This window comes from Salmonella sp. SSDFZ69 (assembly GCF_004010755.1).
In the GTDB taxonomy this organism is placed as follows: domain Bacteria; phylum Pseudomonadota; class Gammaproteobacteria; order Enterobacterales; family Enterobacteriaceae; genus Salmonella; species Salmonella enterica.
This window is the reverse complement of record NZ_CP034831.1, coordinates 688,983-746,653: the sequence shown is the minus strand read 5'-3', so window position 1 is coordinate 746,653 and position 57,671 is coordinate 688,983. Positions and strand designations below refer to the sequence as shown.

The window sequence follows — 57,671 nt, the reverse complement described above, 5'->3', positions numbered from 1 at the left end:
GTTGACCAATCAATATTTTCTCATCCGGACCGGTCAAAATCTGGCGGCAACTCCCGCCCTTAATATTCTTGAAATAAATACATCAACTCATTTCAAGTTGAATGGTGAATGCTTTTCACCCAGCAAAAATTGACACAGATCAAATAAATAAAATTGGCAGACCGTGAATGATGATATTTGTGATTTGGTTAGCCAATTTAGACAATAAGGTTGACATGAGAAAAATTTTGGTTGAATTTAGGGGGCAGAACGGGTTTACAAAGCACGTTTCGAAGTTGGCTGGCAATGGGTCAACCACGAAGACGTTATCGCAAGAAGAGGAAACGAGATATGAAACAAACCTGGCGCTGGTACGGACCTAACGACCCGGTAACGCTGTCAGATGTACGCCAGGCTGGCGCAACCGGCGTGGTAACGGCGTTACACCATATCCCGAATGGAGAAATTTGGTCGGTAGACGAGATCCAGAAACGTAAAGCTATCGTTGAAGAGGCGGGTCTGGAGTGGTCTGTGGTAGAGAGCGTACCTATCCACGAAGACATCAAAACCCACACCGGTCAGTACGATTTATGGATCAAAAACTACCAGCAAACGCTGCGTAACCTGGCGCAATGCGGTATCTATACGGTTTGCTATAACTTTATGCCGGTGCTGGACTGGACACGTACGGATCTGGAATACGTATTGCCGGATGGTTCAAAAGCGTTGCGTTTTGACCAGATTGAATTCGCCGCGTTCGAACTGCATATCCTGAAGCGTCCGGGAGCAGAAGCCGACTATACGGCAGAAGAGATTGCTCAGGCAGAGCGGCGTTTCGCCACCATGAGCGAGGAAGACAAAGCACGTCTGACCCGCAACATTATTGCCGGTTTACCTGGCGCGGAAGAAGGCTATACGCTGGATCAGTTCCGTCAACACCTGGCGACGTATAAAGATATCGATAAAGCAAAACTGCGTGAACATTTTGCCTATTTCCTGAAAGCCATTATTCCGGTTGCCGACGAGGTTGGCGTGCGTATGGCCGTTCACCCTGACGATCCGCCGCGCCCTATTCTCGGCCTGCCGCGCATTGTCTCTACCATTGAAGACATGCAATGGATGGTGGAAACCGTTAATAGCATGGCGAACGGCTTCACCATGTGTACCGGATCTTACGGCGTGCGCGCCGACAACGATCTGGTTGATATGATCAAACAGTTTGGTCCGCGCATCTACTTTACGCATCTGCGCTCTACGCTGCGCGAAGAGAATCCGAAGACCTTCCACGAGGCCGCCCATTTGCACGGCGATGTGGATATGTATGAAGTTGTTAAAGCGATTGTGGAAGAAGAGCACCGTCGTAAAGCCGAAGGTAGCGACGATCTGATCCCAATGCGCCCGGACCACGGTCATCAGATGCTGGACGATCTGAAGAAGAAAACGAATCCGGGTTATTCCGCCATTGGCCGTCTGAAAGGGCTTGCGGAAGTCCGCGGCGTCGAACTGGCTATCCAGCGCGCTTTCTTTAGCAAATAACCTTCTTTCGCATGGCGCGACGCGTCATGCGATTTCCCCTACTCAATGCAATAGCAACATGCCTCGCCCCGGAGATCGCGGGCGAAGACGTCGAATGACAGGAGTTTGCAATGGAACAGAATATCGCCACCGCCCAGGTTTCCGTCGCCCGCCCAAACTGGGACAAATCACGTCTGGTATCCCGTATTGTGCATCTGGGCTGCGGGGCGTTTCACCGCGCGCACCAGGCGCTCTTTACCCATCATCTACTGGAAAAGAGCGACAGCGACTGGGGCATTTGTGAAGTGAACCTGATGCCGGGTAACGACGCGCGGCTGATCGCGAACCTGAAAGCGCAAAATCTGCTGTACACCGTTGCAGAACGCGGCGCAGAAAGCACCGAACTGAAAATTATCGGTTCAATGAAAGAAGCGCTGCACCCTGAATTCGACGGCCATGCAGGGATTCTGGCGGCAATGGCGCGCCCGGAAACCGCCATCGTCTCCTTAACCGTGACCGAAAAAGGCTACTGCACCGACCCCGCCAGCGGCGAGCTTGATGTCAATAACCCGCTGATCCAAAACGATCTTGCCCATCCACAGCAGCCTAAATCCGCCATTGGCTATATTGTCGAAGCGCTAAACATGCGCCGGGAGCAAGGACTGAAAGCTTTTACCGTGTTGTCATGCGATAACGTACGCGAGAATGGTCACGTCGCGAAGGCTGCCGTCCTCGGCCTGGCAAAAGCTCGCGATGCCGCCCTCGCCGCATGGATTGCCGACAATGTGACCTTCCCCTGCACCATGGTTGACCGCATTGTTCCGGCAGCGACCGAAGAGACGCTACAGCTGGTTGCCGACCAGTTAGGGGTTTATGATCCCTGCGCTATCGCCTGCGAACCCTTCCGCCAGTGGGTCATCGAAGATAACTTTGTGAATGGTCGCCCGGACTGGGACACCGTCGGCGCGCAATTCGTTGCAGACGTCGTACCGTTTGAGATGATGAAGCTGCGTATGCTTAACGGCAGCCACTCTTTCCTCGCCTATCTGGGTTATCTCGGCGGGTATGACACTATCGCCGATACCATGACCAACCCGGCTTACCGGCGCGCGGCGCTGGCGCTGATGCTTGATGAACAAGCGCCGACGTTATCAATGCCGGAAGGCACCGATCTGGAAGGGTATGCGAATTTGTTGATCGCGCGTTTCACTAACCCCTCGTTGAAACACCGCACCTGGCAGATCGCGATGGATGGCAGTCAGAAACTGCCGCAGCGTTTGTTGGACCCGGTGCGTCTGCACTTGCAACAGGGCGATGACTATCGCCGCCTGACGCTGGGCGTCGCCGGATGGATGCGTTACGTCGGCGGTGTCGATGAGCAAGGTAAAACCATTGATGTCGTCGATCCGCTGCTCGCGCAGTATCAGGCGATTCATCAGCAATATCAGACGCCGGAAGAACGCGTTCGCGGGCTACTGGCCATCGAGTCTATCTTTGGCAACGACCTGCCGAAGAACCACGAATTTGTGCAAGCCGTTACCGACGCTTACCAACAGCTATTGCAGAATGGCGCGAAAGCCACGGTAGAAGCGCTGGCTAAGTAAGGAGATAAATCATGGCTACGTTTATGACTGAAGATTTTCTACTTAAAAACGACATTGCCCGCACGCTGTACCATAAATACGCCGCGCCCATGCCGATTTATGACTTCCACTGCCATTTAAGTCCGCAGGAAATCGCCGACGATCGCCGTTTCGATAACCTCGGTCAGATCTGGCTGGAAGGCGACCACTATAAATGGCGAGCGCTACGAAGCGCAGGCGTGGATGAGTCGCTGATCACCGGCAAAGAGACCAGCGATTATGAAAAATATATGGCCTGGGCCAATACCGTACCAAAAACGCTGGGCAATCCGCTGTATCACTGGACGCACCTTGAACTACGCCGTCCATTTGGCATTACAGGTACGCTGTTCGGACCGGATACCGCGGAAAGTATCTGGACGCAGTGTAATGAGAAACTGGCGACGCCGGCCTTTTCCGCGCGCGGTATTATGCAGCAGATGAATGTGCGGATGGTCGGAACCACCGACGACCCGATAGATTCTCTGGAATATCACCGCCAGATAGCCGCCGACGACAGCATTGATATTGAGGTCGCGCCAAGCTGGCGCCCCGACAAAGTTTTCAAAATCGAACTGGACGGCTTTGTCGATTACCTGAGGAAACTGGAAGCGGCGGCAGATGTCAGCATTACCCGTTTCGACGATTTACGTCAGGCGCTCACTCGCCGTCTCGACCATTTCGCCGCCTGCGGCTGCCGCGCGTCGGATCATGGCATTGAAACGCTGCGATTTGCGCCGGTGCCCGACGACGCGCAGCTTGACGCCATTCTGGGCAAACGTCTGGCTGGCGAAACGCTGAGCGAACTTGAGATCGCCCAGTTTACCACGGCGGTGCTGGTCTGGCTGGGCCGTCAGTACGCCGCGCGCGGCTGGGTGATGCAGCTACATATTGGCGCGATCCGTAATAATAATACCCGGATGTTCCGCCTGCTGGGGCCGGATACCGGCTTTGACTCCATTGGCGATAATAACATTAGCTGGGCGCTCTCCCGTTTGCTCGACAGTATGGATGTGACCAATGAACTGCCCAAAACTATCCTCTATTGCCTGAACCCACGTGATAACGAAGTCCTGGCGACCATGATCGGTAACTTCCAGGGGCCGGGAATTGCCGGAAAAGTGCAGTTTGGTTCCGGCTGGTGGTTTAACGATCAGAAAGACGGGATGCTGCGCCAACTGGAGCAACTGTCGCAAATGGGACTGTTAAGTCAGTTTGTCGGGATGCTGACCGACTCCCGCAGTTTCCTTTCTTATACGCGACATGAATATTTCCGTCGTATTCTCTGTAACCTGCTGGGACAGTGGGCGCAGGACGGAGAGATTCCTGATGATGAAGCGATGCTAAGCCGTATGGTTCAGGATATCTGCTTCAATAATGCCCAACGTTATTTCACGATTAAATAATCGCTATTAATCTGTGAGCACAGGTTTCAGGTATTTTGAGAGGCAGGAAGGCGGTAAGAGAGTGAGAAATTTAGCAGTAACGCACTTTTCCAGCCAAAGTCTGGCCGCCGATAAAAAGCAAAGAGGTTACTGATTAATCCCGAATCACTTACTAAGGTAAGTGATTCGGGTAAACAAACACAGCCATCTTCTGCGTCATGCTTTTTTTCTCTGTCCGGAATAACTCCAGTGCAGAAAGAGTGATACATCAGTCCTGTTGATGATGGATCCTGTTGGTTATACGGTAATAACTTATGACTTCACAGTGTGGTTTCTTTTAACAAATCGACAGCCAGCATTTCCAGCTGGTTAACCACCTCATTACTGGATCGCTCCATTCTGTCGAGTTCTTGCGACATCGCATTCATATCGCCTGCGGCAAAATAGTTCAGCGCAGAGTGACCAGCGGTATGCACCTCTTTATGCGGCGCTTCCAGACTACGGAAACTGTAGTAATTGCTAAACTGCTGCCCTTCAAAACCGTAGTACCATTTCCCCAGCCGACACTGATCGTGCATCGTTATTTTACTGTTTATGTCTTTATTTAAGAGTAATTTGTAGACTTCCATTTTCCAGATAACATGGTCAACTTTGACAATATTCAAAAACTGCACCGTAGAGATGTACTGCATGACCGATTTCATGCTCAGCGATTTATCAATGACGATGCCAATAGACTCCACAATTTGATTTATGTTAGTCGTAATATTATCAATAACCGGCTGTTGGTTATCCAGCACCTCACTCACTCTGGCCGTATTATCTTTGATTACAGAGGTTAACGTACTGACGCTTTTCGAACTGTGTTTAACATCTTCGGACAGGTTTTTCACCTCTTTCGAAATAACGCTAAAACCACGCCCGGCATCCCCTACGCGCGCGGCCTCGATCGCGGAGTTAATCGCTATCAAATTGGTCTGGTTAGCGATCTTCTGTATCTCTTTAATACACGCATTAATTTGCGTTAAGGAGGTATTTAAGTCGCCCATACGACAGCCAATATCCGATGAAGTCGTGCCAATTTCGGTGATAAATTCCACGAGCGATTTTAATGAACTTCTGGCTTTATCATTCTGTTCGTTAAGTTCATTAATGCGTTCTTTTTCAATGTTGAGCTGCTCACAGGACTTAATGATGGCATTACGAATGATATCGATCGTCGAGATCCCCATCAGAATTTTTTGACACAGTATCCGCTCATAAGGCTCAGGAGTATCCACCACCACGTCAGACGCATTAGCGCCAGATTCTGCTGCTGGCGGCGGTATTTTTACAACATTATTATTCCAGTGGCGCAAGCCTAATACTTTTTTAAACATATACCATTCTCCTTATTATATGTGGACATCCTGATCTATGCCTGGATAAAGTATTATCAACTCATGCTAACATAATGAAAAATCGGCTGTCATCTGCCATAACCATACGCTCACCAGAATAAGACAAAACGTCCACCAAACTTAAATAATTACAAAGTAAACTATTCAACAATACCATTAACAGTCATGATGGAAGTCGCTTCGCTTTATACGGAAATATTATTTACAAGGCTGACAACAATAGCTGAATAATAATTAACTGCATTTACTTAGGTGTAGCTATATCTCGCCACGAAGATTGCAGACAGGGTTTAAACGCAAACTTTTGCAATAGAAAAATAACCTAACGTAAACTTTTTATATGACCAATAATATCATTTGGACTCATCAATATATTATGCTGTCCGTTTACCAGCCAAACAGGCATGACCTAAATCCAAAGGAATGGGGGCAGCGTAACCAGCCGCAAAAAGTATCGATTAGTCGAAAATCAGGAAACGGATGCGCCAACGCGGCGAGCGTCACCGCCTGCGTCAGAAAAGTTAAGAATAATTTGTGATATTATTTCTCATATGTTACCAGTAAATGGCAGGCTGATAGCCGTTCGCTGGTAAACACAACAGGCGGGATATCGGCACCCACGCCGATATCCCGACGAGAATGACCCCGTTACGCTTTGATGACGATTAACGGTTCAATATCGCTCTCTTTTTTAATGACTAATGAATCATCGCCGCGCAGGCACGTACCGCCGTAGTTACCGCCCACGGTAAACGTACAGACCTGAATATACTTCCCGGCGACCTTCGGCAGGCACCACAACTGCTGATAGATATTTTTCTGCGTGGCGAACTTGCCGCTGGTTTTATCCAGGAGCTCTTCCTGATGGCTCACCAAATCAATATTACTACCGCAACGTCCGGCAATCGGTTTTACCGCATAGCCGGTCTGCACCAGCTCATCGTTAACGGTAAAATCCGTGTCGAGCAAATAGCGATGATGCGGGAAGAGCGACCACAGGATGGGCAGGATCGCTTTGTTACCCGGGATCACCGTCCACAGCGGTTCAAACACCAACACTTCCGGGCGCAGTAATACATCAATCAGCCGGACTTCATTTTCCGGGTGCCCGGTACGAATAGGCACTGCGGCATACTCCGTCTCGCTGACTTCGCGTATCTGCTCCATCGCCGTTTCCCACGCCCAGGTTTTCCAGACACAATTCACCAGCCGTCCGTCGCCATCGATCAACTGCCCGGCGTCATCCCAGCGCAACTCGCCCAGCCCGCGGAGAATTTTGCTCGCGAAACCGGCCTGATGCAGCGCCTGCTGCATAAACTGCGCGTGATAGTCCTCCTCGATATCATCATCCTGCATGATATGGACGAAAGGACGCGCTTTACTGTGTTTCCAGGCGCCTGCCAGCTCGTTAATTAAGCCCTCCGCCGGGTTATGCCCTTTACCGGTATAGCCCTGCTCAGCCCATTTTTCGAGAATTAATCCCGCTTCGGTATGGCATGATGCGGAATCGGCATTGTATTCATAGACTTTCAGCCCGCGTTCATCCATGCAGAAATCCATACGACCGGTGATCATATGGTGACGACGGCGCTGCCAGGAGAGGCGCAGACGCGGCCAAAGAATTTTGGGGATATCGAATAGCGCCAGCAGATTATCGTCTTTTAAAACTTTGTCCGTGGCGTGCAGGTACATCAAATGCAACTCATTGGTCGCTTTGATAAGCTCCTGTTCAGCGCTCTCGGTGATGGTAAAATACTGGTACGGGTCCTGATTGATAACGTGTCCGTTCGCCTGTACATAGGCTTTTTGTAACGGATCGCGCTCATCCAGCCACTGACCGTCAAACTGACCTTTCTCTGGCAGTCTTGCGCCGCGAATCGCCAGCGACTGATTCGCGATGTCAGGCTGTGACAAACTGTATTGCGTGTCGTCGGTCTGGATCATCCAGCCTAAAATCGTCGTGTCATCAAAGGTGTCGCGCAGGGTGTAACACCCGTTTTCTACGACCATTTCCAGTTCGCGAGTCCACTGCTGCCCTGGCGGCAATGGCGTGTGGATAACGTTTTGCTCAGCAATACGAATTTTGTTATCCAGGAGTTGGGTGATAATCGCGACGTGCCCGGTTTCGTTAAACTCGCCGCCCTTTTGCCAGATGAGCAGCGCCCCGGCCTCCGGCGCGCGCGGCGAACCGTTCGGGAAGGCCTGCAAAGGCAAAATATTGTCATTCACGACCTCGCGCAGAAAACGCAGCGAGAAGATTTCCCAGGCCATGCCGACGTCAGTAAAAACAACGCCATAATTCAGAAAGAGAAAACGACGGGCAAATTCCACGCACTGCCATTTATGCCCCATGTATTCATCGTCGATGTAGCTACGAAAAGCTGCGTCGTCGTCATCCCACGGATCGAGGGAATTGTAATCTGAAGAGTAGATCGCTACGCCGCCGGGGGCGTAACCCAATAATGTCCCGAAGGGGGCATCCTGACTGGTGGTTCCTTTGCTCATGCACTTACCTCAAAACAAGACCGCCTGAGCAGCCTGGCGTGATTTCGCTCTGATTGTCTGCTCTGTGACACTAACCGGACAGAGGTCGACATAATCATACACCTCAATAAGGCACACTGAGGCCAGAAGGTTAAAATTTCACTCGCCGGAATGTCCCAATCGGTTAAATGTCCGGTTAGCAAGCTGCTACACTGCTTCAACACCACCACTGTGAAGGCAGGTCAATATGGCAGATAATACTTATCAACCCGCAAAAGTCTGGACGTGGGATAAATCCGGCGGCGGCGCGTTCGCTAACATTAATCGCCCGGTTTCCGGCCCGACGCACGACAAAACGCTGCCCGTCGGCAAACATCCGTTACAGCTTTATTCGCTGGGGACGCCTAACGGCCAGAAAGTGACCATTATGCTGGAAGAGCTCCTGGCGCTGGGCGTGACCGGCGCCGAATATGACGCCTGGTTGATTCGCATCGGCGAGGGCGATCAGTTCTCCAGCGGCTTTGTTGACATCAATCCGAACTCAAAAATCCCGGCGCTGCGCGATCACTCACACAACCCGCCGATTCGGGTTTTTGAGTCGGGCGCAATTCTTGTTTATCTGGCGGATAAGTTTGGCCATTTCCTGCCGCAGGATCTGGCTAAGCGCACAGAAACCCTTAACTGGTTGTTCTGGCTACAGGGCGCGGCGCCGTTCCTCGGTGGCGGTTTCGGTCATTTCTATCATTATGCGCCGGTAAAAATTGAGTACGCCATTAATCGCTTCACCATGGAAGCCAAGCGTCTGCTGGACGTGCTGGATAAGCAGTTAGCTCACCACCCGTATGTCGCGGGAGAAGAGTACACTATTGCCGATATGGCCATCTGGCCGTGGTTCGGCAACGTGGTGCTGGGGAATGTCTATGATGCAGCGGAGTTTCTGGATGCCGGAAGTTATCAAAACGTACAACGCTGGGCGAAACAGGTAGCCGAACGTCCGGCGGTAAAGCGGGGGCGCATTGTCAACCGGACCAACGGCCCATTGAATGAACAGCTTCACGAACGCCATGACGCCAGCGACTTCGAAAACCATACCGAAGATAAACGTCAAAGTTAAACCATAATGCCGGATGAGGTAGTAATGTCGTCATCCGGCATGGTATTCCCTGCTGACGCTTCGCTTATCAGTTCTGCGAGTGCGTCATATGCGGCCTTCACTAAACCCATGTTGCATGAGAATCAACCTCGCCCGTGCTGACAGTAAAAAGTCGGCAAGCGTTTTTCCCTGCTCGCTCAGGCAGGCAAAGCCATATTCAGCCACGGGATTATAAGGTTCCGGGATATCAACCACTCGCAGCGAATTAACCTGCCGTAGCCAGGGAGCATAGCTGGCATAGCCGATAAAGATATCGGTGTAATCATGATTGATGAGCCATTCCGCTGCCAGCCGGCCCGCCGGTAACGGCAAAGTCTGCCTGCCGCCAACCAGCGCTACCGCGCGTTTTCGGACCGCTTCGCCCTCCTTGCCCATCCGCGAAAAAAGCTGCTGCGTATAATCGCCGGAAGGATCGCAACCTGCTGTTGAGGTGCCGATCCGCAGATCCCGCCGGGTTAATAGCGACAGCCAGTCCTCGCCTTCACGCATCGCCTGTGCCCGCACGCTCAGACACAAACGGTTCGTCGTAAAAGGCGCGACCCGCAGCGCCCGCCCGCTTTCCAGCAGCGCCTGCGGATGCGCCAGGTTCGCCGAAGCAAAAAAGTCGCACGCTTCGCCCGCTTCGATGCGTTCACGTAACAGCCCCGCCGGACCGAAATCACATACCGCATCCGCCTGAAACGCCGTCATTAGCTGCGGCCAGACGACGCGCAAGCTCCCCGCTGCCAGTATTCGCATCACTGTACGCCCTGATAGTCAGTACGGTAAAAACGTTGATACCAGTCGTTAGCGGCCTTTTGCATGTCAATATCGTGGAATTTTTGCGGATAGAGTTTTTTCGCCATCCACAGTTCGCCGATTCCCACCGCCTCCGGCATCGGATATCCCCAGGCTTTGGCATAATCCGGCATCAGGTAAACCCGATGATGCTTCACCGCGTCAATGACCTGCCACTGGGGATTGTGCAGGATCCCATTGACGACCTTTGGATAGCGATTCTGGACAAAGATCACCTGTGGATCCCAGGCGATCACCTGCTCCATTGTCACCTGCTTAAAGCCTTTCACCGAGGATGCCGCTACATTCAGCGCCCCCGCATGGGCCATCATCAGACCGGTATATTTACCGGAACCGTAGGTGGTCAACTCCGGATTCGCCATATAGGCGCGAACTCGCTCATTTTCAGGAACCGACTGCAAACGGTCGCTGACCATCTTGCGACCTTTATCCATCGCCTCAATCAGCGCTTTCGCCTCTTGCGGTTTATTGACGATATCGCCAATCAGCGTTATTCCTTCACGCAGCCCGCGATTATAAGCCTGCTCTTCATCGGCCAGGGTCGGGTTCATTTTAGCCTGCTCGCCAGCAATATCATGGCGCAGCAAAATCGCCACTACCGGAATGCCAAGACGGCTGATCTTGTCGATCATCTCCTGCGGAGCGTAATTCGTGACAAACACCACCTGCGGGCGCAGCGCCACCAGTTTTTCAGGATCAACGTGCGTTAGATCGCCCAGCGAGGCTTTTTGCGCCAGTTCCGGCGCCAGACGCGCATAGCCGTCGCCTAATTGCTGTTTCCAGTTCGCCATGACCCCAACGATTTTGTCAGTGGCATTCATCTGTACAAGGAGATTGAGCGTTTGATGCTGGAGCACCACCACTCTGTCGACGGTGTCGGGAACCGTGACCTGGCGGCCAATTTGATCGGTAAAAGTACGCGCCGCTTGTGACATTAACGGCCAGCAAAAAAGCAACGCCAGCAGAGAGAGCTGGCGCAAAAATTTATTCATAGGTTTCGCCCCACAATCGATATATAAATAATTATACAACGATTATAGAGCGATATAATAGAGGTGATTAAGGGATCACGCGCTGGTGATGTCGTACTCCATGCGGCGCAGCGCATCTAACGTGGCTTTCGCTTCGTCTTCGTCAATGATGCTCATCGCAAAACCAACGTGTACCAATACCCATTGCCCTATCAGATCGGCTGGCTTACCTTCACAAATCAGAGCAATATTGACATCACGTTTGATGCCACACACTTCCACCTGCGCAAGCTGGTGAATATCATCTCCGACGGCCAGCACCTGACCGGGGACGCCAATACACATAATTAACCACCTGAAATAAAATGCGGGTTATTCGACCTCAATACTTTTTACTTTCAACGAATCGCCGGTATCCACCCGCAGGCGATCACCATGACAATGCGGACATTGCGCGTCATGCCTGAGAATTTCCACCACCTGACTGCAATCCCAGCACCAGGCCTGGGCCGGTCTGTAGTCAATGTGCAATTCGCACCCTTGCGCTAAAGTCCCCTGGCAGGCGATGTCAAAGCTGAAACGAACCGCGCGCTCTTCAACGCACGAAAGCGCGCCTATCTCCAGCCATACGCCGGTGACGCGCGCCACGCCGTGCTGTTCTGCCTGCTGCTGAATAATTTCAACGGCGCTTTGGCAAAGAGACAGCTCATGCATTCTCACAGCTCCGACGGCCAAACAGCAACGCGCGCCGGCTTGTCTGCGGCGCATCAGGATTGCTTACCGGCAGGGATAACAGCATCCGCGCGCAGTCATCCGCCAGCCGGACGCCCTCTTCCGGCGACAGGCTACGGGAAAGCGGCGACATCAACGAGCAGGCAAGATATTGCGAAACGCCTTCCAGTTCGCCAACGGTAAAGGTCATCGTGCCATAAGGCAGTTGCAGACCGAGTTTTTCACCGACGGTACGCCCGGGCCAGATCTGGTCCGGGCCAGGGAAGATTAATGCGCTTAACATCCACGGCGTAATTACCGTGCCCGTCCATTGTCCTTCAAACAACGTAAAATCAGAGACATGCACAGGCATAGTCGGATGCAGAAACGAAAGATCGTGCATCGAACGATGGGCTATCTCTTCAAATGCCGCCTGAACCCGAGCGACGGGCGCCGTGTCGAATCCGGAAAACGTTTCAGACATGCGCCGTCTCCTTAGGAATTGCTTCGACGCCGGATTCACGCAGCGCAGCAAGAACCTGCTCAAGCGCAGGTTCAATCATCGCTTCTACGGTTGGCGTTAAGCCGATGTGCGGTTCCAGCGACTGTGGAATAACGCCGACCAGGGTCAGTTTCTTCGGAAACTCGCCGGTAAAGCGGAGGGCCGACAATACGTCGGCCAGTCCAAGCTGATGGGGGGAGATTTTGTTGGTGAACAACGCCGGAACTTCATCGTCGCGCAGTACCATAATGGTTCCCGACGCGTTCTTTTTCGACACGATGGCGTCGGCAATGATCAAATGATCCCGATTCGCCATATCGCCAAGAAGTTCCATTCCCGCCGTACCGCCATCCAGAATCTCAACGAAATCCGGCAGGGTGTATCGTTGCTCTAACGCTTCAACAATACGTACCCCGATGGCTTCATCGGTCAGCAAAATATTGCCGACCCCTAAGACTAATATCCGCATTACAAAACCTTCACCGAGACCACTTCATTGCCATCGGCGTCCACCACGTGCACCGCGCACGCCATGCAAGGGTCGAAGGAGTGGATGGTACGTACCACTTCCAGCGGCTTCGCCGGATCGGCGATCGGCGTACCGACCAGCGACTGTTCGTACGGCCCCACGTCATCGTTGAAGTTACGCGGACCTGAGTTCCAGGTCGATGGCACCACCGCCTGATAGTTACTGATAATACCGTCTTTAATCACCATCCAGTGAGACAGCATACCGCGCGGCGCCTCCAGGAAGCCCACGCCCTTGAACTCGCCCGTCGCCGGAATGTTCGGCTTCACAAACGTGGTGTAATCGCCTTTGCCGATATTTACAATCAGCGCGTTGTATTGATCCTGCAATATGTTTTGCAGTTCACAACAGTGAACGGTACGCCCGATGATACGACCCAGCGTAGAGTGAAGTTGCGCCATTTCCAGCGTTTTGCCGGTCAGCTTCTGATAAAGCGCAATGATTTCATTGAGCTTGGTCTGCGTGGATTCACGACCTGCAGCCAGTTTACACAGCATGTTCGCCAGCGGCCCGACTTCGACGGTTTTGCCGTAGAATGTCGGCGACTTGACCCATGAGTATTTACCGTCATCCGACCAACCGTCGTAAGCCGGGATCGTAGTGCCTTCCCACGGCGCCTGCGGCGCTTCATCTTTATACCAGGCGTGCTTCGCGCTCTCCTGAATACCTTTAATCAGGAACTCGTCGGAGTGAGAGGTGATCGGACGGTATGTCGACAGATCGGCATTGGTAATGTAACCGCCCGGGAACAAGAAACTGCCGTTTTTACCGTCGGTCGGGAATTCCGGCGCGCTCAGGTAGTTCACCGCACCTTTGCCACGCTCCAGCCATTCCGGATAGTAGGCCGCGATGACTGCGGTATCCACTTTATACACCTGCTCGACAAAATCGCTCAGCTTATCGATAAACGATTTGATGTACATCAGGCGTTCAAGGTTCAACGTACCGATACTGTCGAGATTGATCGGGTTCGCCACCCCACCGACCGCCAGGTTCTGGATATGCGGTGATTTACCGCCCAGCAACGCCACCACGCGGTTAGCGTCACGCTGACATTCCAGCGCCTGCAGATAGTGGGCGACCGCAATCAGGTTGACCTCCGGCGGTAACTGCATTGCCGGGTGCCCCCAGTAGCCATTGGCGAAAATACCTAACTGACCGCTGGCGACAAGATCCTTGATCTTGTTCTGAACTTTCGTGAACTCTTGCGCGCTGTTCAGGTGCCAGCTCGACACGCCATCCAGCATCGCAGAAGCTTTTTCCGGATCGGCTTTCAGCGCAGAGGTAATGTCCACCCAGTCCAGCGCAGAGAGCTGGTAGAAATGGACAATGTGGTCATGGGTGGTATGCGCCGCCAGAATAATATTACGGATATACTGCGCGTTGACGGGAACATCAATATTCAGCGCGCTTTCTGCCGCACGAACGGAAGAGATCGCGTGAGTTGTCGTACAAACGCCGCAAATACGCTGCACAATCATCCACGCATCGCGCGGATCGCGGTTCTTCACAATCTCTTCCATACCGCGCCACATGGTGCCGGACGCCCATGCTTTGGATACGACGCCGTTCTCAATTTCGCAGTCAATGCGTAAATGACCCTCAATACGGGTTACCGGATCAATAGTAATTCTCTGGCTCATGCTTTGCTCGCCTCATGACGATTATGATCGTTTTGTTTTAAAGGAGGAAGTATCGGCAGTAGACGAATGAGTACGATGTATGCACAAATCTCAATAGCCACAAAACCAATAGAAATCAACAATTCTTCCCAGGTTGGGAAGTAGTGGTAGCCGCCACCCGGGTTGAATGCCACCAGCGAATAGGTCAGACGCCACGTCGCGCAGCCCAACAGCGCGCTCAGCGCCGACAGGTACAGCATACGAGAGTCATTACGCAGTTTCGCCACACGCAGCACCACTAACGGGAAGACCATCAGGACGACTTCAATCCAGAACATAGCGGAGTAAAAATCGCCGGCAAACGCATAGGACAGCTTGTCGCGATAAATCAGTTCGCCAAAGCGCAGGACGACGAAAATCGCCAGCAGCACGCTGATGGTATTCGTCAGCTTAACAAACAAATTTTTCTCATCCGGACCGTTTCCTTTCAGGCCAGCCTGAACCAGCGACCCCTCAAATATGACAATGGAGAAGCCCATGATAAACGCGGTCAGAACCGAGAACAGCGGCAGCATTTCATAGCTTTGCCATAGCGGATGCACTTTATAGCCCGCCGAGATCATCAATGACCCCATTGAGGACTGGTGCATCGTCGGCAGCAGCGCGCCCAGCGCGATAATAAAGAACATCACCTTATTCAGACGCTTGAGCGACACTTTCCAGCCCAGACGTTCAAACAGGGCAGGCGCAAACTCCAGCGCCATCACGCCGATGTAGATGGTCATACAGACCGCCGTCTCAAACAGTACCGAGTTCACGTTGAAGTGACCTGGAATGTAGAAGTACGGCAGGTTCCAGTAACGACCGACGTCGATAGTGATCGACAGGCCGCCCAGCGAGTAACCAAACAAGCTTGCCAGCAACGCCGGGCGCACCAACGGATGGTATTGCCCACGGTTAAAGACATATACCGCCCATGCCAACGCCCAACCGCCGCAGGCAAAGCCGGTGCCGATCAACAGGTCAAAGGCAATCCAGACGCCCCACGGGAAACCGCCGTTCAGGTCGGAAACGGAGCCCAACCCGAAGACCAGACGCTTCACGATAAGGAGCATACACAGGACGATTAACGGTCCAAAAATAATGACCGGTTTACTGATGATTTTTCCGCCCAGCGGTTTTGGATCATGACTCATGATCGTCTCCTCCATCGTGATGGTCGTTTTTGCTATTACGACGAACCAGCACGGTTAAGCCCGCCAGCGCAGCCAGGGGTAGTATCATGCCTTTATAAAGCGTGTGTTGAACATGCTCGGAGCGCGCTCCGGTTGAAAGGTCATCCAGCTTCGGCAGATCCAGATCTTCATAAGGAACGCCTGTCAGCACCAGCACCTGAGTACCACCGCCCTCTTTTTCACCGTAGAGGTGTGGGTAGTATTTAGGCACCGTATGCAGATAGGTGTCGTCCGTTTTCAACGTCTGGCGCGGATAGTGATATTCACTGCCTGGTTTGAGGGCCAGACGTTTTTTCGCTTCCGCCATCAGCTCTTCACGAGTACCGAAAATGACGGCCCCTGCCGGACAAACTTCCACACACCCAGGCAAACCGCCTTTATCCAGACGCTCAACGCCTTTCTGGTTACACAGCTCACATTTGTGAAGCGCGCCAAACGGGTTGTTGTAGTCGTACTTAGGTACGTTGTACGGACAGGCGACCATACAGTAACGGCAGCCGGTGCAGACATCTTTGTCATAGTGGACGATGCCGGTTTTCGGATCTTTTTTCAGCGCCGACACCGGACAAACGGAAACGCAGTTAGGATCGACGCAGTGCATACACTGTTTTTTGATGTAGGCATAGCCGTTCTCTTCCTGATCTTTGTTCACGCCCGTGCCGCTACGCCATACCTGGATAATGTTATTGGTATACGGCGACAGTTTGTCGTTGTTCGACCAGGTCTGCTCCCCTTCCGGGTTACGTGCCGGGAAGTTGATATCCTGACACTTTGTGACGCAGGCCTGACAGCCCACGCACAGAGTGGAGTCATACAGCATGCCCAGCGAACCTGGAATCGGCGGACGGTTTTCTGCAGCCGCATGGCTGACAGACGGCGCGGCGCCCAACAGCAATGCTCCACCGGAGGCTGCTTTAATAAAGTCACGTCTGTTCACGGTTATTCTCCCCGTGAGTCAGCGTTATCTTTCTTTTGCTGACGCCCCAGTTCACGTACCGCCATCACGCTGACGCCGGCAACCAGACCGACTACGCCGCCAAGCAGACCGACAGCGCCCGCAGAGATATTGCCGCCTTCTTTCATATTGACGTCAGGTTTCTCTGAACGCGGAGTTTGGTTTTCGACATGAGCAAGCTGGTGAATGCCCTTATGGAAGCCGATACCTTCTTCGTTACAGCCATAGCAAGGATGACCGATCGCCACTGGCCAGACGCCGCCAACGTCACAGAACTGTAACGTAGAACAGTTGCCCCAGGTTTCCGGCCCTTTACAGCCAAGATGGTAGAGACACCAGCCCTGACGGTGGCCTTCGTCGCCAAATTCTTTGGCAAAACGGCCTGCGTCGAAGTGTGGACGACGTTCGCAATGCTCATGGATCAGACGGCCATAGGCAAAGGTTGGACGATTTTTCGCATCCAGCTTCGGCGGCGTGCCGTAAGTGATGATATGCGCGACGGTCGCCAGGAAGTTATGCGGGTTTGGCGGACAACCTGGAATATTGATAACCGTTTTGCCCGGTAAGACTTCCTGCAGACTGACAGCGCCGGTTGGGTTTACGCCAGCCGCAGCAACGCCGCCCCATGCCGAGCAGGAACCGATAGCGATAATCGCGGCTGCGCCGTCGGCGGCTTTGCGGATGTGATCCACAATCGGCTCGCCGGCAACCATGCAGTAGATACCGTTATCTTTTAGTGGGATAGAACCATCCACCACCAGAACATATTGCCCTTTATACTTCTCCAGAGCGTTATGTTTGTTTTCTTCGACCTGGTGACCGAATGCGGCGGAAAGCACCTCGTGGTATTCCAGAGAGATGGTCTCCAGAACGAGGTTTTCAACGGTTGGGTGTGTAGCACGAAGCAGTGATTCGGTACAACCGGTACACTCCTGAGCGCCAATCCAGATAACGGGCGGACGCTGTGGATTGGATACCGATTCTGCCATTTCTGCGGCGGCTTTGCTACTGAGCCCCATAGTAGCGGCCAGTGCTGCACAAAGCTTCATGAAATCACGACGGTTAATGCCGTGAGAAGTGATGAGAGTATTATCTCCAGTCATTTTATAGTTATTCCGTTACGAAGACCTGGCTTTTATTTTGCACTGTTCGCGAAGAAGTTATTGCGATCGGTACGCCATTTACCACACTTTTTTTATGGTTATGTGCGCCATAATACTTCGACGGAACAGTAAAACGAAGGGAAGAGGCGATAGTGTAATTAATTAAAGCAAGATAATACCCCTGTTGGATCAACCTTCGAGTCGATAACCGGCCATAAAGAAGCGAACCGCCATCCCGGAATGATTCTCTTTAAAGAAATCCATCACCATTTCTTTATCCAGACCATAGCGACGCGTCAGAATTCCGGCCTCCCACGCGCTAAGTTGACGATCGCCGGTCTTTTCGAACACACGGTGTGTAAAACCCAATACAAAGCCACGTTTATACTCAGAACAGAAATTCACCGCATGATGCGCGCTATATGCATAAGGCGCGTGCAACCCGGCCATTAACCCTTTCCCAAAATGATTATTCATCTGACCTCCTTAGTCGCTATATAATAAATTATATAGCGACTGATTAAATGAAGGCCAGCGCATTACGCGCTTTTTTGCTTCACATCAGAAGGAAACCCATTCATCAGTAGACTGTGCGGGAGCCGACGCCATTCTCTGAACGCCAGGCGCCGCTTTCGCCGTTACGCATTGTTGCGGCTCACTAGCGGAAAGCCGGAACTGCTGTACGGAGCGTTGCAAATCCTCCGTCTGCCGTTCCAGCGCCGCCGCCGCCGCGGAAACCTGCTCAACCAGCGCGGCGTTTTGTTGCGTAACGCTATCCATTTGCGTGATCGCCACGCCAACCTGAGAGATACCTTTACTCTGCTCTTCGGAGGCGGACGCGATCTGTTTCATAATCGTCGTCACTTCCGTGACGCCGCGCAGGATGGCGTCCATCGTCGCGCCGGTCTCCTGGACCAACTGCGCGCCCTGCGCTACGCGACGTACCGATTCGCCAATTAAGGCTTCAATTTCTTTCGCCGCCCCCGCGCTGCGGCTGGCCAGGTTACGTACCTCACCGGCGACCACCGCGAAGCCGCGTCCCTGCTCGCCCGCTCTGGCCGCTTCTACCGCTGCGTTCAAGGCCAGAATATTGGTCTGGAAAGCAATACTATTAATCACGGTAGTAATTTCGGCGATCTGCTGCGAACTGGCGGAAATACCGTTCATTGTTTCTACCACATCGGAAACCAGTTCACCGCCTTTTCCTGCCGTTAGCGAGGCGGCATCCGCAAGCTGACTCGCCTGGCGGGCGTGTTCGGCGTTCATTTTCACCGTTGCGGTAAGCTGTTCCATGCTGGCGGCCGTCTCTTCCAGCGCAGCGGCCTGTTCTTCCGTTCGGGAAGAGAGATCGTTATTACCGGTAGAAATTTCCGTCGCGCCGCGCCAGATATTGTCGCTTCCGGCGCGGATCGTACTCACGGCTTCGCGTAAACTGTCCTGCATCGCGCGCAGTAGCGGCACCAACCGGCCTACGCAGTTACGCCCCAACGCTTCAATCGGCTGGCTAAGATCGCCTTGCGCGATGCGCTGAAATTGCTGACGGATGCGCTCCAGCGGTTTCACCATCATTGCAACCAGATAGCGATCGGTAAAAATCAGGATAGCAATGCCCAGAATCACCGCCGTGATAAGCAGGATGCGGATGGTATAGGTTTTACCATCGACCATCACACGTGTGTTATCCAGCATGGCGCCAGCTTCATGACTAAACCGTTCCGCGCTGGCGCCGAACGCGCGACTGAGTGCGGGCGTGACCGTACTGGCATGTTCGCTCCAGGCGGTTAGCGATCCTTGCTGCGCCAGTTGCATTTGAGGAACGACGCCTTTCTCCAGCAAGGCCTGCCAGTTGGACAAGACCTCCCTTGAGATATCAGGGTTCATCGGCCCTGGCGATAGCGCTTTCATCTCCTCCAGCTTCTGACGCATATTCTCGAGCGACTGCCGGGCGGGCGCAAAATCGGGCGTGCCGCCGCCGATTTTTACATCCATCGCGCGGCTAAGGCGGGTAACAAAGCGGAAATATTGATCGTTACCCTGGCTTAGCACCGTCATTTGCCGCACAAGATGCCGGTCAATATCATTTCCTTCCGAAACTTCGGATAAAGCATGGACGCTGTATAACCCCACCCCCGACCAGAGTAGACAAAAAAGTCCCAGTATCGTCAGCATGACCATACGAATAGTAAAGTTTTGCAGCAAACGCATATGAATTTCCTTGCTGAATATAAGAGATTAGTCATCTGATGATGACGCACTCTCGTTATCGGCAAGGCGCGGAGAATATATAATGCATTCTCCATTTTTTTACAGTTATCGCCGTTTACGTACCCGCAGATGTTATATATCTGTGAACGCAGAGAAAATCTTTTAGTCTTATTACTGAGTAAATGAATAGATGTAGTAAAAATATTGCGTAAGGCTGCAGGGAGGCGGTTATCCGCCGTTAAAGAAGCGCTGTTTTACAGCCGGGCTCAGCGTCCTTTGCCCGACTGCCCCGCCGTTGACGGCGGCTCAATGGTTATGCCGCGTCAATCTGTCCAGATAGCCCATCACGAACGCCGACAGGACAAAGGTCAGATGGATGATGACATACCACATTAATTTGTTATCCGGGACGTTTTTCGCGTCCATAAACACGCGTAACAGGTGAATGGAAGAGATAGCGACTATCGATGCCGCCACCTTATTTTTTAGCGACGTCGCATCCATTTTCCCCAGCCAGTTCAGCTTCTCCTTGCCCGCAGAGATATCCAGCTGAGAGACAAAATTCTCATACCCGGAGAACATGACCATTACCAGCAATCCGCCGACCAGTGTCATATCAACCAGCGATAACAGCACCAGAATCAGATCGGCCTCCGCCAGGGCAAAAACGTTCGGCAGAACGTGTAGAATTTCCTGGAAAAATTTTAGCGCTAAAGCGATCAGCGCCAAAGAGAGGCCAAAATACACCGGCGCGAGCAGCCAGCGAGACGCATACATTACATTTTCAAGAAAGCGTTCCATAGGGACCTGTCAGGTAACTAAAACCAGCAACAGTATATCTCAACCATGCAACATCAGATCAACATGCAGTTAAGAGCCTATCCCACCAGGCGTTATTGGCGCAGCCAGTTTGGACACGGACAGCGCGCAAAAACCGGAGCGTACACGTAGTACGTGAGGATTTTGAGCACTGCCCAGGTCCAAAATGGCAAGTAAAATAGCCCTAATGGGATAGGCTCTAAATCTCATCCGGGTTAACCTGTGGGCGCTGATATTCCGGCCATACCAGCGCGACCAACGCCGGGTAGGCTTCAAGACTGAACTCACGAAAACACTGGCGTAAATTAAGGACGTCCAAATCCGAATACGGCACCTTTTCTCCGTTCAGACAACGCTTCTTAATATTGTCGTAATACTTATAAACGGCAGAGTTAAGGTCGCTGCAACGACGCTGTGCGTCAAATAATCCTGGCGTTTCATTCAACTCAGTCATTGTCATTCGTTTTATCGTTGCATGAAGGAAATCGATATATTCATGGTTAACGCGCCAGTACCATACCGGCGTTATCGAATTCATTAATACTGAGAAATGATCTTCACCCTCTTCCTTTGTCATGGGTTCAGTTTGATTTAAATTTACGGTTTTTCCACCAGGACGTTTTTTATTAACCTCCCACATCAGGAAGAGTATCGCGCCGGTCAGTAATAGCAATATAATAACAGAATAAAAAATACTGTTCATAGCAGGCTCCATTTTTTTTGATTTTAAAATTACACCATGTTATTGTCAACGAAACCTACACTATTAAAAATAGTATACCACTGATCGTAAAGGATATTTAGTCATGCTTCCTGAGCATCTGGTTTCCTCTCATTTTCGCCTGTCATCGCCGCCCCCTGAAGCCACAGAAAACAGTAAAAATTTGCCTAAGGGAAAGACAAAACTCAGCGATTACGAGCCCGATATTTTAATTAGCGCTAACGCTGCCGGGCAACACAGAAACGTATTATTTGAAGAACGTGACCGTCATATTAAAGAACGTCTGTATTGTGTGGCTAAAATTGAAACGTTTGCCCGCCTGATAAACGCACTACAGGCAGAAGGCGATATTGATGCCCAAACGCTAAGTAAAATACTGGCGGATAAAACCGCAATGATAAATGAAAAAGGCAATGCCATTTGGCTTAATTTAATCACTCGCGAAACCAATATGCCGCTATTTTATTCACTGGAAGATAAAGATGAAAGAAGTTGAAGACAATAACGTTTATTTGGCTTTAGACAACCATAAAAGTGATGAATTTATCTTAAAGCAAAATCTTGCAGCGCTAATCGCCAGCAAAAATGCCACCCTGGAAAAGGTAACGCAGGAGGTGGTATCCATACCGGCGGCGTTAGTGCGCCTGAAGTGGCAAAACCGACGGGAGATGTATGCGTTACAGGTCAAAGAGGAGATTTATGGCGCGACCATCAATGCCATTATCGAGCAGCATCCTGAATTACGAGACAAAATTATGTCTCGTCTTGAAAGTGACTGGCAGCATCTGCTGGCTCGCGAGACGGCAACCCTACGTCTGACGCGTAAGCTTTCCGATGGCGACTACCGGACGCGCAACGTCACCACCGTCGCACGGCGAGAAAAATAACCTTCATGGCTAGTTAACTCTGTTGTGAATACGGGCGAAGCATAAGGATCGTTCTGATTCTCCCTCTTACGGTAGTAAAAGTGTCTACGCTTAAAGGGTGTTCAACCTGAAGGGAGAAGCTCAATGTCTCATCTATACGACCCTACCACGCAGTATTACACCGGCGAGTATCCTAAGCAAAAACAGCCGGCGCCCGGCGTCCAGGCGAAAATGACGCCTGTTCCTGACTGTGGTGAAAAAAGTTATGTCGGCAGTGGTCGCCTTAAAGATCGTAAGGCGCTGGTGACAGGGGGCGACTCCGGGATTGGGCGCGCTGCCGCTATCGCTTACGCGCGTGAAGGCGCAGATGTCGCGATCAACTATCTGCCAGCAGAAGAAGAGGACGCTCAACAGGTTAAAGCGCTGATTGAGGAGTGCGGCCGTAAAGCGGTGTTATTGCCAGGCGATCTTAGCGACGAATCTTTCGCCCGTTCGCTGGTCCATAAGGCGCGTGAAGCGCTGGGCGGGCTGGACATTCTGGCGCTGGTGGCCGGTAAACAGACGGCAATCCCGGAGATAAAAGATCTGACCAGCGAGCAATTTCAGCAAACCTTCGCCGTTAACGTTTTTGCCCTGTTCTGGATAACCCAGGAAGCGATTCCGCTGCTGCCAAAAGGCGCCAGTATTATCACGACGTCGTCTATCCAGGCGTATCAGCCCAGTCCGCACCTGCTGGATTATGCGGCAACCAAGGCGGCAATCCTCAATTACAGCCGTGGCCTGGCGAAACAGGTGGCGGAAAAAGGAATTCGCGTGAATATTGTCGCGCCTGGCCCTATCTGGACAGCGCTGCAAATTTCCGGCGGTCAAACCCAGGATAAAATTCCGCAGTTTGGTCAGCAGACGCCAATGAAGCGGGCCGGCCAACCGGCAGAGCTGGCGCCGGTGTATGTCTATCTGGCAAGCCAGGAATCCAGTTACGTTACCGCAGAAGTGCACGGCGTGTGCGGCGGGGAGCATTTAGGCTAACGCATGAAGTCGATTACGATGGCGCACTTCTGTTACGCAAGGCGCCATCTTAGGCAATAAAAAAGCCGGGTGGCGACTTCGCCTTACCCGGCCTACAGCATCAGCAGAATACTTATTTCGCTTTCGCGGTCTCTTCGCCGACCAGACCAATCTTGAGATAGCCCGCCTGATGCAGCATATCCATCACTTTCATCAGGGTTTCATACTCTACGGTTTTATCCGCGCGGAAGAAAATCGTAGTATCCTTTTTCCCTTCCGTCAGGGCCGTTAGCTCGGCAATCATCGTATCATCCGTCACCGGATCGTTACCGATAAACATGGTGTTATCCGCTTTCACCGACAGATAAACCGGTTTTTCCGGACGCGGCTGTGGCGTACTGGTAGAAGCTGGCAGATTCACCTTGACGTCCACCGTCGCCAGCGGCGCAGCCACCATAAAGATAATCAGCAGAACCAACATGACATCGATAAACGGCGTCACGTTGATTTCATGCATTTCGCCGTTGTCATCCAGGTTCTCGTTAAGACGCATTGCCATGACGCATTACCCTACCCGTAATTTCTGCGCGGCGCGTACCGGCTGCGCACTGGCGCTCGCATTCAGATCGAGATCGCGGCTTTGCAGCAGCAATACCTGCGCCGCCACGTCGCCCAGCGTCGCTTTGTAACTGCCTATCTGACGTGCGAAGATGTTGTAAATGACGACCGCCGGGATCGCGGCTACCAGCCCAATCGCCGTCGCCAGCAGCGCTTCCGCAATCCCAGGAGCAACCACCGCCAGGTTGGTGGTCTGCGTTTGCGCAATACCGATGAAGCTATTCATAATGCCCCATACGGTGCCAAACAACCCGACGAAGGGGGAAATGGCGCCGATCGTCGCCAGATAACCGTTGCCTCGTCCCATGTAGCGGCCAACTGCCGCGACGCGACGTTCCAGACGGAAGCCGGTACGTTCTTTAATCCCTTCGTTATCTTCGCTGCCCTGAGAGAGTTCCAGTTCATTCTGCGCTTCATTGATGAGCTGTGCGCTGAGGCTTTTTGCGCTGAAACCTGCCGCAATGTCGGAAGCCTGATCTAAAGAGCGCGCATCGGCTAATTGCAGTTGTTCACGCTTTAAGCGGCGCTTTTGAGTGAAAAATTCAACACTTTTACTGAAGAAGATAGCCCAGGTGACGACTGACGCCAGAATCAAACCAATCATCACGCACTTCACGACAATATCGGCGTGCTGATACATGCCCCAGACGGAAAGATCCGTCTGCATCAAATTATTACCCACTCTGTATCTCCAGGACGCAAATCACAAAATCTGAGCATAATAATATCAAAACAACGTCGAATTGATAGTCGTTCTCATTACTATTTACATACTGCCGCACCTTTACTGCTTTTTCTTTGCGCTTACGCATTAAAAAAGCCACCTGTTTTTATTTTGGCAAAATTTTCATCTGTATCACACGTCGCCAGGGTGCAGATGGTTATATTCATGCTAGTTTAGACATCCAGACGGTTAAAATCAGGAAACGCAACATGACGGATAAACAGTTGGATACCAAACTGGTAAACGCAGGACGCAGCAAAAAATACACGCTTGGCTCAGTGAATAGTGTGATTCAACGCGCTTCTTCACTGGTGTTTGACACCGTCGAGGCCAAAAAACACGCTACCCGCAATCGCGCCAACGGCGAATTATTTTACGGACGCCGGGGAACGCTGACCCACTTTTCGCTCCAGGAAGCCATGTGTGAACTGGAAGGCGGCGCCGGATGCGCGCTCTTCCCGTGCGGCGCGGCGGCGGTCGCCAACACCATTCTGGCATTCGTTGAGCAGGGCGACCACATCCTGATGACCAACACAGCCTATGAACCCAGCCAGGATTTCTGCAGCAAAATTCTCGGCAAACTGGGCGTGACGACAAGCTGGTTCGACCCGCTCATCGGCGCTGATATCACGCAACATATTCAGCCGAACACGAAAGTCGTTTTTCTGGAATCCCCCGGTTCTATTACCATGGAAGTACATGATATTCCGACCATTGTCAGTGCGGTCAGACGCGTCGCGCCAGAAGCCGTCATCATGATTGATAATACCTGGGCGGCTGGCGTTCTGTTCAAAGCTCTGGAGTTCGATATTGATATCTCTATTCAGGCGGGCACTAAGTATCTGATTGGTCATTCTGATGCGATGGTCGGGACTGCCGTTGCAAATGCGCGTTGCTGGGAACAATTGCGGGAAAACGCCTATCTGATGGGGCAAATGCTCGACGCCGACACGGCTTATATGACCAGCCGCGGTCTGCGCACGCTCGGCGTCCGACTGCGCCAGCATCAAGAAAGCAGCCTCAAAATCGCCGCATGGCTGGCGAACCATCCTCAGGTCGCGCGCGTTAATCATCCGGCCCTGCCGGGTAGCAAAGGTCATGCCTTCTGGAAACGAGACTTTACAGGCAGCAGCGGCCTGTTCTCCTTTGTGCTCAATAAAAAGCTGACCGAGGCAGAATTATCAGCCTATCTGGATAACTTTTCGCTGTTCAGTATGGCCTACTCCTGGGGAGGCTACGAATCGCTGATTATTGCTAATCAGCCGGAACAGATCGCCGCGATTCGTCCCGCAGGCGGCGTAGATTTTACCGGTACGCTGGTTCGGGTGCATATTGGTTTAGAGAGTGTTGATGATTTGATCGCTGATTTAGCCGCCGGCTTCGCCAGAATTGTGTAAAGTTGCCGGGGATGGACATATATGCAGACAATTTCCGTGGAAAAGTCTGCGTTTGTTGCGTCCGGGATCAAGGCATCCCGGACGATTCAGGAGTACAATAGGCGAATAAAAGCATAAATGCTGTTCCACAGGAAAGTTCATGGCTGTCATTCAAGATATTATCGCTGCGCTCTGGCAACATGATTTTGCCGCGCTGGCGAATCCACACGTTGTTAGCGTCGTCTACTTTGTCATGTTCGCCACGCTATTTTTAGAAAACGGTCTGCTGCCAGCGTCATTCTTACCTGGCGATAGTCTGCTGCTACTGGCAGGCGCGTTGATCGCCCAGGATGTGATGCATTTTTTGCCGACGATTGGCATTCTCACCACCGCGGCCAGTCTCGGCTGCTGGCTAAGTTATATCCAGGGACGCTGGCTCGGTAATACGCGTACCGTCAAAGGCTGGCTGGCGCAGCTTCCGGCAAAATATCATCAGCGCGCCACCTGCATGTTTGACCGCCACGGTTTGTTAGCGTTGCTTGCCGGGCGCTTTCTGGCGTTTGTCCGCACTCTGCTGCCAACAATGGCGGGTATTTCCGGCCTGTCCAACCGCCGGTTTCAGTTTTTTAACTGGTTAAGCGGCCTGCTGTGGGTGACTGTCGTGACCAGCTTCGGCTACGCGCTCAGTATGATCCCGTTTGTTAAGCGCCATGAAGACCAGGTAATGACATTTTTAATGATCCTTCCCGTCGCGCTACTGGTCGCCGGGCTGTTAGGTACGCTGGTCGTGGTGATTAAAAAGAAATACTGTAACGCCTGACGTATCCATAATCGGCCAGGATGGCCCGGTTACGCTTCGTTGACCCGTGGCGGGATGCCCCACTTAGCTCCCTTGCATTGTCCGCATTCTTGCCGCATCTTCGCCCGGCGTAACGCCAAAATAACGTTTAAACTCCCGGCTAAACTGCGATGCGCTCTCATAGCCGACCCGCATCGCCGCGGCGCTGGCCTTCATACCGTCGTGAATCATCATCATCCGCGCTTTATGCAGTCGGTAGCTTTTTAAATACTGCAACGGCGAGGTGCTGGTGACCGCCTTAAAATTATGGTGAAACGCCGACACGCTCATGTTCGCTTCTGCCGCCAGTTGCTCAACATTCAGGTTCTCGGTGTATTTCATTTCGATCTGTTTAAGTACGCGACTGATCAGGCTAAAGTGCGTCTGGCGACTAACCAGCGCAAGCAGCGCCCCGCCGCGCGGCCCCATCAGCACATGATAAAGAATTTCGCGAATAATCTGTTTTCCCAGAATCCGCGCATCCAGCGGGCGCTCCATCACATCCAGCAATCTTTCCACCGCACATAAAATCTCGTCCGACAGCGTGGCGGAGTTAATCCCACTGGCCGCCATCGGCAACTGGAAACGCTCATCTTCGCCAATGTCCATGAGCAACTCTTGCAGTTGCAGCACATCAATATCGAGCCGAATACCGGCCAGCGGTACCTCCGGCGTCGCCCAGGTCTCGCATTCAAAAGGGAGCGGCACGGTCAGTAAGAGATATTCATTAGCGTCATAACGAAACTTGCGCTTGTTAATATAGCCAATTTTATGGCCGGAAAAGAGAAATATGATGCCAGGCTGATACATGACCGGCGTGCGCGGCCCCGGTTCAACACCATACAACAGACGAATGCCCGCCAGCCGCTCGCTGATTATTTTATCATTATTTTTTAAATGATTAATTTTATCCGCCAACTGTAAGCAAATTGCTTCACGATTCATAACGCGCCATTTTTTCATCAAATCCACTCCGCTGGATTGTGCGCATTTTTAGCGATTTTCTCCAGCATTCTGGAGAAATAGGCAAAACATTGGCAGAAATGTGCATTGAGAGACATCCCTCACAAGACCACAATGATGACCATCAGGCAGACAGCCGCCTGCCCTCTTTTTACCCACATAAGGGAATGAGCAATGAACAATTTCAAATTACATACCCCTACCCGCATTCTGTTTGGTAAAGGCGCTATCGTCGATCTTCGCGATCAGATCCCGCAGGACGCCCGCGTGCTGATTACCTATGGCGGCGGTAGCGTGAAAAAGACCGGCGTACTGGCGCAAGTTCAGGAAGCGTTAAAAGGACTGGATGTTCGGGAGTTTGGCGGTATTGAACCGAACCCGTCCTATGAAACGCTGATGAAGGCCGTGCAGCTTGTGCGCGACGAAAATATTACCTTCCTGCTGGCCGTTGGCGGCGGTTCCGTACTGGACGGCACCAAATTTATCGCCGCAGCGGCGCAGTATACGGACGGCGTCGATCCGTGGCACATTCTGGAAACCGGCGGTACTGAGATTCGTAGCGCAATCCCGATGGGGTCTGTGCTAACCCTACCGGCAACCGGCTCAGAATCGAACGCCGGCGCAGTCATTTCCCGTAAAACCACTGGCGACAAACAGGCCTTCCACTCCTCGTTCGTGCAACCGGTGTTTGCCGTACTGGATCCGGTCTACACCTATACATTGCCGCCGCGCCAGGTTGCGAACGGCGTCGTGGATGCTTTCGTCCATACCGTTGAGCAGTACGTCACTTACCCGGTTAACGGCAAAATTCAGGATCGTTTCGCCGAAGGCATTTTACTCACACTGATTGAAGAAGGTCCCAAAGCGCTGCAAGAGCCTGAAAACTATGACGTCCGCGCTAACGTGATGTGGGCCGCTACTCAGGCGTTAAATGGCCTGATTGGCGCTGGTGTTCCGCAGGACTGGGCGACGCATATGCTGGGCCATGAGCTTACCGCGATGCACGGTCTCGATCATGCCCAAACGCTGGCTATCATTCTGCCTGCGCTATGGAACGAAAAACGAGACGTTAAACGCGCAAAACTCCTGCAATATGCTGAACGTGTATGGAATATCACCGACGGTTCCGACGACGAGCGTATTGATGCCGCCATTGCCGCCACCCGCCGTTTCTTTGAACAGATGGGCGTGCCTACCCACTTGTCCGATTACGGTCTGGATGGCAGCACTATTCCGGCGCTACTGGCTAAACTTGAGGCACATGGATGCACAAATTTAGGTGAAAATCAGGATATTACGCTGGATGTCAGCCGTCGGATTTATGAAGCGGCGCGCTAAGGTTTTTTCGCCTCTGACTTTCGTTTTTGGCCATTTCGTCCAGACTTAAGTCACTTAGTCTCGCCGGCCCCGACTCCGGCGAGCCAATTAAAAGAGGAACACATCATGGCTAATCCAACCATTATCAGGCTACAGGATGGCAACGTAATGCCACAACTTGGGCTGGGAGTCTGGAAAGCAAGCAATGAAGAGGTGATCGCGGCGATTCATAAAGCGCTGGAGGTGGGCTATCGATCGATTGATACCGCCACAGCATATCAGAATGAAGAAGGCGTCGGCAAAGCGCTAAAAGCAGCGAGCGTAGCGCGGGAAGAGCTGTTTATCACCACCAAGTTGTGGAATGACGATCAAAAACGTCCCCGCGAAGCCCTGCAGGAGAGTCTGAAAAAACTGCAGCTTGATTATCTCGATCTCTATCTGATGCACTGGCCCGTACCGGCTATCGATCACTATGTCGACGCCTGGAAAGGCATGATCGCGCTGCAAAAAGAGGGGCTGGTAAAGAGTATCGGGGTCTGTAACTTTCAGATCCATCACCTCCAGCGTCTGATCGATGAAACCGGCGTTACCCCTGTGATCAACCAGATCGAGCTTCACCCCTTGATGCAACAGCGCCAGCTACATGCGTGGAATGCGACGCATAAAATCCAGACCGAGTCCTGGAGCCCGCTGGCGCAGGGCGGCGAAGGCGTATTCGATCAGAAAGTGATTCGCGAACTGGCGGATAAATACGGCAAAACGCCCGCCCAGATTGTTATTCGCTGGCATCTGGACTGCGGGCTGGTCGTCATTCCGAAATCCGTCACCCCTTCCCGTATCGCGGAAAACTTTGCTGTCTGGGATTTCCGTCTCGATAAAGATGAATTAGGCGAGATCGCAAAACTGGATCAAGGAAAACGCCTCGGCCCCGATCCGGATCAGTTCGGCGGTTAAGCCGGATTTATCGCACGCCATGCCCGACGATGTCGTCGGGCTTTTTTTCATTTCGAAATATTAAGAAACAATTACGCGCATTTAACAGTATATTTCCCCCACACACAAGCGCAGAATTATTCTGATTTTATGAATATTTATTCATGATTATTATCAATTTACTTAATGTATATAAAATATTTATGGATGTGTGATTGTGGCGGAAAAAAAATCTCAGGGCGTCAAATGGCTCCCATTAATTCTTATTCTGGTTATCGCCGCCGGACTGTGGCAGCTAACGCCCCCTTCCGGATTAAGCGCGCCGGCCTGGCATTCCGCGATTATTTTTGTCGCGACGATCGCCTCTATCGTGGCGAAAGTGCTGCCTATTGGCGCGGTCGGTATTATTGGCATCACCGTCTTTGCGCTCGCCTATGCTGCCGGCGACAAAACGGCCAGCGGCGCGATTACCACGGCCTTGAGCGAGCTGAACAGTTCACTGATCTGGCTTATCGTCGTCGCCTTTATGATTGCTCGTGGGTTTATCAAAACCGGGCTGGGTCGGCGTATCGCCCTACAAATGATCCGTCTGTTAGGTAAACGAACGCTGGGTCTGGCTTATGGTCTGGCGTTTGCCGATCTGATCCTCTCCCCCGCGATGCCCAGTAACACCGCGCGCTGCGGCGGCGTGATTTACCCGATCGCCGACTCGCTGGCGCGCAGCTTTGATTCACATCCGGAAGATGAGTCTCGCAGCAAAATCGGCACCTTTCTGATCACCTGTATTGGCAATGTTAACGACGTCACCGCCGCACTGTTTATGACCGGTTATACGGGTAACCTGCTGGCGGTAAAACTGGCGGCGAACGCCGGCGTTACGTTGAGCTGGGGAAGCTGGTTTATCGCCGCGCTCCTGCCTTGCCTGGTCTCTTTTCTTATCGTCCCGCTGCTGGTCTACTGGCTGACGCGTCCGGAAATTAAACATACGCCGGATGCGCCGGATTTGGCGCGCAAAGAGCTGGCGCAAATGGGCAGTATGACGCGCGGCGAGTGGCTCATGCTGGCGACCGTCGGCGTGTTGCTGGTGCTATGGATTTTTGGTAGCTCGCTCGGCGTGGATGCCACGACGGCCTCTTTTGTCGGTCTCTCTATTTTATTACTGAGCGGCGTGCTCACCTGGGAAGACGTTAAAAGCGAAAAAGGCGCCTGGGATACGTTGATTTGGTTTGCCGCGCTGCTGATGATGGCTAACCAGTTGAAGAAACTAGGATTCACCAGCTGGTTTGGCAACCTGATTGGCGACAGCATCGGCAGTACGATGCATGGAACCAGTTGGATAATCATCCTGCTGCTGCTTAACGCAGCCTATTTTTATACCCACTATTTTTTCGCCAGCGGCAACGCGCAAATCGCCGCGCTGTATGCGGTATTTCTGGGTGTCGGTCTGCATCTGAATATACCGGCAGCGCCGATGGCGCTTATGCTGGCGTTTACCAGCAGCCTGTACTGCTCTCTTACGCAGTATACCCACGCACGCGGCCCCATTCTTTTTGGCGCCGGCTATGTACCGACGGGCGTCTGGTGGCGAACGGGATTTATTATCAGCCTCTTTAATCAGGCGGTCTTTTTGACAGTCGGCCTCGCATGGTGGAAAGTGTTAGGTTTGTATTAAACGCTTAACGCATCGATAAGCCCCTCGGTTAACGGAGAAATGGAATGACCTGCATTTTCTGTCAAATAGTTGAAGGTAAAGCACCTTGTCATAAAGTTTGGGAAGATGAGCATCACCTGGCTTTTTTGTCGATTTTTCCGAATACCGATGGGTTTACCGTAGTGATCCCGAAAAAACATTACCCCAGCTACGCGTTCGATCTACCGCCGCAGGCGTTAGCGGACCTGATGCTGGCGACCCAAAAAGTGGCTAAGAAACTGGATAAGGCTTTCCCGGATGTCAGTCGTACGGGAATGTTCTTCGAAGGTTTCGGCGTAGACCATGTGCACAGTAAATTAAGCCCCATGCACGGTACTGGCGATTTAACCCACTGGAAACCGATTGAATCGCGGCAGAATAAATTTTTCGAACAGTATGAAGGATATCTGTCGTCACACGATCATAAACGGGCTGATGATGAAAAACTGGCCGCGCTGGCGGCCAGAATTCGTGAGGCATAAATACGGAGCACTTTTGCCGGATGGCGGTGTAAGCACCTTATCCGGCCTACAAAACTGTGCTATTCATAGACCTGATAAGCGCAGCGCCATCAGGCATTATACCTTAGATTATATACTTCTTATCTATTTTAATATATCAACCCTGGTAGGTTAAATATTACGGCGCGTGGCTAAATATTTCGTACAAAAACCATCCAGGAATAGCGGCAATAACACCCATTAAAATTATCCCTGCAAGAGTCATTTGCCTGTCTTCACGTTTTTCCATATTACATGCTTTAATAGCCATTATGAATATAACAACAGCTATTATAGCAATTACGATAAAACAGGGAATAATAATCATACCCATGATATCCCCTCCTCTGGGGCTGTATAAAAGCATCATGCCTTAATCATTAAGGTAATATATAATTAATTTATACAATCAATAATATTTAAATAAAATATAAAGCTCCCCGTAATTTAGCAATTACTAAAGACCGACACAATATATTTAGATGTCTGTTACTTCCAAAAACATTAGCTTCCAGAAGCAACAGATTCAAAGGTAATTAACGCCCTGCGCCTTTCCCGCGCTTCTTATTCGCAGCAAGCCCCTGCCGCTGATGTTCCACCGGCGTATGCTTGGTCAACGCCGGGCGCGTGTTGCGGTTCTGGCGACGCGCTTCGCGCATCTCTTCAATGGTCGGCGCAGGCACCAGACACTCACGGCGACCGCCAATCAAATGCTTTTTCCCCATCGCTTCCAGCGCCTGGCGAATCAGCGGCCAGTTCGCCGGATCGTGATAACGCAGCAGTGCCTTATGCAGGCGACGCTGCCTGTCTCCCTTCGGCACCACCACATCTTCACTCTTATAACCAATTTTACCCAGCGGGTTTTTGCCGGTGTAATACATGGTGGTCGAATTTGCCAACGGCGACGGGTAGAAGTTCTGCACCTGATCCAGACGGAAGCGGTGGCGCTTGAGCCACAGCGCCAGATTCACCATATCCTCGTCCCGCGTGCCCGGATGCGCGGAGATAAAATATGGGATCAGATACTGCTCTTTTCCGGCCTGTTTAGAGTAAAGGTCAAATAACTCTTTAAAGCGATCGTAGCTGCCCATACCCGGCTTCATCATTTTCGACAGCGGACCTTCTTCAGTATGCTCCGGCGCAATCTTCAGATAGCCGCCCACATGATGGCTTGCCAGCTCTTTAATGTAGCGAGGATCTTCTACAGCGATGTCGTAGCGCACGCCGGAGGCAATTAAGATTTTCTTAATGCCTTTCAGCTCACGGGCGCGGCGATAAAGATTGATCGTCGGCGTATGGTCAGTATCCATATGCGGACAGATATCCGGATAGACGCATGACAGGCGACGACAGGTCTGCTCCGCACGCGGCGACTTACAGCGCAGCATATACATGTTCGCGGTAGGACCGCCCAGATCGGAGATCACGCCGGTAAACCCCGGCACCGTGTCGCGGATCGCTTCGATCTCGTTGATAATAGAGTCTTCCGAGCGGCTCTGAATGATGCGCCCTTCATGTTCAGTGATCGAGCAGAAAGAGCAGCCGCCAAAGCAGCCGCGCATGATATTGATCGAAAAGCGGATCATCTCATAGGCCGGAATACGGGCATTGCCGTAAGCCGGGTGCGGCACACGCTGATACGGCAGCGCAAACACGCTATCCATCTCTTCAGTGGAGAGCGGTATGGCGGGCGGGTTGATCCAGACATAGCGGTCGCCGTGTTTTTGCATCAGCGCCCGCGCGCAGCCAGGGTTAGTTTCGTGATGCAGAATACGCGACGCATGGGCGTACAGCACCTTGTCGCCTTTCACCTTTTCAAAGGATGGCAGCAGGATATAGGTTTTTTCCCACGGCTTCGGACGCGGCGGCTGCACGGTAATCGCTTTAGCTTCCTGCTTTTTCGGCGCGACCGGCTTGTTATCCGCGCACGGCAGATCCTCACCATAGGGATGGGGAATTGGATCGATTTTACCCGGCGTGTCCAGACGAGTGGAGTCGACGCCGCTCCAGCCAGGCAGCGCTTCTTTAACCATAATCGCAGTGTTACGCACGTCGCGAATCTGATCGATGGTTTCGCCCATTGCCAGACGGTGCGCCACTTCCACCAGCGGACGCTCGCCGTTGCCAAACATCAGCATGTCGGCTTTGGAATCGACTAACACTGAACGACGCACAGTATCAGACCAGTAGTCGTAATGCGCGGTACGGCGCAGACTGGCCTCAATGCCGCCGAGGATCACCGGGACATCTTTCCACGCTTCTTTGCAACGCTGGGTATAGACCAGCGTGGCGCGGTCCGGGCGTTTGCCCGCGACGTTATCTGGGGTGTAGGCGTCATCGTGGCGCAGCTTACGGTCAGCGGTGTAACGGTTGATCATCGAGTCCATGTTGCCGGCGGTGACGCCGAAGAACAGGTTCGGTTTTCCCAGACGCATAAAGTCGTCTTTGCTGTTCCAGTCCGGCTGGGCGATGATCCCCACGCGGAAGCCCTGCGCTTCCAGCATACGACCGCAAATCGCCATGCCGAAGCTCGGATGGTCGACGTAGGCGTCGCCGGTTACCAGAATAATGTCGCAGCTATCCCAGCCAAGTTGATCCATCTCGTCACGTGACATCGGCAAAAACGGCGCCGGCCCAAAGCAGGCGGCCCAGTACTGCGGCCAGGAGAAAAGGTCGCGATCCGGTTGGATCAGGGAGATAGCGCTCATATTGCTTCCAAAACGATTGGCAAAAAAATAATCAAAGGTCGGGGATTATAAGCCGTATCTATAGCGAAAATGAAGGAGATTATCGCCTTATATGCAGGGTTGGCGCGAAATAGAAACAACTTTCAACGGCCTGGCCTGAGGTGTTTGAAATTGGTCTTATGAATATCTTCAAATTGGTATGCAATTAATTATACCCACGTCTAAAAACGCAGTATCGTCATAACAACAAAAAGTAAAAAACATCACATTATCAGCAATATATAAAAAATCTTCGCCGAATTTCTCACGACACTGTTTTTACCATGACTTTCTTCTGTGAACCAGATCTCTTTCTTTGGTCTATTGATTAAATTAAATTGGCTGACAGAATTCAGGGGATAAAGAACACCATCAACACGCCTTTCCCCTACGCAATACCTTACGTATCAGCAGGTTATTAATTAATCAACGATAACCACAGGAATCCCAACCTATAAGGAAGCAGATATGAAAAACACACGTTCATTCACAACATCAGCGGTATTACTGGCCGGCTGTTTGCTACTGGCATTTCCAGCGCTCGCCAAAACCACGCTGAAACTGAGCCACAATCAGGATAAAAGCCACGCCGTTCACAAAGCGATGAGCTATCTGGCCGATAAAGCGAAAGCCTATTCGGACGGCGAATTAAATATTCGTATTTACCCCAACGCCACGCTGGGCAACGAACGTGAATCGCTGGAATTGATGAACTCCGGCGCTCTGCAAATGGTGAAAGTCAATGCGGCATCGCTGGAGTCTTTTGCGCCGGAATATAGCGTGTTTAGCCTGCCGTTTTTATTCCGTGACCGCGATCACTACTACAACGTACTGAAAAGCGACTTAGGGAAACGCATTCTCGCGTCCTCCGAAAGCAAAGGCTTCGTCGGCTTAACCTGGTACGACGGCGGCGCCCGCAGTTTTTACGCTGGTAAGCCCATCACTCAACCCGACGATTTAGCCGGTATGAAAATCAGAGTGCAGCAAAGCCCCAGCGCTATCGCGATGGTGAAAGCGCTCGGCGGTGTGCCGACGCCGATGGCGCAAGGCGAACTCTATACCGCGCTCCAGCAAGGCGTGGTCGATGGCGGCGAAAACAACCCCGTGGTTTATGCCGATATGCGTCATGCGGAGGTGGCGAAATTCTATTCCCGCGACGAGCACACGATGGTGCCGGATGTCCTGGTCATCAGTACCAAAGTACTTAACAAATTGAGCGATAAAGAGCGGAAAGCGTTATATAAAGCCGCAGATGAATCCATGCAGCAAATGAAAGATGTCATCTGGCCCGCCGCAGAAAAAGAGGCTTATGAGAGCATGAAGGCCATGAACGCGACTGTTGTTGATATTGATAAATCCGCGTTCAAACAGCGTGTTAAGCCCTTGTTTGATGAGTTCCGCGCAAAAGACGCTCAGTCAGCGAAGGATCTGGAATACATCGAGAATATGTAAATCTGCCGGGCAGGGTTCTCCTGCCCTTTACAGGATGTAATATGCGAATACTCACCAATGCACTGAACAAAATACTGGCCGGGTGCTGCTGTATTATTCTGGCGATCATGGTTGCCTGCGTATCCTGGCAGGTGGCGGCGCGCTTTATATTCAACGCGCCAAGCAGCACGCTCGACGAATTCACCCAGATTCTTTTTATGTGGATGATTCTGTTAGGCGGCGTCTATACCGCCGGATTAAAAAAACATTTAGCTATCGATTTGTTAGCGCAAAAACTCTCCCGAACGCCCGCCCTCGTGCTCGACAGTATCATTCAGGTGATTATTACCGTGTTCGCGCTGATTTTTATGGTGTACGGCGGTGATATTATTGTTGAAAAAGCGGCGCACGTCAGCCAAATGTCCCCGGTATTAAAATGGCCTATGGATAAAGTCTATTGGGTCATGCCGATTAGCGGCGTCATCCTGGTGTACTACACCATTGTGAACGTTATTGATAATTATCATCAGCGCCATCTTCGCTAACGAGGGATATATGGACTTTGAATATATTTACCCAATAATTGTTTTATTTGGCAGTTTTGCCATTATGCTGGCGGTCGGCGTTCCTATTACATTCGCTATCGGGCTGTCGTCCTTATTCTCAATCCTGATAGCCCTTCCCCCGGATGCGGCAATCTCGGTTATTTCACAAAAAATGACCGTCGGTCTCGATGGCTTTACGCTGCTGGCGATCCCCTTTTTTGTGTTAGCCGGCAATATCATGAATACCGGGGGAATCGCCCGGCGCCTGGTGAATCTGGCTCAGGCGTTAGTTGGCCGCCTTCCCGGTTCGCTGGCGCACTGCAATATTCTGGCGAACACCCTGTTTGGCGCGATATCCGGCTCGGCTGTCGCTTCTGCGGCCGCGGTGGGCGGCATCATGTCGCCATTACAGGAAAAAGAGGGCTACTCTCCGGCGTTCTCTACGGCGATCAACGTCGCTTCGGCGCCGATTGGCTTGATGATCCCGCCCAGCAACGTGCTAATTGTCTATTCGCTGGCTAGCGGCGGCACCTCTGTCGCCGCCCTGTTTTTGGCGGGCTACCTGCCCGGCATCTTAACCGCGCTGGCTTTAATGACGGTAGCGGCGCTGTATGCCCATCGCCACCATTACCCGGTTGCCGAACGCATCAACCTGCGGCAGTTTCTGTCGGTATTCCGCGATTCATTGCCCAGCCTGTTGCTGATATTTATTATTATCGGCGGCATTATCGGCGGCGTATTTACGCCAACAGAGGCCTCTGCGATCGCGGTAATCTATAGCCTGGCGCTGGCGGCCATTTATCGAGAAATTAATGTGAGTAAGTTGCGCGATATTCTGCTGGATTCGGTAGTAACCAGCTCTATTGTTCTCTTACTGGTCGGCTGCTCAATGGGAATGTCATGGGCGATGACCAATGCCGATGTTCCTGAACTGATTAATGAAATGATTACCAGCGTGTCCGAAAATAAATGGGTCATCTTGCTGATTATCAATCTCATTTTGTTATTCGTCGGGACGTTTATGGATATTACCCCGGCTATTCTAATCTTTACGCCTATTTTCCTTCCCATTGCTCAACATCTGGGAATCGACCCTGTCCATTTTGGCATTATTATGGTTTTCAATTTAACCATCGGACTGTGTACGCCCCCGGTAGGCACTATTTTGTTCGTCGGTTGCAGTATCGGCAAAATCAGTATTGATAAAGTCGTCAAACCGCTATTACCGATGTTTCTGGCACTCTTTGTGGTCATGGCGATGATTTGCTACTTCCCGCAGTTGAGTCTGCTGCTTCCCACGCTGTTTGCTCCTTCCTGAAAACCCTGACGGGTCTGCGCTATTCAGACCCGTACTCGGACGCTTTACGACGCTGGATTCACCAGCATTTGCCCAATCGAGCCGCGGTCAGCCATTTCCAGCGTCTGGCTGTTGAAATAGAACGGGAAGTGCGGCCAGGACGGCTGACCGTAATAGACCAGCAGTTCGACTTGCCCATCCACCCAGACGGTATCTTTCCAGCCTCTATCTTCCGGGAACGGCATAGCGCCGTTGACGTTACGAATCAGGAAAGAGACGCCCTCAATATGGAACGACTGCGGCATATCGGCGCGTACCGTCCAGCGCTCCCAGGTGCCTTGTTGGGCGGTAATATCAATGCGATTCACATCCCACAGTTGGCCGTTAATCCCCGGATCGTCGCCAAGACTGATGTCCCGACTGCGGACAGGCGCGCCGCTCATGATCTCCGTCGGCAACAGACGCATCGGCAGATTATCGGTCACCAGCGGCAGCAATCCGGTTGGCCGTAACGTCAGCACCAGGGTCGAAACCAGAATACTGGAAGGCTCAAAGAAACCGCGAATCCGATCGACTATGCTGGCCGCTTCCCCGCAGGTGATCGAGACTTCGTCGCCGTTGGTCATATCAACCAGGATTTCACGTCGCTCGCCGGGCGCCAGTGACAACTGTTTGACGGAAACCGGCGCAGGTAAAAAGCCCTGATCGCCTGAAATCACATGCAGCGCCCGGCCATCGCTCATCTGAAGCTGATAGCGCCGCGAGTTCGAGGCGTTCAACAACCGTAACCGCACCCAGCCGCGGGACACTTCGACATAGGGGCTTTGCGCGCCGTTCACCAGCAGCGTATCGCCGACAAAACCACCGCTTCCCGGTTCGCTGTACTCCGGCGTCCCAAAGTTATCCAGCCGTTTATCCTGGATAATGACGGGAAAATCATCCACGCCGTAATGGTTCGGAATGGGCAGCGTTTTACTGATGTCGTCTTCGACCAGCCACATTCCTGCCAGGCCGTTATACACCTGCTGCGCAGTGCGGTTAGGCGTGTTAGCGTGATACCACAGCGTCGCGGCGCTCTGACGAATCGGCAACACCGGCGCCCAGTCCGCGTTCGGCGACATCATACGCGCCGGGCCACCCATCAGCGGCCCCGGCACCAGTAAACCAGCAACCGTCATGGAGACATTTTCCGCCAGGCGGTTGCTATAGATGAGTTTAACGTCATCGCCTTTCCAGACGCGGATTGTCGGCCCCAGATAACGACCGTTCACTCCCCAGACCGGCGCGCGCGTGCCTTGCGTAAAGGACCAGTGCGCTCGCTGTAGCGTCATAAACAACGGCTGCCCGCGACGGGACTCCAGCAACGGCGGAACAGGCAACGGCTGTTGCTGACCGGCAGCATTCGCCCTGAGGGGAATCGCGCCTGCACATAGTGCGATTCCCGATGCCTGAAGAAACTGACGCCGACTGAATGACATATAAGCTCCATGTAAAACAGGCTAAAGAGTTGTGCCTGAAAAAATGATTTCTACAATAACAGAGTAAGACTGCTTAAACCTTACCGGTCGCTTCACGTTCCGCAACCTCTTTATCAAGTTCCGCGATTTTTTGCTCCATTAACGCACGGCAGTGGGCCGCCAGCTCGCGAACCTGATCTTTACCATATTCGCTGACGTCGACTGGCGGCAGCATTTCCACAATAACCAGTCCGTTGTTCAGGCGGTTTAGATTGACTTTGTTAGAGGTGTTGGAAACGCAGACAGGAATGATCGGCACACCAGCCGCGATAGCCGCATGAAACGCGCCGGTTTTAAACGGCAGCAGGCCGCGTCCCCGGCTACGCGTACCTTCAGGGAACATCCAGATAGAAATACGGCGCTTTTTAAAATGGTTAACCACTGCCGCAATGGTGCTATGCGCTTTGGCGCGGTTATTACGGTCAATCAGCAGATTACCGGTCAGCCAGTACAGTTGCCCAAAAAACGGGATCCAAAGCAGGCTTTTTTTCCCCACCGTCACCGTTGGCGGCTGCACAATATTCGCCGCCGTGACCATATCATAATTATTCTGATGGTTAGCAATATAGATAGCATTGCCATAATTTTCCGCGTCGGCGGGTTTGCGGCACTCCACTTTCAGGCCAAACAGCGGGGCCAGACGGCCGAACATATGTCCAAACGTCGCCACGTGTTTTGGGTTACGTGGGCTGAAAAGGCAGTAAATAGAACCGAAAACACAGACCAGAATGGAGTAAATAACGGTAACAATAAGACGAAAAATATATAGCATAACAACCTCTGAAGGCCTAAGAGCCCGGCATTCTACGTCACCTGAAATTCAGGTTAGGATTTTGGTAAGTGTGGCTCTCTGGAAAAACGTATTGTTAATCGCAATGCACGAATAAACAACGGTTTTACGGGAAATTTTAATGTTAATCCGATCTGAAACCGTAGGCCGGATAAGACGCTACTGCGTCGTCATCCGGCAACGGCAGATCGCCGGATGGCGGCTTAAATGCCTTGTCCGGCTTACGGGTGCCCCTGTCTTACTCTTCGCTGTCGCCATGACTTACACGATGCGGTGAATCAATCTCAATGCGATCGATACGCTGCAGGCCGCGCATTAATGTGCCACGGCGTCCGCGTTCGCCGACCACCTTCTGTAACTCTTCAGGGCGCAGTTTGATTTTGCGCTTCCCGACATGGATAGTCAGAGTGCTTTGTGGCGGCAGCACGTACAGGTGCGCCAGTCCATCATCGCCTTTCGCCGCTTCTGCAGAGGGGATATTAATGATCTTATTCCCTTTGCCTTTCGACAGCTGCGGCAGAGAGTCTACCGGGAACATCAACATCCGTCCGGCCTGGGTAATCGCCAGCAGCATATCGTGCTCGTCTTCAATCACCAGCGGCGGCATGACGTGCGCATTTTCCGGCAGTGTAATCAACGCCTTACCGGCACGGTTACGGGCAACCAGATCGTTAAACGTACAAACGAAGCCGTAGCCCGCATCCGACGCCATCAGCAGTTTCTGGTCATCGCCTTCCATCAGCATATGCTCTACGGTCGCCCCCGGCGGCAGCGTGAGTTTGCCGGTCAGCGGCTCGCCCTGCCCACGCGCCGAGGGAAGCGTAATGGGATCAATAGCATAGCTGCGCCCGGTGGTATCAATAAACACCACCGGTTGATTGCTCTTACCTTTCACCGCGGCTTTAAAGCTGTCGCCCGCTTTATAGTTAAGCCCCGGCGCATCAATATCATGACCTTTGGCGCTGCGCACCCAGCCCATCTGCGACAGCACGATAGTCACCGGTTCGGACGGCAGCATGTCGTGTTCGCTCATCGCTTTAGCTTCTTCGCGCTCACGCAGCGGAGAACGGCGATCGTCGCCATAGGCATCGGAATCTGCCTGTAGCTCTTTTTTCAGCAAGGTATTCATTTTGCGTTCGGACGCGAGAATGCCCTGCAACTGGTCCCGCTCTTTTTCCAGCTCGTCCTGCTCGCCGCGAATTTTCATCTCTTCCAGTTTGGCGAGATGGCGCAGTTTCAGTTCGAGAATCGCTTCCGCCTGGGTTTCGCTGATGCCGAAACGCGACATCAGCGCGGGTTTCGGCTCATCCTCGTTACGGATAATCTCAATCACTTCGTCGATGTTGAGAAACGCCACCAGCAAACCTTCGAGAATATGCAGGCGCTTAAGCACTTTCTCCAGACGATAGTTCAGACGACGGCGTACCGTGTCGCGACGGAACGCCAACCACTCGGTGAGGATCTCCAGCAGGTTTTTCACCGCCGGACGACCATCCAGACCGATCATGTTCAGGTTAATACGGTAGCTTTTTTCCAGATCGGTGGTGGCGAACAGATGGTTCATCACCTGTTCCATATCCACACGGTTGGAGCGTGGCACAATCACTAAACGCGTCGGGTTTTCGTGATCCGATTCATCGCGCAGATCGTCCACCATCGGCAGTTTTTTATTACGCATCTGCGCAGCAATCTGCTCCAACACTTTCGCGCCAGACACCTGATGCGGCAGCGCGGAAATTACCACGGCGCCGTCTTCTTTGGTCCATACCGCGCGCATACGCACGGAGCCCCGCCCGTTTTCGTAAATTTTACGAATTTCCGCACGTGGGGTAATGATCTCCGCTTCGGTCGGGTAATCCGGCCCCTGGACGATATCCAGCAACTGATCCAGCGTCGTTTTCGGCTGCTCAATCAGCGTAATCGCCGCTTTCGCCACTTCGCGCAGGTTGTGCGGCGGGATATCTGTTGCCATGCCCACCGCAATACCGGTGGTGCCGTTCAGCAGGATGTTCGGCAGACGCGCCGGTAACATTTTCGGTTCCTGCATCGTGCCGTCGAAGTTTGGCACCCAGTCCGCCGTCCCCTGACCGAGTTCGCTTAACAGCAGCTCGGCATATTTGGACAGGCGAGATTCGGTATAACGCATTGCCGCGAATGACTTCGGATCATCCGGCGCGCCCCAGTTTCCCTGGCCATCGACCAGCGGGTAACGGTAAGAGAACGGCTGCGCCATTAGCACCATGGCTTCATAGCAGGCGCTGTCGCCGTGCGGATGATACTTACCCAGTACGTCACCGACGGTACGGGCGGATTTTTTAAATTTAGCGCTGGCGTTCAGCCCCAGCTCTGACATCGCATAGACGATGCGGCGCTGTACCGGCTTCAGGCCGTCGCCAATAAACGGCAACGCACGATCCATGATCACGTACATGGAGTAGTTTAAGTAGGCGTTTTCCGTAAATTCATGTAGCGCAAGGCGCTCTGCCATATCGCTCATTAACAGGGGATCCTCAATCTGCATGCTGACCGTTCGGACGGCAATATTGCCGCAGATAATACCCTATCTCACGGTCTGAGTCACAAACCGTGAGACAGGTTGCGAGGAAGTTAACGAAGCGGCAGATAGATATCCGTCAGCAGCTCATGTTCCGCCACCTCATTGACGAAATTCAGGTACTGGAAGAAGACCGGAAAATCGCGCAGCGTCTCGCCGCTGGCCGGTAGCCATTCGCGGAATAAATACCACACGCTCTCCGGGAGGCTGTCGAGCGATCCCTGATGGCGCACCACCGCGCAGCGCCCGCCAGGAATCTCGCTATTCACCACGCCAACGTCATTTTCGGCTATCGGCTGGTGGACGCTGCCGCAGATATCAAAGCGGAATTGATCCGGCGGCGTCGTCTGCGGGTCGTGCCAGGCAATACCAAAAGTTTGACTGCTGGCAATCGGCGACTGACCCGTTTCGCGCCGCCATGCAATAAATTTCGCCGCGCTGGCGTTGACCTTATCCGGATGCCCCAGATGCGTCAGCATCGCGACGCGGGTAGGTGGAAATTCAACGATTTTTACGTCCATGACATGCTGCTCCTGTAACGCAAGTTTAGGAACGCGTTGGTTCCAGGCCAGCCAGTCCGGCGATTGCCGAAACCGGCGCGGGCTTTGACCAAACGCGGTTTTGAAAGCACGTGTGAACGACTCCGGATTCTGGAACCCGGCATCCAGCGCGATATCGATAACTTTATCCTGCGGGTTAAACGCCAGCCGCCATGACGCACGGCGCAAACGCAGCCACTGGATATAGCGATAGAGCGGAAGCCCGCTCCAGGCGGTAAACTGCCGATGAAAATGAAACGGCGAGCTGTGCGCCATCCGGCTTAACGCCTCAATCGACAGAGGCTCATCCAGATGACGCTCAATGTGGTCGCAAACGCGCCGCAGACGTTCGGAATAAGCCGCGCTGATCAGGTCATTCATCACTGCCTCCTTGTGGCCTATTCTGCCCACCGGGCGGCGGTGAATCCTGACCGATCTTGCGCAATGTGGGATTACGGATTCACTTTACGAATCTGTTTTACGTCGATTTCGACAGAGTTCCAGTCTTTATCCACTTCACCCTGAATTTCAACGGTATCCTGCGGGGTTACGGTCAGGCCGTTCCAGCGCTTGTGGTCAATATCCACATTGATAGTACCGGTCGCATCTTTAAACACATACAGGTCGTCGGAAATGCGCTCAACGATATTCCCGCGCAGCGTTACCCACGCATCGTCACGCAGCGATTTAGCGCTCTCTACCGTCGTGCTGCTGCCGTTCGGGCCGACAAATCCGCCGCCTTGCGTTTGCGTCGCCGACGGGCCGGAGAAACCGCCCTGCTGAGCCGCCAGAACCGGGGTAGAACACAGTGCCATAACGGCAACGATTGCAGCTAATTTTTTCATGATTACTTTTCCCTTTCATGTCGTTTCAGATCCATTTAATAAGGTAATCCTTAACAACTTCTTAAGGCAAAAAAAGAATCTTTTTTTCTGTACATCGCCTGCGGCGACAAGGTTAACTGACGGTAACGCGAGTTACCGCAAGGAAGAACAGATGCGAATTTTACTGGTAGAAGATGACACACTTATTGGCGATGGCATAAAAGCGGGCCTGAGTAAAATGGGTTTCAGCGTCGACTGGTTTACCGAGGGACGTCCGGGCAAAGAGGCGCTTTACAGCGCGCCTTATGATGCGGTTATTTTAGATTTGACGCTGCCAGGCATGGACGGACGGGATATTTTGCGCGAATGGCGCGAAAAGGGTAAACCGGAACCGGTACTGATCCTGACGGCGCGCGACGCGTTAGCAGAGCGCGTCGAGGGGCTACGTCTGGGCGCCGATGACTATTTATGTAAACCTTTCGCGCTCATTGAGGTCGCCGCCCGTCTGGAGGCGCTGGTACGCCGCGCCAGCGGTCAGGCCAGTAGCGAATTGCGCCACGGCCAGGTGACGCTCAATCCAGGCAATCTCGTCGCGACGCTTGCCGGCGAACCGCTGGCCTTAAAACCAAAAGAGTTCGCGTTGCTGGAACTCTTACTGCGCAACAAAGGTCGCGTGCTGCCGCGCAAGCTTATTGAAGAGAAGCTGTATAACTGGGATGACGACGTGTCCAGCAATGCAGTGGAAGTCCATGTTCATCATTTACGCCGCAAGCTCGGCAGCGAATTTATTCGCACCGTACACGGCATCGGCTACACCCTGGGTGACGCATGAAATTGACGCAACGTCTCAGCCTGCGCGTCAGGCTGACGCTTATTTTCCTGATTCTGGTCTCCATCACTTGGGCAATTTCCAGTTTTGTGGCCTGGAGAAAGACGACGGATAATGTCGACGAGCTGTTTGACACACAGTTGATGTTGTTCGCCAGACGGCTTAGCACCCTCGATCTTAACGAGATCAACGCCCCGCAGCGCATGGCGCATACGCCAAAGAAATTAAAACATGGGCATATCGATGACGATGCGCTGGCGTTCGCCATCTTTTCCGCTGATGGCAAAATGTTGCTGCATGATGGCGACAACGGTCAGGATATTCCGTATCGCTATCGCCGGGAAGGTTTCGACAATGGCTATCTGAAGGATGACAACGACCTCTGGCGTTTTTTGTGGTTGAACTCGGCGGACGGCAAGTATCGTATCGTCGTCGGTCAGGAGTGGGATTACCGCGAAGATATGGCGCTGGCGATCGTAGCGGCGCAATTAACGCCGTGGCTGATCGCCCTTCCCTTCATGCTGCTGATTTTATTGCTCCTGCTTCACCGCGAGCTCAGACCGTTGAAAAAACTGGCGCAGGCGCTACGCTTCCGGTCGCCGGAATCGGAAACGCCGCTCGACGCCAAAGGCGTACCGAGCGAGGTTCGCCCACTGGTCGAAGCGCTTAATCAGCTTTTTAGCCGCATCCACTCCATGATGGTGCGCGAACGGCGATTTACCTCCGACGCCGCCCATGAATTGCGCAGCCCGCTGGCCGCGCTGAAAGTACAAACCGAGGTGGCGCAGCTCTCGGGCGACGATCCGCTATCGCGTGATAAAGCGCTGACCCAGCTCCATGCGGGGATCGATCGCGCCACGCGGCTGGTCGATCAGCTACTGACGTTATCGCGTCTCGACTCGCTCAATAATTTGCAGGATGTGGCGGAGATTTCGCTGGAAGAACTGCTGCAGTCCGCGGTAATGGATATTTATCATCCGGCGCAGCAGGCGAATATCGACGTGCGTTTACAGCTTAACGCCCATGACGTCATACGTACCGGTCAGCCGCTACTCTTAAGCCTGTTAGTGCGTAACCTGCTGGATAATGCGATTCGCTACAGTCCGCAGGGCAGCGTCGTCGATGTTACCTTACATGCCCGCAGCTTCACCGTCAGAGATAATGGCCCCGGCGTAGCGCCAGAGATTCTGACGCATATCGGCGAGCGTTTTTACCGCCCGCCTGGCCAAAGTGTGACCGGCAGCGGTCTGGGATTATCAATCGTCCGCCGCATCGCTACGCTACACGGCATGACGGTGTCGTTTGGCAACGCCGCGGAAGGTGGATTTGAGGCCGTAGTAAGTTGGTAACAGAGACTTTTGCCAAAAACGCAAAAGACTTTGCACATTTTGCTAATTTCACCGCACCGCCCGTCAGCGTAGAATCAGCAGCAAACGCATTTCTTGAGGACACAAAATGAGTAACATCCTGATTATCAACGGGGCGAAAAAATTCGCGCACTCCAACGGCCAGTTGAATGACACCCTGACCGAAGTTGCCGATGGGCTGCTGCGCGATCTGGGTCATCAGGTTAAGATCGTCCGCGCCGACAGCGACTATGACATTAAAGAAGAGGTGCAGAATTTCGTCTGGGCTGACGTGGTGATTTGGCAGATGCCAGGCTGGTGGATGGGCGCGCCATGGACAGTAAAAAAATATATGGATGATGTCTTTACCGAAGGTCACGGCACGCTCTATGCCAGCGATGGCCGCACGCGTTCCGATGCCGCTAAAAAGTACGGTTCCGGCGGTCTGGTGCAGGGGAAAAAATATATGCTGTCACTGACGTGGAACGCGCCGATGGAAGCATTTACCGAAAAAGATCAGTTTTTCCACGGCGTAGGCGTAGATGGCGTCTATCTGCCATTCCATAAAGCCAACCAGTTCCTGGGCATGGACGCGCTGCCAACGTTTATTGCCAACGACGTGATTAAAATGCCGGATGTTCCGCGCTATACCGCAGAATATCGCAAGCATCTGAGCGAAATTTTTGCTTAACTGGTCATCCTGGAATTAGAAGGAGTTAACCATGCTTACCGTCATTGCCGAAATTCGCACGCGTCCGGGCCAACATCACCGTCAGGCCGTCCTCGACCAGTTTGCGAAAATTATTCCAACCGTTCTTAAAGAAGAGGGGTGTCACGGTTACGCGCCGATGGTGGATCATGCCGCGGGCGTGAGTTTTCAGACTCTGGCGCCTGACTCGATCGTGATGATTGAACAGTGGGAAAGCGTTGCGCACCTTGAGGCGCATCTGCAAACCCCACATATGAAAGCCTACAGCGACGCGGTAAAAGACGATGTGCTGGAAATGAATATTCGTATTCTGGAATCCGGCGTTTAAGTTATTACCCTCGTCTGACGTCTCCCTGATGCGATGCGCAAGTGTCGCCATCAGGCTGTGGCGTCATGTCGGATTCGCTTATCCGGCCTGCGGCATGCAGACCGGATAAAGCGTGCAACAACCGTTACACGTCGAGATCCGCGAGATCGCCTTTTTCCTGTAGCCAGTTGCGTCGATCTTCAGAACGTTTCTTCGCCAGCAGCATATCCATCATCGCGTTAGTACGCTGATCGTCTTCATCGCTAATGGTGAGCTGCACCAGGCGGCGAGTATTTGGATCAAGCGTGGTTTCGCGTAACTGCATCGGGTTCATTTCACCCAGGCCTTTGAAACGCTGTACGTTCGGCTTGCCTTTCTTACGCTTCAGTTGTTCCAGTACGCCTGCCTTCTCTTCTTCCGTCAGCGCGTAATAGACCTCTTTACCCAAATCGATACGGTACAGCGGCGGTAGCGCGACGTAGACATGACCATTCTTCACCAGCGCGCGGAAATGTCTGACAAACAGCGCGCAAAGCAGCGTAGCGATATGCAAACCATCGGAGTCCGCATCCGCCAGGATACAGATCTTGCCGTAGCGCAGCTGACTCAGATCGTCGCTGTCCGGATCGATACCGATCGCCACGGAAATATCATGCACCTCTTGCGAGGCCAGCACTTCATCGGAAGAGACCTCCCAGGTGTTAAGGATCTTACCTTTGAGCGGCATGATCGCCTGATATTCGCGATCGCGCGCCTGCTTGGCGGAACCGCCTGCCGAATCCCCTTCCACAAGGAACAGCTCGGTCCGATTAAGATCCTGCGCGGTACAGTCCGCCAGTTTCCCCGGCAACGCCGGACCGCTGGTGAGCTTTTTGCGTACCACTTTTTTTGCGGCGCGCAGTCGCCGCTGCGCGCTGGCAATCGCCATCTCTGCCAGTTGTTCCGCCGCCTGCACGTTCTGGTTCAGCCACAGGCTGAAGGCATCTTTCACCACGCCGGAAACAAATGCCGCACATTGACGCGACGACAGACGCTCTTTGGTCTGCCCGGCAAATTGCGGGTCCTGCATTTTCACGGAGAGCACATAAGCGCAGCGATCCCAGATATCTTCCGCCGACAGTTTGACGCCGCGCGGCAGAATATTGCGGTATTCGCAAAATTCGCGCATCGCGTCGAGCAGGCCCTGGCGCAGACCGTTGACGTGCGTCCCCCCCTGCATGGTCGGGATCAGGTTGACGTAGCTTTCCGTCAGTAATTCGCCGCCTTCCGGCAGCCACAATAGCGCCCAGTCAACAGCTTCCGTTTCACCGTTAAAATTACCGATAAACGGCTTTTCCGGCAGCGTCGGCAGGCCGTTTACCGCTTCGCCCAGATAGTCGTTCAGACCATCCTGGTAGCACCAGCGCTGCTCGCTGTTATTCACTTCATCTTTAAAAGTGATTTCCACGCCGGGACACAGCACCGCTTTTGCTTTCAGAACGTGCATTAAGCGAGAGACAGAAAAACGCGGGCTGTCGAAGAAACTTTCGTCCGGCCAGAAATGCACGCTGGTGCCAGTATTACGTTTACCGCAGGTGCCGACAACCTGCAAATCCTGCACTTTTTCGCCGTTTTCAAACGCGATGTTATAGACCTGACCGTCGCGGCGCACGGTCACTTCCACGCGCTTTGACAGGGCATTCACTACCGAAATCCCCACCCCATGCAGACCACCAGAGAACTGATAGTTCTTATTGGAGAATTTACCGCCGGCATGAAGCCGACAGAGGATCAGTTCTACCGCCGGAACCCCCTCTTCCGGATGGATATCCACCGGCATCCCGCGTCCGTCGTCAATCACTTCCAGCGATTGATCGGCATGTAAAATGACATCCACGCGTTTGGCGTGACCTGCCAGTGCTTCATCCACACTATTATCAATCACTTCCTGACCCAAATGGTTGGGGCGGGTCGTATCGGTGTACATCCCCGGGCGGCGGCGTACCGGCTCAAGCCCAGTGAGTACCTCAATGGCATCAGCGTTATAAGTTTGCGTCATGGTTTAATTAGCAATTCGAATTGATTGTCAGCAACTGTGCAGTCCAAGAAAATCGACAATCTGGTTGAAATAATCTTCGAAGCCCGTGAATGCGTGATTACCCCCCTCGGTCACTGTCTGACGGCAGGAGGCGTAATATGCCACCGCCTGGCGGTAATCCAGCACTTCATCGCCCGTCTGTTGCAGTAGCCAGATCAGGTCCGGCGCTTCCAGCGGGTCAATCTGCATGACTTTAAGATCATAAATATGGCGAGACTCTAGCACATATTGCTGCCCGGTGTAGGGGTTCTCGTTCTGACCGAGATAGTCGGTCAGTAATTCAAAGGGCCGCACGGCGGGATTCACCACCACAGCCGGCAGCATAAAACATTGCGACAGCCAGGTGGCGTAATAACCACCCAGCGACGATCCTACCAGCCCTAATGGCGCACCGCCATGCTCAAGCACGAGAGATTCCAGCAACTCCGCCGCATCGGCAGGATACGGCGGTAGTTGAGGGACGATCATCTCGACATGCGGATGACGCTCCGCCAGCCAGTTTTTTAGCTGGCACGCTTTTGCCGAGCGAGGGGAACTGTTGAATCCGTGCAAATAGAGAAGCGTAGACATCAGTATCCTTCCGAAGCGGTATCGGGTCGGAACCGGGTATCCTGCAGGCGATGCACTTCCGTCTCCAGGACGCCGTTCGCCTGGAGCTCCAGCGTACGCCAGCCCGGCGCGATAGTATCCAGCGTAAAGTTCGCGCAGTGCGGTTTGAACTGTACGCAGGTTGACGGCGACGCCAGCAGACGGCGACCGTTCCAGTCAAGATCCAGCTCCTGGTGAATATGTCCGCATAACAGATATTTTACACGCGGGAAATTCGCCAGCACGCTATCCAGCTCACCGGCATTACGCAAGCTGTGCTGATCCAACCAACTGCACCCTGCCGGCAACGGATGGTGGTGCAAAAGGAGCAATGTCTGTCTCTCTGGCGCATCGGCGAGCTTACGCTCAAGCCATTCCAGTTGGAACTCGCTCAGTTCGCCATGCGGAACGCCAAACACCTGGCTATCCAGCAACAAAATCTGCCATTGTTCACCGATTAACACGCGTTTAGCCGGGGAAATCCCCGCCTCTTGCAGCGCGCTGTACATTGCCGGCTGAAAATCATGATTGCCCGGTAGCCAAACGCAAGGCGCGCGAAAGCTTGCGATACCCTCAGCAAAATGCTGATAAGCCGCAGCGGATTGATCCTGCGCCAGATCGCCGGTGGCCACGATCAGATCATATTCATACTGTTGCGCCCGAATAGCCTCCAGCACGGCCTGGTAACTTTCCCAGGTATTGACGCCTAACAGCGTTTCATGCTTTTCGGCAAACAGGTGAGTATCTGTAATTTGTAAAATCCTGACTCGGGCCTCACCAGCCAGAGGTAGGGTTAACAGGCTTTCCAAATGGTGTCCTTAGGTTTCACGACGCTAATAAACCGGAATCGCCATCGCTCCATGTGCTAAACAGAATCGTAGCCAGTCGGCCAGAAACTGATTAATTTGATGCTTTTCGTCGCGTTGATGCAACTTTTTATTTGGATAATCATACCGCGCTTTGAAGCGAAAGATCTGCTGGCTTGAACACACTTCAGCCACCATCGCATCATGGTAGAGGCGCACCGTCAGCGACGGCAGGCTCCAGTAGGTGATGGCTGGCGCCGTTTGCTCGATCGTTACAAGCGTAGTGTATCGGGTCGATTCCACAATCGTTAACCGATATTGTACGTTGCCCACCTGATAGCTCACCGTTTCACCGGGGGCGTCATTGCGCGGCAGCAGGCGGCGCAATTGCGAAAAATTGGTTTCGCACAAACGCATCATTTCTGGGAAGTCAGGTGTATAACGCTTCATTTTTTCCACTCGTTTTTTAACTCTTGATGATGCAACTGAAGCCATTGCAAAGCGATGACTGCGGCTGCGTTGTCGATTTTCCCCTCTTCTACCCACTGGTATGCCTGTTCCCGGCTTACCACATGAACCCGAATATCTTCGTTTTCATCCGCCAGACCATGAATACCTGCCGCGGTCGTGGCGTCCACTTCACCCACCAGAATAGATGAGCGCTCGCTGGTTCCTCCTGGGCTCGCCAGGTAACTGATGACCGGTCGGGTGCGGCCCACGGTCAGCCCCGCTTCTTCCATCGCCTCCCGCCGGGCGACCGCCTCAATGGTTTCGCCTTCTTCTATCATGCCGGCGACCATCTCCAGCAGCCACGGCGTAACGCTTGTGTCATACGCGGCAATACGAATCTGTTCGACCAGCACCACCTCGTCGCGTTCAGGGTCAAAGGGTAGCAAGACGGCGGCGTGCCCGCGCTCAAAAATTTCGCGCTTTACCTCGCCACTCATTTCTCCGTTGAATAAACGATGGCGGAATCGATACACATCCAATGAAAAAAAACCGCGATAGCGCGTTTCCCGTGCAATAATTTCTACATCGCTTTTGGTGAAAGTAACTGGCAAGTTGTCTGATTTACGCATTGTGCTGCCCTGCTAGCAATAATGATTAAATGATGAATTTCAAGGGTGGTTGACTGCTGTTTTATCACCCTTGTGGTAAATTGGTGCCAATTAAGGCTCGTATGGCACGTAACGCCAACTTTTTGCAGTGGCGGATTCTGCTAGAATCAGCAATTATTTTTACAAATTGATCAGCGCTAAATACTGCTTCACAACAAGGAATGCAAATGAAGAAATTGCTCCCCATCCTTATCGGCCTGAGCCTGTCGGGGTTCAGCACACTAAGCCAGGCAGAGAACCTGATGCAAGTTTATCAGCAAGCACGCCTGAGCAACCCGGAATTGCGTAAATCCGCTGCCGATCGCGATGCTGCATTCGAAAAAATTAACGAAGCGCGTAGTCCTTTACTGCCGCAACTGGGTTTAGGTGCCGACTACACCTACAGCAACGGTTATCGCGATGCGAACGGTATCAACTCCAATGAAACCAGCGCTTCTCTGCAATTAACGCAGACGCTATTTGATATGTCGAAATGGCGTGGGCTCACCCTGCAAGAAAAAGCAGCAGGCATTCAGGATGTCACCTATCAGACCGATCAGCAGACGCTGATCCTCAATACCGCGAACGCGTATTTTAAGGTATTGAACGCTATTGATGTGCTTTCCTATACCCAGGCGCAAAAAGAGGCTATCTACCGTCAGTTAGATCAAACAACGCAACGTTTTAACGTGGGTCTGGTCGCCATTACCGACGTGCAAAACGCCCGTGCGCAATATGATACCGTACTGGCGAATGAAGTGACCGCCCGCAACAACCTGGATAACGCGGTAGAAGAGCTGCGCCAGGTAACCGGCAATTATTACCCGGAGCTGGCGTCGCTTAACGTCGAGCATTTTAAAACCGACAAACCCAAAGCTGTTAATGCGCTGCTGAAGGAAGCGGAAAACCGTAACCTGTCGCTGTTGCAGGCGCGTTTAAGTCAGGATCTGGCGCGCGAGCAAATCCGTCAGGCGCAGGATGGCCATCTGCCGACGCTGAATTTAACGGCCTCAACCGGCATTTCTGATACCTCTTATAGCGGTTCTAAAACCAACTCCGCCCAGTACGACGATAGCAACATGGGGCAGAATAAAATCGGCCTGAACTTCTCCCTGCCGCTGTATCAAGGCGGGATGGTTAACTCGCAGGTAAAACAGGCGCAGTATAACTTCGTCGGCGCAAGCGAACAGCTGGAAAGCGCGCACCGTAGCGTGGTGCAGACCGTACGTTCTTCCTTTAACAATATTAACGCCTCCATCAGCAGCATCAACGCGTATAAACAGGCAGTCGTTTCCGCGCAAAGTTCTTTGGATGCAATGGAAGCCGGTTACTCGGTCGGTACACGTACCATTGTTGACGTACTGGATGCCACCACCACTCTGTATGATGCCAAGCAGCAACTGGCCAACGCGCGTTATACCTATTTGATTAATCAGTTAAATATCAAATATGCGCTCGGTACGCTGAACGAGCAGGATCTGCTCGCGCTTAACAGTACGTTGGGTAAACCTATCCCGACGTCGCCGGAAAGCGTAGCGCCGGAAACGCCAGATCAGGATGCTGCCGCAGACGGTTATAATGCCCATAGCGCCGCGCCGGCAGTACAGCCGACCGCCGCTCGCGCCAACAGCAATAACGGCAATCCATTCCGGCATTGATAAGTTATTCGCTGGCGCTGCGCTTATCAGACCTGTGCCCTTATAGGTCTGGTAAGCGCGGCGCTACCTGTCATGAAGCCGCGCCTGAACGTAAGACAACGTAAAGATCCTGCTATTCCGCCGCATTCTCGCCTTTTCTCGCTTCAATTTCGACCAGTCATCCTCTATTCTGAACGCATGTTGTATTTACCACTGGGTCCTGGAAGACAAATATGAAACGGACAAAATCCATCCATCACGCATCATTTCGCAAAAGCTGGAGCGCGCGGCATTTAACGCCGGTCGCCCTGGCGGTTACGGCTGTTTTTATGCTGGCTGGCTGTGAAAAAAGCGATGAAACCGTATCGCTGTATCAAAACGCTGATGACTGTTCAGCGGCGAATCCGGGCAAAAGCGCGGAATGTACAACCGCGTATAACAATGCGCTGAAAGAGGCCGAACGTACTGCGCCTAAGTACGCTACACGCGAAGATTGCGTCGCTGAGTTTGGCGAAGGTCAGTGCCAGCAAGCGCCCGCACAGGCTGGCATGGCGCCGGAAAATCAGGCGCAGGCCCAACAATCCAGCGGCAGTTTCTGGATGCCGCTTATGGCAGGTTACATGATGGGGCGTCTGATGGGCGGCGGCGCAGGCTTTGCGCAACAGCCGCTGTTTAGCTCGAAAAACCCGGCCAGCCCTGCATACGGCAAATATACCGATGCGGCAGGTAAAAACTACGGCGCGGCGCAACCGGGCCGGACAATGACCGTACCGAAAACCGCGATGGCGCCGAAACCGGCCACCACAACAACAGTTACCCGCGGCGGTTTTGGCGAATCCGTCGCCAAACAGAGCACCATGCAGCGTAGCGCTGCCGGTACTTCAACACGTTCGATGGGCGGCTGATACGCATGGAAAGAGTCAGTATTACCGAGCGCCCGGACTGGCGCGATAAAGCGACTGAATACGGGTTTAATTTTCACACTATGTATGGTGAACCGTACTGGTGTGAAGACGCTTATTACAAGTTAACGCTCGCCCAGGTGGAAAAACTGGAAGACGTTACCGCCGAGCTGCACCAGATGTGCCTCAAGGTAGTAGAACGCGTCATCGCCAGCGATGAGCTGATGACGAAGTTTCGTATTCCAAAACATACCTGGGGTTTTGTTCGCCAGTCCTGGCAAACGCAACAACCGTCGCTCTATTCCCGCCTCGATCTGGCCTGGGACGGCATCGGCGAACCTAAGCTGCTCGAAAATAATGCCGACACGCCAACATCGCTGTATGAAGCGGCGTTTTTTCAGTGGATATGGCTGGAAGATCAGATCAACGCGGGCAATCTGCCGGAAGGCAGCGATCAGTTTAATAGCCTGCAGGAAAAGCTGATTGAACGCTTTGCTGAACTTCGCGAGCAGTATGGTTTTCAGTTGCTGCATCTCACCTGCTGTCGCGATACGGTTGAGGATCGCGGCACCATTCAGTATTTACAGGACTGCGCGGCCGAAGCGGAAATCGCCACCGAATTTCTCTATATCGACGATATTGGTCTGGGGGAAAAAGGCCAATTTACGGATCTGCAGGATCAGGTCATTGCGAACCTGTTCAAGCTCTATCCGTGGGAATTTATGCTGCGCGAGATGTTTTCCACCAAGCTGGAAGATGCCGGCGTGCGCTGGCTGGAACCGGCCTGGAAAAGCATTATCTCCAATAAAGCGTTGTTGCCGCTGTTGTGGGAGATGTTCCCGGACCATCCGAATCTGTTGCCTGCGTATTTCGCCGAAGACGAACATCCGCCAATGGATAAATATGTCGTGAAACCGATCTTCTCCCGCGAAGGGGCGAACGTATCGATTATTGAGAACGGTAAAACGATCGAATCCGTGGAAGGCCCGTATGGCGAAGAGGGTATGATCGTGCAACAGTTCTATCCGCTGCCAAAATTCGGCGACAGTTACACCCTGATTGGTAGCTGGCTGATTAACGATCAGCCCGCCGGAATTGGTATCCGTGAAGATCGGGCGCTGATCACCCAGGATCTCTCCCGCTTCTATCCGCATATTTTTGTCGAAGGATAGATTCTCCTGTAAGCCCGATGCGCGTAGCGCCATCGGGCAATCATTCCGCGCCTTATCCGGCCTACCCCACCTGCACCGACAACATACTTATACTGCCCATCTCAATACCGTCGACCGGGATGGTGATAGGTTCCTTGCCGTCCCAGGCGCCAAGTACATACAGCAAAGGCAAAAAGTGCTCCGGCGTCGGGTTCGATAAGGCCCCCCCTTCATGTTGCAGATAATTCACCAGCGGGTGCTGTTCTACCGGCCCCTGCCACGTCAGATTGGCTTTCACAAAGTCATTAAATGACGCCGCCCAGGGATACGGTATATTGTCACCGTGCCAACGCACAGTCCGCAGGTTATGAACCACATTCCCGCTGGCCACCAGCATCACGCCTTCGTCACGCAACGTCGCCAGTTTACGGCCCACCTCAAAATGCCATGCCGCCGGTTTGGTACTATCAACACTAAGCTGCACCATCGGGATATCCGCATTCGGGTACATCTTGATCAATACACCCCAGGAGCCATGATCAAATCCCCACGCCTCTTTATCGAGCGCGACGGGAACGGGAGCCAACAGTTCAACCAAACGCTGCGCCAGCGCAGGCGATCCAGGGGCCGGATAATGCGTGTCATACAGCGCCTGCGGAAAACCGCCAAAATCATGGAGAGTTTGCGGCCTTTCCATCGCTGTGACGCCCGTCCCACGGGTATACCAGTGCGCCGACACCACCACTATCGCCTGTGGTCGCGGTAGGGCTTCCCCCAATCGCCGCCAGGCGCGGGTATAATCATTATCGTCCAGCACGTTCATCGGGCTGCCATGCCCCAAAAACAATGCTGGCATACACGTTAAAGACATGATGTTATCCTTACAGGAAAGACATTTTGTTAACATCACCATACGCTTTCTTCACAGAGGAAGAACTCAGATAACTATGATGAAGATCATCAGTTATTTTGAAGGTCAGGTTCGGACGGCAAATTGATAAGGAGTAATGGATGTCAGTACCACTTATTCTGACCTTACTGGCGGGCGCTGCCACCTTTATTGGCGCGTTTCTTGGCGTTCTTGGCCAAAAACCGTCTAACCGCGTGCTGGCTTTTTCGCTGGGCTTCGCCGCAGGGATCATGCTGCTCATCTCGCTGATGGAGATGCTGCCCGCCGCGTTAGATACCGAGGGGATGTCGCCTGTACTGGGCTACGGGATGTTTATTATCGGCCTGTTGGGCTACTTCGGGCTGGACCGCCTGCTTCCTCACGCTCATCCGCAGGATCTGGTGCAAAAGAGGCAGCAGCCGCTTCCCGGCTCGATAAAACGCACTGCGATTTTATTGACGCTCGGCATTAGCCTGCATAACTTTCCGGAAGGGATCGCCACCTTTGTCACTGCCAGCAGCAATCTTGAACTGGGTTTCGGCATCGCACTGGCGGTGGCGTTGCACAA

54 protein-coding genes and 2 pseudogenes (1 of these 56 only partly in view) are annotated in these 57,671 nt (G+C 52.7%); 24 read left to right on the top strand and 32 right to left on the bottom strand.

From position 1 onward, the window contains the following. Positions 1 to 330 precede the first annotated feature (330 nt). From uxuA to uxaC, 3 genes are all read left to right on the top strand, one after another. Positions 331 to 1,515, top strand: a complete 1,185-nt coding sequence (gene uxuA, locus EOS98_RS03645; protein ID WP_000815487.1) for a mannonate dehydratase — start codon at positions 331 to 333, stop codon at positions 1,513 to 1,515. Between the two features lie 110 nt (positions 1,516 to 1,625). Next, positions 1,626 to 3,098, top strand: coding sequence for a fructuronate reductase (locus tag EOS98_RS03640; protein ID WP_000437132.1), 1,473 nt, complete (start codon positions 1,626 to 1,628; stop codon positions 3,096 to 3,098). A gap of 11 nt (positions 3,099 to 3,109) precedes the next feature. Beyond that, positions 3,110 to 4,522, top strand: a complete 1,413-nt coding sequence (gene uxaC, locus EOS98_RS03635; protein WP_000190182.1) for a glucuronate isomerase — start codon at positions 3,110 to 3,112, stop codon at positions 4,520 to 4,522. Between the two features lie 299 nt (positions 4,523 to 4,821). Here uxaC and EOS98_RS03630 read toward each other — a convergent pair whose 3' ends face one another. Next, a complete protein-coding gene (locus EOS98_RS03630) occupies positions 4,822 to 5,880 on the bottom strand; it encodes a methyl-accepting chemotaxis protein (protein ID WP_000475246.1) in 1,059 nt (352 codons plus the stop codon). Between the two features lie 669 nt (positions 5,881 to 6,549). Continuing rightward, positions 6,550 to 8,406: a bifunctional glutathionylspermidine amidase/synthase gene (gene gss / locus EOS98_RS03620; protein ID WP_000033690.1), complete on the bottom strand. Its 1,857-nt coding sequence runs from the start codon at positions 8,404 to 8,406 to the stop codon at positions 6,550 to 6,552. A gap of 226 nt (positions 8,407 to 8,632) precedes the next feature. On the opposite strand from gss, the gene yghU reads away from it, so the two are divergent. Then, positions 8,633 to 9,499 carry a glutathione-dependent disulfide-bond oxidoreductase gene (yghU, locus tag EOS98_RS03615; RefSeq protein WP_000774851.1) on the top strand — a complete coding sequence of 289 codons (867 nt, stop codon included), beginning with the start codon at positions 8,633 to 8,635 and terminating at the stop codon, positions 9,497 to 9,499. Between the two features lie 67 nt (positions 9,500 to 9,566). On the opposite strand, the pseudogene EOS98_RS03610 reads toward yghU, so the two are convergent. The 14 genes and pseudogenes from EOS98_RS03610 to EOS98_RS03545 form a co-directional block, all read right to left on the bottom strand. Next, positions 9,567 to 10,276: pseudogene (locus tag EOS98_RS03610) on the bottom strand (molybdate ABC transporter substrate-binding protein). Further along, positions 10,276 to 11,328 carry an ABC transporter substrate-binding protein gene (locus tag EOS98_RS03605; RefSeq protein WP_126523829.1) on the bottom strand — a complete coding sequence of 351 codons (1,053 nt, stop codon included), beginning with the start codon at positions 11,326 to 11,328 and terminating at the stop codon, positions 10,276 to 10,278. Before EOS98_RS03605 ends, EOS98_RS03610 begins: the two are co-directional and overlap by 1 nt. 75 nt (positions 11,329 to 11,403) lie before the next feature. Next, positions 11,404 to 11,652 (bottom strand): hydrogenase maturation factor HybG, encoded by a 249-nt coding sequence (gene hybG, locus EOS98_RS03600; RefSeq protein ID WP_000334887.1) that lies wholly within the window; start codon positions 11,650 to 11,652, stop codon positions 11,404 to 11,406. A 27-nt stretch (positions 11,653 to 11,679) separates the two neighbouring features. Continuing rightward, entirely contained in the window at positions 11,680 to 12,021 is a 342-nt protein-coding gene (gene hypA, locus EOS98_RS03595) for a hydrogenase maturation nickel metallochaperone HypA (RefSeq protein WP_000544945.1), read from the bottom strand. Beyond that, entirely contained in the window at positions 12,014 to 12,502 is a 489-nt protein-coding gene (gene hybE, locus EOS98_RS03590; RefSeq protein WP_000004951.1) for a hydrogenase-2 assembly chaperone, read from the bottom strand. The genes hypA and hybE overlap by 8 nt, the downstream gene beginning before the upstream one ends. Further along, entirely contained in the window at positions 12,495 to 12,989 is a 495-nt protein-coding gene (locus tag EOS98_RS03585; protein ID WP_127821140.1) for a HyaD/HybD family hydrogenase maturation endopeptidase, read from the bottom strand. Before EOS98_RS03585 ends, hybE begins: the two co-directional genes overlap by 8 nt. Then, positions 12,989 to 14,692 carry a hydrogenase 2 large subunit gene (hybC, locus tag EOS98_RS03580; RefSeq protein ID WP_000083044.1) on the bottom strand — a complete coding sequence of 568 codons (1,704 nt, stop codon included), beginning with the start codon at positions 14,690 to 14,692 and terminating at the stop codon, positions 12,989 to 12,991. The genes EOS98_RS03585 and hybC overlap by 1 nt, the downstream gene beginning before the upstream one ends. Continuing rightward, a complete protein-coding gene (gene hybB / locus EOS98_RS03575; protein WP_000017678.1) occupies positions 14,689 to 15,867 on the bottom strand; it encodes a Ni/Fe-hydrogenase cytochrome b subunit in 1,179 nt (392 codons plus the stop codon). The genes hybC and hybB overlap by 4 nt, the downstream gene beginning before the upstream one ends. Next, a complete protein-coding gene (gene hybA, locus EOS98_RS03570) occupies positions 15,857 to 16,843 on the bottom strand; it encodes a hydrogenase 2 operon protein HybA (protein ID WP_001081721.1) in 987 nt (328 codons plus the stop codon). Before hybA ends, hybB begins: the two co-directional genes overlap by 11 nt. Positions 16,844 to 16,845: 2 nt before the next feature. Then, positions 16,846 to 17,964, bottom strand: a complete 1,119-nt coding sequence (gene hybO, locus EOS98_RS03565; RefSeq protein ID WP_000145429.1) for a hydrogenase 2 small subunit — start codon at positions 17,962 to 17,964, stop codon at positions 16,846 to 16,848. Positions 17,965 to 18,153: 189 nt separating this feature from the next. Further along, a complete protein-coding gene (locus EOS98_RS03560) occupies positions 18,154 to 18,441 on the bottom strand; it encodes a DUF2623 family protein (RefSeq protein WP_001059122.1) in 288 nt (95 codons plus the stop codon). A gap of 84 nt (positions 18,442 to 18,525) precedes the next feature. Continuing rightward, the gene (locus EOS98_RS03555; protein WP_001238430.1) at positions 18,526 to 20,169 is read right to left on the bottom strand and encodes a methyl-accepting chemotaxis protein; all 1,644 of its coding nucleotides are present in this window, start codon (positions 20,167 to 20,169) and stop codon (positions 18,526 to 18,528) included. Between the two features lie 306 nt (positions 20,170 to 20,475). Next, entirely contained in the window at positions 20,476 to 20,970 is a 495-nt protein-coding gene (locus tag EOS98_RS03550; RefSeq protein WP_000439335.1) for a TIGR00645 family protein, read from the bottom strand. Between the two features lie 217 nt (positions 20,971 to 21,187). Next, on the bottom strand, positions 21,188 to 21,691 hold the full coding sequence (locus EOS98_RS03545) for an ESA_00282 family adhesion-associated protein (protein ID WP_001736383.1): 504 nt from the start codon (positions 21,689 to 21,691) through the stop codon (positions 21,188 to 21,190). Between the two features lie 103 nt (positions 21,692 to 21,794). Here EOS98_RS03545 and EOS98_RS03540 point away from each other — a divergent pair, with 103 nt between their 5' ends. The 3 genes from EOS98_RS03540 to EOS98_RS03530 all read left to right on the top strand — a co-directional run bounded on the left by EOS98_RS03540 (position 21,795) and on the right by EOS98_RS03530 (position 23,604). After that, complete coding sequence (locus EOS98_RS03540; protein WP_000936446.1) at positions 21,795 to 22,205, top strand: hypothetical protein; 411 nt, start codon at positions 21,795 to 21,797, stop codon at positions 22,203 to 22,205. Next, complete coding sequence (locus tag EOS98_RS03535; protein ID WP_000665658.1) at positions 22,192 to 22,596, top strand: hypothetical protein; 405 nt, start codon at positions 22,192 to 22,194, stop codon at positions 22,594 to 22,596. Before EOS98_RS03540 ends, EOS98_RS03535 begins: the two co-directional genes overlap by 14 nt. A 123-nt stretch (positions 22,597 to 22,719) precedes the next feature. Beyond that, entirely contained in the window at positions 22,720 to 23,604 is an 885-nt protein-coding gene (locus EOS98_RS03530; RefSeq protein WP_000019032.1) for an SDR family oxidoreductase, read from the top strand. A gap of 112 nt (positions 23,605 to 23,716) precedes the next feature. Here EOS98_RS03530 and exbD read toward each other — a convergent pair whose 3' ends face one another. Together exbD and exbB are read right to left on the bottom strand one after the other, a co-directional pair. Next, positions 23,717 to 24,142 carry a TonB system transport protein ExbD gene (exbD, locus tag EOS98_RS03525; protein WP_001251476.1) on the bottom strand — a complete coding sequence of 142 codons (426 nt, stop codon included), beginning with the start codon at positions 24,140 to 24,142 and terminating at the stop codon, positions 23,717 to 23,719. 6 nt (positions 24,143 to 24,148) lie between these two features. Continuing rightward, a complete protein-coding gene (gene exbB / locus EOS98_RS03520; RefSeq protein WP_000527859.1) occupies positions 24,149 to 24,883 on the bottom strand; it encodes a tol-pal system-associated acyl-CoA thioesterase in 735 nt (244 codons plus the stop codon). A gap of 251 nt (positions 24,884 to 25,134) precedes the next feature. Between exbB and metC the strand changes: the two genes are divergently transcribed. Beyond that, positions 25,135 to 26,322 (top strand): cystathionine beta-lyase, encoded by a 1,188-nt coding sequence (gene metC / locus EOS98_RS03515; protein ID WP_000130270.1) that lies wholly within the window; start codon positions 25,135 to 25,137, stop codon positions 26,320 to 26,322. A gap of 139 nt (positions 26,323 to 26,461) precedes the next feature. Continuing rightward, entirely contained in the window at positions 26,462 to 27,121 is a 660-nt protein-coding gene (yghB, locus tag EOS98_RS03510) for a DedA family general envelope maintenance protein YghB (RefSeq protein WP_000268444.1), read from the top strand. A gap of 63 nt (positions 27,122 to 27,184) precedes the next feature. Here yghB and EOS98_RS03505 read toward each other — a convergent pair whose 3' ends face one another. Next, the gene (locus EOS98_RS03505) at positions 27,185 to 28,084 is read right to left on the bottom strand and encodes an AraC family transcriptional regulator (protein WP_001078198.1); all 900 of its coding nucleotides are present in this window, start codon (positions 28,082 to 28,084) and stop codon (positions 27,185 to 27,187) included. A gap of 192 nt (positions 28,085 to 28,276) precedes the next feature. Here EOS98_RS03505 and yqhD point away from each other — a divergent pair, with 192 nt between their 5' ends. The 4 genes and pseudogenes from yqhD to EOS98_RS03485 all read left to right on the top strand — a co-directional run bounded on the left by yqhD (position 28,277) and on the right by EOS98_RS03485 (position 32,524). Beyond that, a complete protein-coding gene (yqhD, locus tag EOS98_RS03500; protein WP_001058720.1) occupies positions 28,277 to 29,440 on the top strand; it encodes an alcohol dehydrogenase in 1,164 nt (387 codons plus the stop codon). 105 nt (positions 29,441 to 29,545) lie between these two features. Further along, complete coding sequence (gene dkgA / locus EOS98_RS03495; protein WP_000013100.1) at positions 29,546 to 30,373, top strand: 2,5-didehydrogluconate reductase DkgA; 828 nt, start codon at positions 29,546 to 29,548, stop codon at positions 30,371 to 30,373. A gap of 165 nt (positions 30,374 to 30,538) precedes the next feature. Beyond that, positions 30,539 to 32,024, top strand: a pseudogene (locus EOS98_RS03490) (DASS family sodium-coupled anion symporter). A 44-nt stretch (positions 32,025 to 32,068) separates the two neighbouring features. Continuing rightward, a complete protein-coding gene (locus EOS98_RS03485; protein WP_000128244.1) occupies positions 32,069 to 32,524 on the top strand; it encodes an HIT family protein in 456 nt (151 codons plus the stop codon). Between the two features lie 157 nt (positions 32,525 to 32,681). On the opposite strand, the gene EOS98_RS03475 is transcribed toward EOS98_RS03485, so the two are convergent. After that, entirely contained in the window at positions 32,682 to 32,876 is a 195-nt protein-coding gene (locus tag EOS98_RS03475) for a hypothetical protein (protein ID WP_000525382.1), read from the bottom strand. Positions 32,877 to 33,078: 202 nt separating this feature from the next. Then, the gene (locus EOS98_RS03470; RefSeq protein WP_001274458.1) at positions 33,079 to 35,250 is read right to left on the bottom strand and encodes a YgiQ family radical SAM protein; all 2,172 of its coding nucleotides are present in this window, start codon (positions 35,248 to 35,250) and stop codon (positions 33,079 to 33,081) included. Between the two features lie 486 nt (positions 35,251 to 35,736). Here EOS98_RS03470 and EOS98_RS03465 point away from each other — a divergent pair, with 486 nt between their 5' ends. The 3 genes from EOS98_RS03465 to EOS98_RS03455 are packed head-to-tail and all read left to right on the top strand — an operon-like array spanning position 35,737 to position 38,562. After that, complete coding sequence (locus EOS98_RS03465; protein ID WP_000799367.1) at positions 35,737 to 36,720, top strand: TRAP transporter substrate-binding protein; 984 nt, start codon at positions 35,737 to 35,739, stop codon at positions 36,718 to 36,720. Positions 36,721 to 36,761: 41 nt separating this feature from the next. Then, a complete protein-coding gene (locus tag EOS98_RS03460; protein ID WP_001221825.1) occupies positions 36,762 to 37,244 on the top strand; it encodes a TRAP transporter small permease in 483 nt (160 codons plus the stop codon). A gap of 10 nt (positions 37,245 to 37,254) precedes the next feature. Next, positions 37,255 to 38,562, top strand: a complete 1,308-nt coding sequence (locus tag EOS98_RS03455) for a TRAP transporter large permease (RefSeq protein ID WP_000345259.1) — start codon at positions 37,255 to 37,257, stop codon at positions 38,560 to 38,562. Between the two features lie 44 nt (positions 38,563 to 38,606). Here EOS98_RS03455 and ftsP read toward each other — a convergent pair whose 3' ends face one another. The 5 genes from ftsP to EOS98_RS03430 form a co-directional block, all read right to left on the bottom strand. Continuing rightward, positions 38,607 to 40,019: a cell division protein FtsP gene (ftsP, locus tag EOS98_RS03450; RefSeq protein ID WP_000010658.1), complete on the bottom strand. Its 1,413-nt coding sequence runs from the start codon at positions 40,017 to 40,019 to the stop codon at positions 38,607 to 38,609. A gap of 73 nt (positions 40,020 to 40,092) precedes the next feature. Further along, positions 40,093 to 40,830, bottom strand: a complete 738-nt coding sequence (gene plsC / locus EOS98_RS03445) for a 1-acylglycerol-3-phosphate O-acyltransferase (RefSeq protein WP_000965730.1) — start codon at positions 40,828 to 40,830, stop codon at positions 40,093 to 40,095. A gap of 256 nt (positions 40,831 to 41,086) precedes the next feature. After that, positions 41,087 to 43,345 carry a DNA topoisomerase IV subunit A gene (gene parC / locus EOS98_RS03440; protein ID WP_001281853.1) on the bottom strand — a complete coding sequence of 753 codons (2,259 nt, stop codon included), beginning with the start codon at positions 43,343 to 43,345 and terminating at the stop codon, positions 41,087 to 41,089. Positions 43,346 to 43,455: 110 nt separating this feature from the next. Then, complete coding sequence (locus tag EOS98_RS03435; RefSeq protein ID WP_000998786.1) at positions 43,456 to 44,322, bottom strand: AraC family transcriptional regulator; 867 nt, start codon at positions 44,320 to 44,322, stop codon at positions 43,456 to 43,458. Between the two features lie 71 nt (positions 44,323 to 44,393). Further along, positions 44,394 to 44,786: a YgiW/YdeI family stress tolerance OB fold protein gene (locus tag EOS98_RS03430; protein ID WP_000731552.1), complete on the bottom strand. Its 393-nt coding sequence runs from the start codon at positions 44,784 to 44,786 to the stop codon at positions 44,394 to 44,396. Positions 44,787 to 44,937: 151 nt separating this feature from the next. Between EOS98_RS03430 and qseB the strand changes: the two genes are divergently transcribed. The 4 genes from qseB (at position 44,938) to EOS98_RS03410 (ending at position 47,977) form a co-directional block, all read left to right on the top strand. Next, positions 44,938 to 45,597, top strand: coding sequence for a quorum sensing response regulator transcription factor QseB (gene qseB / locus EOS98_RS03425; RefSeq protein ID WP_126523827.1), 660 nt, complete (start codon positions 44,938 to 44,940; stop codon positions 45,595 to 45,597). Then, complete coding sequence (qseC, locus tag EOS98_RS03420; RefSeq protein ID WP_000779328.1) at positions 45,594 to 46,943, top strand: quorum sensing histidine kinase QseC; 1,350 nt, start codon at positions 45,594 to 45,596, stop codon at positions 46,941 to 46,943. The genes qseB and qseC overlap by 4 nt, the downstream gene beginning before the upstream one ends. A 106-nt stretch (positions 46,944 to 47,049) precedes the next feature. After that, positions 47,050 to 47,631, top strand: a complete 582-nt coding sequence (locus EOS98_RS03415; RefSeq protein ID WP_000065416.1) for an NAD(P)H-dependent oxidoreductase — start codon at positions 47,050 to 47,052, stop codon at positions 47,629 to 47,631. A 31-nt stretch (positions 47,632 to 47,662) separates the two neighbouring features. Further along, the gene (locus EOS98_RS03410) at positions 47,663 to 47,977 is read left to right on the top strand and encodes a putative quinol monooxygenase (protein WP_000958587.1); all 315 of its coding nucleotides are present in this window, start codon (positions 47,663 to 47,665) and stop codon (positions 47,975 to 47,977) included. Positions 47,978 to 48,101: 124 nt separating this feature from the next. Here the strand turns inward: EOS98_RS03410 and parE are convergent, their stop codons facing one another. From parE to nudF, 5 genes are read right to left on the bottom strand one after another with little or no spacing between them, the layout of a single operon-like run. Further along, complete coding sequence (gene parE / locus EOS98_RS03405) at positions 48,102 to 49,994, bottom strand: DNA topoisomerase IV subunit B (protein WP_000195318.1); 1,893 nt, start codon at positions 49,992 to 49,994, stop codon at positions 48,102 to 48,104. A gap of 27 nt (positions 49,995 to 50,021) precedes the next feature. Then, positions 50,022 to 50,603, bottom strand: a complete 582-nt coding sequence (yqiA, locus tag EOS98_RS03400; protein ID WP_000105725.1) for an esterase YqiA — start codon at positions 50,601 to 50,603, stop codon at positions 50,022 to 50,024. Then, positions 50,603 to 51,430: a 3',5'-cyclic-AMP phosphodiesterase gene (gene cpdA / locus EOS98_RS03395; protein ID WP_000444734.1), complete on the bottom strand. Its 828-nt coding sequence runs from the start codon at positions 51,428 to 51,430 to the stop codon at positions 50,603 to 50,605. The genes yqiA and cpdA overlap by 1 nt, the downstream gene beginning before the upstream one ends. A 24-nt stretch (positions 51,431 to 51,454) precedes the next feature. After that, on the bottom strand, positions 51,455 to 51,877 hold the full coding sequence (locus EOS98_RS03390) for a DUF1249 family protein (RefSeq protein WP_000833404.1): 423 nt from the start codon (positions 51,875 to 51,877) through the stop codon (positions 51,455 to 51,457). Beyond that, positions 51,874 to 52,506 carry an ADP-ribose diphosphatase gene (gene nudF, locus EOS98_RS03385; RefSeq protein ID WP_001231950.1) on the bottom strand — a complete coding sequence of 211 codons (633 nt, stop codon included), beginning with the start codon at positions 52,504 to 52,506 and terminating at the stop codon, positions 51,874 to 51,876. Before nudF ends, EOS98_RS03390 begins: the two co-directional genes overlap by 4 nt. 200 nt (positions 52,507 to 52,706) lie before the next feature. Here nudF and tolC point away from each other — a divergent pair, with 200 nt between their 5' ends. The 3 genes from tolC to EOS98_RS03370 all read left to right on the top strand — a co-directional run bounded on the left by tolC (position 52,707) and on the right by EOS98_RS03370 (position 56,235). Then, entirely contained in the window at positions 52,707 to 54,182 is a 1,476-nt protein-coding gene (tolC, locus tag EOS98_RS03380; RefSeq protein WP_015899378.1) for an outer membrane channel protein TolC, read from the top strand. Positions 54,183 to 54,394: 212 nt separating this feature from the next. Further along, on the top strand, positions 54,395 to 55,066 hold the full coding sequence (locus EOS98_RS03375) for a DUF1190 family protein (RefSeq protein ID WP_000831528.1): 672 nt from the start codon (positions 54,395 to 54,397) through the stop codon (positions 55,064 to 55,066). Between the two features lie 5 nt (positions 55,067 to 55,071). Then, on the top strand, positions 55,072 to 56,235 hold the full coding sequence (locus tag EOS98_RS03370) for a glutathionylspermidine synthase family protein (protein ID WP_000442833.1): 1,164 nt from the start codon (positions 55,072 to 55,074) through the stop codon (positions 56,233 to 56,235). A gap of 61 nt (positions 56,236 to 56,296) precedes the next feature. Here the strand turns inward: EOS98_RS03370 and ygiD are convergent, their stop codons facing one another. Beyond that, the gene (gene ygiD / locus EOS98_RS03365; RefSeq protein WP_001520560.1) at positions 56,297 to 57,085 is read right to left on the bottom strand and encodes a 4,5-DOPA dioxygenase extradiol; all 789 of its coding nucleotides are present in this window, start codon (positions 57,083 to 57,085) and stop codon (positions 56,297 to 56,299) included. Positions 57,086 to 57,225: 140 nt separating this feature from the next. On the opposite strand from ygiD, the gene zupT reads away from it, so the two are divergent. Beyond that, a protein-coding gene (gene zupT / locus EOS98_RS03360) for a zinc transporter ZupT (RefSeq protein WP_000115874.1) crosses the window boundary here: on the top strand, positions 57,226 to 57,671 show its 5' portion. It continues 328 nt past the right edge of the window; 446 of the gene's 774 nt are visible here — the first part of the coding sequence; it begins with the start codon at positions 57,226 to 57,228; the stop codon falls past the right edge of the window.

Excerpts from the sequence above, each read along its gene's own strand:
- uxuA (WP_000815487.1), top strand. The coding sequence starts at position 331 with ATGAAACAAACCTGGCGCTGGTACGGACCTAACGACCCGGTAACGCTG.
- EOS98_RS03640 (WP_000437132.1), top strand. The coding sequence starts at position 1,626 with ATGGAACAGAATATCGCCACCGCCCAGGTTTCCGTCGCCCGCCCAAAC.
- uxaC (WP_000190182.1), top strand. The coding sequence starts at position 3,110 with ATGGCTACGTTTATGACTGAAGATTTTCTACTTAAAAACGACATTGCC.
- EOS98_RS03630 (WP_000475246.1), bottom strand. The coding sequence starts at position 5,880 with ATGTTTAAAAAAGTATTAGGCTTGCGCCACTGGAATAATAATGTTGTA.
- gss (WP_000033690.1), bottom strand. The coding sequence starts at position 8,406 with ATGAGCAAAGGAACCACCAGTCAGGATGCCCCCTTCGGGACATTATTG.
- yghU (WP_000774851.1), top strand. The coding sequence starts at position 8,633 with ATGGCAGATAATACTTATCAACCCGCAAAAGTCTGGACGTGGGATAAA.
- EOS98_RS03605 (WP_126523829.1), bottom strand. The coding sequence starts at position 11,328 with ATGAATAAATTTTTGCGCCAGCTCTCTCTGCTGGCGTTGCTTTTTTGC.
- hybG (WP_000334887.1), bottom strand. The coding sequence starts at position 11,652 with ATGTGTATTGGCGTCCCCGGTCAGGTGCTGGCCGTCGGAGATGATATT.
- hypA (WP_000544945.1), bottom strand. The coding sequence starts at position 12,021 with ATGCATGAGCTGTCTCTTTGCCAAAGCGCCGTTGAAATTATTCAGCAG.
- hybE (WP_000004951.1), bottom strand. The coding sequence starts at position 12,502 with ATGTCTGAAACGTTTTCCGGATTCGACACGGCGCCCGTCGCTCGGGTT.
- EOS98_RS03585 (WP_127821140.1), bottom strand. The coding sequence starts at position 12,989 with ATGCGGATATTAGTCTTAGGGGTCGGCAATATTTTGCTGACCGATGAA.
- hybC (WP_000083044.1), bottom strand. The coding sequence starts at position 14,692 with ATGAGCCAGAGAATTACTATTGATCCGGTAACCCGTATTGAGGGTCAT.
- hybB (WP_000017678.1), bottom strand. The coding sequence starts at position 15,867 with ATGAGTCATGATCCAAAACCGCTGGGCGGAAAAATCATCAGTAAACCG.
- hybO (WP_000145429.1), bottom strand. The coding sequence starts at position 17,964 with ATGACTGGAGATAATACTCTCATCACTTCTCACGGCATTAACCGTCGT.
- EOS98_RS03560 (WP_001059122.1), bottom strand. The coding sequence starts at position 18,441 with ATGAATAATCATTTTGGGAAAGGGTTAATGGCCGGGTTGCACGCGCCT.
- EOS98_RS03555 (WP_001238430.1), bottom strand. The coding sequence starts at position 20,169 with ATGCGTTTGCTGCAAAACTTTACTATTCGTATGGTCATGCTGACGATA.
- EOS98_RS03550 (WP_000439335.1), bottom strand. The coding sequence starts at position 20,970 with ATGGAACGCTTTCTTGAAAATGTAATGTATGCGTCTCGCTGGCTGCTC.
- EOS98_RS03545 (WP_001736383.1), bottom strand. The coding sequence starts at position 21,691 with ATGAACAGTATTTTTTATTCTGTTATTATATTGCTATTACTGACCGGC.
- EOS98_RS03540 (WP_000936446.1), top strand. The coding sequence starts at position 21,795 with ATGCTTCCTGAGCATCTGGTTTCCTCTCATTTTCGCCTGTCATCGCCG.
- EOS98_RS03535 (WP_000665658.1), top strand. The coding sequence starts at position 22,192 with ATGAAAGAAGTTGAAGACAATAACGTTTATTTGGCTTTAGACAACCAT.
- EOS98_RS03530 (WP_000019032.1), top strand. The coding sequence starts at position 22,720 with ATGTCTCATCTATACGACCCTACCACGCAGTATTACACCGGCGAGTAT.
- exbD (WP_001251476.1), bottom strand. The coding sequence starts at position 24,142 with ATGGCAATGCGTCTTAACGAGAACCTGGATGACAACGGCGAAATGCAT.
- metC (WP_000130270.1), top strand. The coding sequence starts at position 25,135 with ATGACGGATAAACAGTTGGATACCAAACTGGTAAACGCAGGACGCAGC.
- yghB (WP_000268444.1), top strand. The coding sequence starts at position 26,462 with ATGGCTGTCATTCAAGATATTATCGCTGCGCTCTGGCAACATGATTTT.
- EOS98_RS03505 (WP_001078198.1), bottom strand. The coding sequence starts at position 28,084 with ATGAATCGTGAAGCAATTTGCTTACAGTTGGCGGATAAAATTAATCAT.
- yqhD (WP_001058720.1), top strand. The coding sequence starts at position 28,277 with ATGAACAATTTCAAATTACATACCCCTACCCGCATTCTGTTTGGTAAA.
- dkgA (WP_000013100.1), top strand. The coding sequence starts at position 29,546 with ATGGCTAATCCAACCATTATCAGGCTACAGGATGGCAACGTAATGCCA.
- EOS98_RS03485 (WP_000128244.1), top strand. The coding sequence starts at position 32,069 with ATGACCTGCATTTTCTGTCAAATAGTTGAAGGTAAAGCACCTTGTCAT.
- EOS98_RS03475 (WP_000525382.1), bottom strand. The coding sequence starts at position 32,876 with ATGGGTATGATTATTATTCCCTGTTTTATCGTAATTGCTATAATAGCT.
- EOS98_RS03470 (WP_001274458.1), bottom strand. The coding sequence starts at position 35,250 with ATGAGCGCTATCTCCCTGATCCAACCGGATCGCGACCTTTTCTCCTGG.
- EOS98_RS03465 (WP_000799367.1), top strand. The coding sequence starts at position 35,737 with ATGAAAAACACACGTTCATTCACAACATCAGCGGTATTACTGGCCGGC.
- EOS98_RS03460 (WP_001221825.1), top strand. The coding sequence starts at position 36,762 with ATGCGAATACTCACCAATGCACTGAACAAAATACTGGCCGGGTGCTGC.
- EOS98_RS03455 (WP_000345259.1), top strand. The coding sequence starts at position 37,255 with ATGGACTTTGAATATATTTACCCAATAATTGTTTTATTTGGCAGTTTT.
- ftsP (WP_000010658.1), bottom strand. The coding sequence starts at position 40,019 with ATGTCATTCAGTCGGCGTCAGTTTCTTCAGGCATCGGGAATCGCACTA.
- plsC (WP_000965730.1), bottom strand. The coding sequence starts at position 40,830 with ATGCTATATATTTTTCGTCTTATTGTTACCGTTATTTACTCCATTCTG.
- parC (WP_001281853.1), bottom strand. The coding sequence starts at position 43,345 with ATGAGCGATATGGCAGAGCGCCTTGCGCTACATGAATTTACGGAAAAC.
- EOS98_RS03435 (WP_000998786.1), bottom strand. The coding sequence starts at position 44,322 with ATGAATGACCTGATCAGCGCGGCTTATTCCGAACGTCTGCGGCGCGTT.
- EOS98_RS03430 (WP_000731552.1), bottom strand. The coding sequence starts at position 44,786 with ATGAAAAAATTAGCTGCAATCGTTGCCGTTATGGCACTGTGTTCTACC.
- qseB (WP_126523827.1), top strand. The coding sequence starts at position 44,938 with ATGCGAATTTTACTGGTAGAAGATGACACACTTATTGGCGATGGCATA.
- qseC (WP_000779328.1), top strand. The coding sequence starts at position 45,594 with ATGAAATTGACGCAACGTCTCAGCCTGCGCGTCAGGCTGACGCTTATT.
- EOS98_RS03415 (WP_000065416.1), top strand. The coding sequence starts at position 47,050 with ATGAGTAACATCCTGATTATCAACGGGGCGAAAAAATTCGCGCACTCC.
- EOS98_RS03410 (WP_000958587.1), top strand. The coding sequence starts at position 47,663 with ATGCTTACCGTCATTGCCGAAATTCGCACGCGTCCGGGCCAACATCAC.
- parE (WP_000195318.1), bottom strand. The coding sequence starts at position 49,994 with ATGACGCAAACTTATAACGCTGATGCCATTGAGGTACTCACTGGGCTT.
- yqiA (WP_000105725.1), bottom strand. The coding sequence starts at position 50,603 with ATGTCTACGCTTCTCTATTTGCACGGATTCAACAGTTCCCCTCGCTCG.
- EOS98_RS03390 (WP_000833404.1), bottom strand. The coding sequence starts at position 51,877 with ATGAAGCGTTATACACCTGACTTCCCAGAAATGATGCGTTTGTGCGAA.
- nudF (WP_001231950.1), bottom strand. The coding sequence starts at position 52,506 with ATGCGTAAATCAGACAACTTGCCAGTTACTTTCACCAAAAGCGATGTA.
- tolC (WP_015899378.1), top strand. The coding sequence starts at position 52,707 with ATGCAAATGAAGAAATTGCTCCCCATCCTTATCGGCCTGAGCCTGTCG.
- EOS98_RS03375 (WP_000831528.1), top strand. The coding sequence starts at position 54,395 with ATGAAACGGACAAAATCCATCCATCACGCATCATTTCGCAAAAGCTGG.
- EOS98_RS03370 (WP_000442833.1), top strand. The coding sequence starts at position 55,072 with ATGGAAAGAGTCAGTATTACCGAGCGCCCGGACTGGCGCGATAAAGCG.
- ygiD (WP_001520560.1), bottom strand. The coding sequence starts at position 57,085 with ATGTCTTTAACGTGTATGCCAGCATTGTTTTTGGGGCATGGCAGCCCG.